Source organism: Plantibacter cousiniae (nom. nud.), from assembly GCF_977070315.1.
In genome coordinates, this window is sequence record NZ_CDRVEU010000010.1 from 114,465 (window position 1) to 172,135 (window position 57,671).

A 57,671-nucleotide genomic window follows, 5' to 3' on the forward strand; every position below is an offset into this window, starting at 1 on the left:
GTGGACTTGCGCTTGCCGACCTGGCGCGTATCGATCTGAGCGGCTTCGATCCACGCTTGTCTGACGTGTGCGTCGAGATCGCCGCCGACGTCGATAATCCACTCTGCGGACCGAATGGCGCCTCTTCTATCTTCGGCCCGCAAAAAGGCGCATCGCCTGAGCAGGTCATGGCGCTGGACGCTGCGCTCGGCTGTTTTGCCGACCATACGGCTCAGGTCCTCGGCCAGGACTTGCGCGACAGTCCTGGCAGCGGTGCGGCCGGAGGCATGGGCTTTGCCGCCAAGGCCTACCTGAAGGCCTCGTTTCGTGCCGGCGTGGAAGTGGTGGCCGACCTGACCGGGCTGGAACACGCGTTGATCGGTGCCGATCTGGTCATCACCGGCGAAGGCCGTTTCGACGCGCAAACCCTGCGCGGCAAGACGCCGCTTGGCGTTGCGCGAGTCGCCCGGCGTCGGCAAGTGCCGGTGATTGTGCTGGCGGGAACCTTGGGCGAAGGCTACGAGCAGCTGTATGCGCAAGGCATCGGCGCCGCCTTTGCTCTGGTCAGCGGACCGATGAGCCTTGAGCAGGCCTGCCGCGATACCCGCCGCCTGTTGCACGAGCGTGCGCGTGACGTGGCGCGTCTCTGGCAGATGGCTTCGGGCAGTTGATGATCGCGCTGTGATCAACGGCAGCAGCCTGGCAATCGGCTGTTATTTTCATTAAGCCTGCGAATATTCACTGGCCGTGCTAAAGAATTGCCTGGTAGGGGCGATATGCTATCGGTTGTCTGACAACTTCGAGTCGGACACCGTCCTCCAAAAAAATATAAAGAGCTCTGGTCATGAATCTACGCAAACTCACTATCGCTCGTCGTGCCGGTCTGGGTTTTACTCTCATTTCCCTGTTGGTGGCATTGCTGGGGTGGTTTGCGCTGGCACAGATGTCGACCATTCGCCAGAGTGAAGTGGCGGTGGAGACCAACTGGCTGCCCAGCATGCGAGTGGTCAACGATATCCGCGAGATCATGCTGCGCATTCGGACCATTTCCCTGCGCATGGCGCTGGACACCGATCCTGCGAGCATTCCGACCTACCGTGGTCAGCTGGACGTACGTCTGGGCGATCTGGACAAGAAGCTGGCCATTCTCAAGACCTTTGTCGACACCCCGGAAGAGAAGTCGCTGACCGACCAGTTCATGGTGACCATGGGCCAATACCGCAGTGCGCTGGACCGCTCATTTGTACTGGCTGGCCAGGGCGATAGCGTCGGACTGAACAAGCTGCTGCTGGTCGACATGAAGCAGATCGTCGACGGTTCCGGCAAGCAACTCGGTGATCTGGCCGACTTTTATGTCACCAGGGTCGATGCGGAAGGCAAGTCCGCCGAAGCCCAGTACGGTAAGTCGCGCGATATCGTCATTATCTTCGTGGTGATTGCCGCGCTGTGCACCATCGGCCTGGCACTCTGGCTGACCCGCAGCATCGTCGGTCCTCTGCAGCGCGCGGTCACCGCCGCCGAGCAGGTTGCCAACGGCGACCTGACCCATACCATCGAGGTCGATGGCGAAGACGAAGTCACCCGGCTGTTGCGTGCCCTGGCGACGATGCAGATCAATCTGCGTGAAGCGATGCGCCACATCGGCAGTTCGGCCACGCAACTGGCATCGGCCGCCACCGAGCTCAACTCGGTCACCGAAGACAGCTACCGCGGGCTGAACCAACAGAATGCGGAGATCGATCAGGCCGCCACGGCGATCAACGAAATGACCTCGGCAGTAGAAGAAGTTGCGCGTAATGCCGTGTCCACATCGGACGCCTCAAACCAGTCCAGCACCTCGGCGCTGGCGGGCCAGACGCGGGTGATCGAGACGGTGCAGTCGATCCAGACGCTGACCGACAACGTGCAGGCCACCTCGACGCTGGTGCAAAACCTTGCCAATCAGTCGCAGGACATCGGCAAAGTGCTGGACGTGATCCGCTCGATTGCCGAGCAGACCAACCTGTTGGCACTCAACGCCGCCATCGAGGCGGCACGTGCAGGCGAGTCGGGCCGCGGTTTCGCGGTGGTGGCGGACGAAGTCCGGGCATTGGCGCATCGCACCCAGCAGTCGACCCTGGAAATCGATTCGATGGTCAGCGCCATGCGCAGCGGTTCGGCGCAGGCACTCGACTCGATGAACACCAGCCGTGACCGGGCCGACTCGACGTTGGCACTGGCCAAGGGCGCGGGTGAGTCCTTGAGCGAAATCACCTCGTCGATCAACCAAATCTCCGAGCGCAATCTGGTGATTGCCAGCGCGGCTGAAGAGCAGGCGCAAGTGTCGCGTGAAGTTGATCGAAACATCGTCAACATTCGCGATCTGTCCATGCAGTCGACTCAGGGCGCCAACCAGATCAGTGCGTCGAGCCATGAATTGTCGCGTCTGGCCGCTGACCTGAATCAGGTGGTCTCACGCTTCAAGGTGTAAAACCCTACATTGATACAGGTTGTGTCCGCTTGCCGACGATCGACCGGACGCGCATTATGCCCTCGGTCGAAATGACCTCCGGTACAGTCTGGGCACAACCTTATCGAAGGGGGCGGCATCGCTTCATGAATAACAATAATCAAACCTTCAGCAGTTGGCTGCGCTCGCCAGCCCATCACCAGTGGCTGGCCCTGGAAGGCAATCGTCTGTTGACCTTCGCCAAGGCCTCCAGACTGGACAACGGCTTTGGCAGTCTTGATGACTACGGTCGGCTGATGGTCGGTGCCACCGCAGGAACCATGAACACTGCGCGCATGACCCACTGTTTTGCCATGGCCCATGCGCAGGGCATTCCCGGTTGTGCTGCGCTGGTCGATCACGGTATCGCCGCGTTGCAAGGCCCGTTGCACGATGCCGAACATGGCGGCTGGTTCAGCGCCGCGCTCGAAGACGGCGGCAAGACCGACAAACAGGCTTATCTGCATGCGTTCGTTGCCCTGGCGGCCAGTTCCGCCGTGGTGGCGGGGCGGCCTGGGGCGCAGGCATTGCTGTCCGACGTTATCCAGATCATCCAGACGCATTTCTGGAGCGAGCAGGAAGGGGCCATGCGTGAGTCGTTCGCGCGGGACTGGAGCAATGAAGAGACCTACCGCGGTGCCAACAGCAACATGCACAGCACCGAAGCTTTTCTCGCGCTCGCTGATGTGACCGGCGACGCGCAGTGGCTCGACCGGGCGCTGAGCATCGTCGAGCGAGTTATCCACGAGCATGCCGGTGCCAACAATTTTCAGGTCGTCGAGCATTTCACCCAGGACTGGCAGCCGCTGGCCGATTACAACCGGGAAAATCCGGCGGACGGTTTCCGGCCCTTCGGTACCACACCGGGGCATGCTTTCGAGTGGGCCCGGCTGGTGTTGCATCTGGAGGCTGCACGCCGTCAGGCCGGACGCGCCAACCCCGAATGGTTGCTGGACGACGCCCGCCAACTGTTTGCCAATGCCTGCCGGTACGGTTGGGATGTCGACGGTGCCCCGGGCATCGTTTACACCCTCGACTGGCAGAACCAGCCGGTAGTCCGTCATCGTCTGCACTGGACTCACTGCGAAGCGGCCGCTGCTGCTGCGGCATTGCTGCAACGTACCGGCGAGCAGCAGTATGAAGACTGGTATCGCTGTTTCTGGGAGTTCAACGAGACACTGTTCATCGATCACGAACATGGCAGTTGGCGCCATGAGCTGAACGAGCGCAACGAGCCCAGCGCAGACATATGGCCCGGCAAGCCGGACCTTTATCACGCCTATCAGGCCACGTTATTGCCGGTGTTGCCGCTGGCACCTAGCCTGGCCAGCGCCCTGGCGGGGCTGGAATGAACGGCTAGCGTCTGTTGAGCTTGAGATCGGAAGTCAAAGCGCAGGGATGCGTTTGTCGGTCAGGCGGATGATCTGCCTGGCCAGGAAGCTTCCGGTCAGGATCACGCCGAACAGGCGCAAGGTCTGCATCGCCAGCACGAAGCCGACGTCGGCATGCGTATCGATGGCAATAATGGCCATGGTGTCCAGGCCGCCCGGGCTGGTCGCCAGGTATACCGAGAGATAATCCTTGCCCATCATCACCGCAATCAGCCAGGCCGACACAGCACAGAGCACGATCAACAGCAGTGAGGCCAGAATCATCATCGGCAGTCGTCTCCAGACGTATTGCACCGTTGGCCGATCGAAACGCAGGCCGACGTAGCAGCCGATGGCACCGTAAGCGATGGGCAGCAACCAGGCTGGAACGCTGATCTGCATCACGCCACTCAGTTGCAGCGCGCCACCGAGCATCAGCGGCACCAGCAGGGCACCTGCCGGGAGACGCGAGCCGAGTGCCACGCCTGCGGCAATCACCGCCAGGCTCAGCGCCAGATCAACAAGGTCAAGGCTGGGCAAGACCGCCGCACTGCTGTGCAGGGCCGCAGCGGAATCCGGGGTGCCGATGAAATGGCTGACCAGCGCGCCGATGGTGACCACGCAGACCACGCGCACATATTGCATGGTGGCGACAATGCGTGAGTCGGCACCGTAATCTTCGGACATCGCGACCATCGCCGAGGCCGCGCCCGGTGACGTGCCCCAGGCTGCCGTGTTGCTCGGAATGCCGGCAAAGCGCACCAGCACCAGTCCAACTGCCGCGCTCAGCACCACCGTGAGGATGGTCGCCAGGAGCATGACATGCCATGAATGAAGGGCGGTGAGCAGCACACTGACCGACATGGCATGCGCAATCAGCACGCCGACCGTGCCCTGACCGAGTTGAAAGGCCCGCTTGGGCATGCGGATGCTGGCACCTGATACGCCAAAGCCTATGGCGACCAGCATCGGCCCGAGGAACATCGCAGCAGGCATATCGAACAGTTTGAGCAGTTGCCCGGAAATGCCGGCCATCAGGATCAGACCCGCCCATTGAGTCAGCGGGGAAAGGGAGGAAAGCGAAAAGCGTGAAGCGTTTGACAAGGACGTTCTCCTTGATTGGGGTGAATCACATGCACACAGTATCGACTTCCCAACCCATCAAGTCTATTTTCTAATAATCATGAATTGATAACTTTGGTTGATAGATATGGACCTGCGCGATCTCACCTATTTCGAAACCATTGCCGAGCTGGGGCATCTCGGACGTGCTGCGGAGAAGCTAAATCGCAGCCAGCCAGCGCTGACCAAGAGCATTCAGCGCCTCGAGGAGTCATTCGGAACGCGACTGTTTCAACGTGACGGCCGAAGGATCAAGCTGACGCCCGTGGGCGAGTTGCTGCAGGCGCGCGGCAAGGAGTTGCAGCAAAGCATTGCCCAGACCCAGCGCGAGGTGCGGGATTTCGCCAGTGGCATGGTGGGCAACATTCGGGTCGGCTGCGCCGCGACGATGGCGGAATATTTGATGCCGAAACTGACGTCGGCCTTGTTGCAGCGCACCCCGGACGTCACCTTGAAACTGGTGATAGGTCAGGATGACCTGCTGCGCGAATCATTGCGCTCCGGTCAACTGGACATGATCATTTGCGCGCTAGCGCCCGACAGTGAAGACGTCACCAGCTTTGCCATACTCAGGGACGAAGCCGTGGTGGTCGCCAGCAAAAATCATCCGATCTTCAAGCCGTCGTTGAAAATGAGTGACCTGTGCGCGTATCGCTGGGTACTGCCGCCTGTGAGTGTTTCATCGCGCAAATGGCTGGACGCAACCTTCGCTGCTCATGGCCTGCCGCTGCCGACGGTGCAGATCGAAGCGAACTCGATCTCGCTGTTGCCGGGACTGATTGCCCGCAGCAACCTGTTGAGCTTCATTGCCCGCGAGTCGCTGGAGTTCGGCAAGACCATGCAGCACCTGCGTGAAGTGCCGCTGGAGCAAACCACCCTCAAACGCACCATTGGTGTGACGTTGCGCAAGGGCGGTTACCTGTCACCCGCAGCAGAAGGCATGTTGCAGATGCTGCGCGATAACGGCGGGGACTTTCTGGGGTGGGGCTGACCGCCCCGGTCAGCCGCTTGTGGGCAGGGCCTGAAAGCCACTCAGGTACTTTGCCAGCGCCTCTGCACCCAGCTCCACGGTTGAGCTGGTGCCCGCCCAGCTGCAGGCGAGCATCAGGTTGCGCGGCAGGTCGAAGTCTTCAACCGTAAACCCATTGGCGTCGAGACCGTTTTCATCGTGGGGAACCAGTTCGCGCAGCGACGCCACCGGTTCAAAGTACGCCCACACTGGCTTGTTCAGTGCGACCGCCATACCGACTTCGAAGGCCGTGCCCGAATCCGGCTCCAGGCCACGGAATACGTTGAGGTTGACCAGCATCGCTGAGCAGCGGTGGATCATCGCGACATTCATCGAGTAAATCTGCTGTGCGGTTTCATGCGCTGTTCGTCCGTGCGTGACCTCATTGTCAAACGGGTACAGACCCTCAAGTCCGTGTGCGGCGCACAGAGCCTTCAGATAGCGTCCATGTTCCACGGCATCGGTCCTGAACACGTCGAAGCCTGCGAGATAAACCAGTGGCGCGTGCATATTCGTCTCTCGGCTGCAGATGTTGTCGCGCCGATTCTAAGGCCGACCGTCTGCCCGCGATACATGCCATTGATCGGTCGAACACGATCAGCAGGCGTTTGCACTGGAATCTGTACGGATAACCAGTATCCTTGTTCAGTCTGCTCATTTGTCATGTGAACGCTGGCCTTGAATACTTCGCCCCTCGACAATCCGTTTTACTACCTGGAAAACTTCCGTCAGGTCCTTGACTGGATTGCCCGGCGCTACGATGACCTGCTCGACGCAACCGAGCGCCGCTTCATCAGCGAGTTTGCCGAGCTGCCGGTCCCCGCCCAGGGGTTGCTGGTGCGCATGGTGATGCGCAAGGGTGTGTTGTTTCGGGCCAGCAAACTCGGTTATGTCGAGATTGGCGACCCTCACGACGCCGTATTGCCGCTGCTGGCGCGGGAGTGGGTCGACACCGCTCCGCCACTGGGCCTGAGCGAGTTGTTCCAGCTGCTGCGTCGGGATGAGTTGAGCCACTGCTTCAAGGATCACGCGGTCAAGGGCCCTGAGCGCAAGCAGGATTGGTTCGAGCGCCTGCAGCCCATGTACCCGTCGCCGCAGTCCCTCGAACAATGGCATCCGACGTTGCCCGACGCCGTGTTCGGCCTGAAGATCATGCCGCTGTGTGATCGCCTGCGCTTGCTGTACTTCGGCAATCTGTACCAGGAATGGTCTGAATTCGTGCTGGCTGACCTGGGTATCTACCGCTACGAAAAAGTCGAGTTTTCGCTGGAGTCGCGCGGCATCAACGAGCGTGCGGATATCGATGTGTGCCTGCAATTGCATGCCTGTCGTGAAGCGCTGGAAACCTGCCTGGAACTGCATGCGCTGGCCGAGCGGGTCATTGCCATCGAATGCGGCAACCCGTGGTTGCTCATGCGTCGTGGCAAACTGCTGTTTCGTATCGGGCAACAGGCCGAGCGCATGCAGGACTGGCCTCTGGCGATGGCGGTATATCGTCAGTCGAGTTACCCCGGCGCGCGTTCAAGGCAGATCCGCGTGCTGGAGCGCAACGCCGAGTACGCAGCGGCGCTGGCGCTGGCGCAGCAGGCCCGTCTCGCTCCGGAAAGTGATGCCGAGGTCCAGCACCTGTCACGCGTCTTGCCACGCCTGCAACGCAAGCTCGGCCTGACTGCCGCGCGCAAGCGCACGGTGCGGGCCATTGCGCGGCTGGACGTGCAGGTCACGCCAGTGTCGGGCATGAGTGTCGAGCGTTTGATACGCATGCACCTCGAAGAAGAGCAGGGCGGGGAGGTGCATTACGTCGAGAATGCGCTGATCAATTCACTGTTCGGGCTGCTGTGCTGGCGAGCCATTTTCGCCCCGTTGCCGGGTGCATTCTTTCATCCGTTTCACAGTGCGCCGAGTGACCTGTACAGCCCTGACTTTTATCAGCGCAGAGCATCGTTGTTCGATGCCTGTCTGACGCAACTGGAGTCTGATGAATATCTGACGACCATTCGTGAGCATTTTGAGAGCAAATACGGTCTGCAATCACCCTTTGTATTCTGGGGAGCGCTGACGCCGGAGCTTCTGGAACAGGCGCTTCATTGCCTGCCGGCAGAGCACTTGCTTCGCTGGTTTCGTCGGCTGTTGCAGGACATAAAAGCCAACCGGACCGGGATGCCCGACCTGATCCAGTTTTTTCCGGAGCAGCGTCGTTATCGAATGATCGAGGTCAAGGGGCCGGGTGACCGCCTCCAGGACAACCAACTGCGCTGGCTGGACTTCTGTGCCGAGCATGGCATGCCGGTGGAGGTGTGTTACGTGCAATGGGCGACTGACAACAGTGCCTGCGTCAGTAGCGACCTGTCAGGTCATCAAGGGGCCTTGTGCCCGTCCTGAGTGTCCTGATGATCCGCATCATGGGGCTGTTTCGAATCATGAGGCTTGTCGTCCGCGCTGCCGTTATTTCCCGGCAAGGGGTCCATGCCTTTGGTGCCGGGGCTTGTGCCTGGCGCGCCGGGGCTGGTGCCGTCGACGTTTTTTTCCATTCCGGTGCCCGGGACTTTCGGACCGTCGCTGACCGGGTTGGTCGGTCCGGTCGAACCTGCAAGCGCACTGGTCGCCGACAGGGCCAAAAATGTCGCCAGGCTTATCGCCCCCAATCTATTCCTGATCATGGTGCAAACTCCGTGAGTACTTTGATCGAAACAGTACGTTGACTGAAACTGTACCGCGAGAAGGGTAGACCCGCGGGCAGGGCATGGTCCTACCCGCGTAAGACGCCTGATTACTGAGTCTTGGTCTTTTCAGTGGTGGTGCTCTTGTCGTGCGTACCGTGTGTCGTCTTGTTGTCGTGCTTCATCGAACGCTCGGCTGCCGCTTCCTTGCTTTCAGCTTGCGCGCCTGGAGTCTCGGACGAGGTGCGGTCCATCGGCTGGGTATTGGTGCCCGGCAGTTTGGTCGCATTCTTGTTGATCGGGGTTTCAGGGGTGGTGGTCGACTCGGCAAAGGCGGCACCCGAAGCTACAGCCATCAGGCCAGCAAGAGTCAGGGCAGTCAGTTTGGTCTTGATCATGATGATTACTCCGTTGTTTTAAAGTACTCACGTTGGTCATTGGCCAGTGGCCATAGGTGCCGTCGAACCCGACGAACGGTAGATATGTTCGAGGCATCAAGGCTTACGCCGTTGCTGTCCGCCGTGAGAGTCATCGCGCGCCCTTTTCGGTCATTCACGCCCCCCCTTAACGCCGTCGACAGCGAAGTTTTAAGTTGATTTAGCTATAACGTGACCACTCGGTCATTTACAAAGCTTCTTAAAATCACACTTTCTTACATTTTTATAACGAAGCGGGCATTCCGCTACCTGATGAGTGGTGGCAGAAGGCTATTTGGGCTTTCGGGTCGAAAATGTCCCGTAAACATTGGGTTTGGAAGGGGTTTTGGTAGCTGGCGACGTAGGAAATCACTTACAAAAAAGTTCCTCTAACGACACGATTCGTTGGATTGTCATTAAACAGCAACATTTGAGGTTTTAAATCCGCCTCGGGCCTCCTTAAGTGGACCACCACACAATCTCCTGGACTGAGGTATTACCGTGATTCTGCTGACTAAAAAACGCTTGTCGCTTCTGATCGCATCGCTGTGCCTTAGCGGTGTGGCTCACGCGACTGATGTAACAGGCGCTGGTTCGAGTTTCGTCTACCCGGTTATTTCGGCGTGGTCCCAGGACTACAGCAAGAGCAAGGATAACCGTATCAACTATCAGTCCATCGGTTCGGGTGGTGGTATTGCCCAGATCAAGGCTGCGACCGTTGACTTCGGTGCATCCGACGCCCCGATGTCTGCAGAAGATCTGCAGGCCGGCGGCCTGGGTCAGTTCCCAAGCGTGATCGGCGGTATCGTGCCGATCGTCAACGTCGAAGGCGTCGAAAGCGGCGAGCTGAAGCTGGACGGTCCAACCATCGCCAAGATCTTCATGGGCGACATCAAGAAGTGGAACGACCCGGCAATCACTGCGCTGAACTCGGGCGTCAAACTGCCTGATACCGCAATCACCGTCGTTCACCGTTCGGACGGTTCGGGCACCACGTACAACTTCACCAACTACCTGAGCAAAGTCAGCCCGGAGTGGAACGAGAAGCTGAAGTTCGGTTCGACCGTGCAGTGGCCAGCAGGCGTGGGCGGCAAGGGTAACGAAGGTGTTTCGGCCTACGTGAAGCAGATCAAGGGTTCGATCGGCTACGTCGAGTACTCCTACGCAACCACCAACAAACTGTCCTACACCCAGTTGAAAAACGCTGCCGGCAAATTCATCAAGCCTGACGCCAAGGCATTTGCTGCCGCCGCCGACACTGCCGACTGGGCAAGCGCCAAAGACTTCAACCTGATCATGACCAACGCGCCGGGTGAGGCTGCATGGCCGATCACCGCGACCACCTGGATCATCATGTACAAGAAAGCCAAGAACGAAGAGAAAAGCACGGCTGCTTTCGACTTCTTCAAGTGGTCCCTGGAAAACGGCCAGAAGCAGGCCGAGAAACTGGAATATGTAGCATTGCCGAAATCGCTGGTTGACCGCGTGGAAAGCTACTGGAAAACGGAATTCACCAAGTAAGTGATTCAACCCGTACCACCCCTGTCATCAGCCGCGATATCGGCTCGGTGACAGGGGCTTTTCCTTGCGAGTGGCCTCAACATGACTGAAAACACCCAATACCTGTCCGCTAACGTCTCCGCTGGTGAGTCCGAGGGCGAGAAGCGCGCCAAACGGGATCATCGTCATGACCTGTGGTTCAAGCGTTCATTGCAGGCTGCAGCGATGCTGGTGCTTGCTTTGCTGGGTTGTATTGCCTTGTCGACCCTGTGGGGCGGCAGTCTGGCATTCCAGACTTTCGGGTTTGGCTTTCTGACCAGTACCGAGTGGGACGTGAACGCCGGCAAGTTTGGCGCTCTGGTTCCGATCTACGGCACCCTGGTGACCTCTTTTCTGGCTTTGCTGATCGCCGTACCGGTGAGTTTCGGCATTGCAATCTTTCTTACCGAAGTGGCGCCGCCCTGGTTGCGCATGCCGATCGCCTCGGCCATCGAGCTGCTGGCCGGTATCCCTTCGATCATCTACGGCATGTGGGGGCTGTTCGTCTTCGGCCCGTTCATGGCTGAACACCTGTCGCCGTGGATTACCGAAAACCTTGGCGCACTGCCGCTGATCGGTCCGATGTTCCAAGGGCCGCCGTTGGGTATCGGCATGCTGACCGCAGGTATCGTACTGGCGATCATGATCACGCCGTTCATTACCTCGGTGATGCAGGAAGTCTTCCGCACCGTGCCCGTGGCCCTCAAAGAGTCGGCCTATGCACTGGGCGGTACAACCTGGGAAGTGGTCTGGGATATCGTGCTGCCGTACACCCGATCGGCCGTGGTCGGCGGTGTGTTTCTGGGGCTGGGGCGCGCGCTCGGCGAAACCATGGCGGTAACCTTCGTACTGGGCAACGCGCATCAGTTCTCGGCTTCGCTGATGATGCCGAGCAGTTCGATCGCTTCGGTGATCGCCAACGAGTTCAACGAGGCTTACACCGACTTGCACCGTTCGGCACTGATCGCCCTTGGCTTCCTGTTGTTCGTCGTCACCTTCATCGTGCTGGCCCTTGCACGCCTGATGCTGTCGCGCCTTTCGCGTAAGGAGGGGTTATGAGTAAGGATGTGACCGGCAGCGAGCACCTGTATCGGGTTCGCAGCATCAAGAACAAGATTGCGATGGTGCTCAGCTGTGGTGCCACTGCCTTCGGCCTGCTGTGGCTGGTGTGGATTCTGCTGACCACTATCATCAAGGGCATCGACGCGCTCAACCTGCAACTGTTCACCGGCATGACTCCGCCGCCTGGTACCGAAGGTGGACTGGCCAACGCGTTCTACGGCAGTGTGCTGATGTCCGGCATCGGCCTGCTGATCGGTACGCCGATCGGTCTGATGGCCGGCATCTGGCTGGCCGAGTTTGCCCGCTACACCAAACTGGGCAACGCCGTGCGCTTCATCAACGACATCCTGCTGTCGGCACCTTCGATTGTGCTCGGTCTGTTCGTCTACACCGTCGTGGTACTGCCACTCAACGCGGTGACAGGCCATCAGGTGGGCTTTTCGGCGATTGCCGGTGCGCTGGCGCTGGCATTGCTGGTGATCCCTGTGGTGGTGCGTACCACTGACGAAATGATGCAACTGCAACCCTCGACCATGCGTGAAGCTGCGCTGGCGCTGGGCGTGCCGCAATGGAAGCTGACCCTGCAAATCGTCCTTCGCGCGGCCAAGGCTGGTGTGGTAACCGGCGTATTGCTCGCATTGGCACGCATCACCGGCGAAACCGCGCCGCTGCTGTTCACCGCTTTCGGCAACCAGTTCTGGAGCAGCGATCTGCTCAAACCCATCGCCAGTGTTCCGGTGGTGGTTTTCCAGTACGCCATGAGCCCGTTCGATGACTGGCACTCCCTGGCATGGGCCGGTGCGCTGGTCATGACGTTGTTCGTACTGATACTGAGTCTGCTGTCTCGCTTAATTCTTCTGCGCAATAGGGCGTCCTGATGAACAACCTTTCCCTGGCCAACGAAAAAACCAAGATCCAAGTGCGCGGTCTGGAGTTTTTCTACAACAACCAGAAGTCGTTGAAGTCCATCGACATGACCATCCCCGAGAAGCGCATCACGGCGATCATCGGCCCGTCGGGTTGCGGTAAATCGACCCTGCTGCGCGTCTTCAACCGCATCTACGCGATGTACCCGAAGCAGGAAGCGCGCGGTGAAGTGCTGCTCAATGGCGAGAACATCCTGGCCCCAGGCTATTCGATGAACCGCCTGCGCAGTCATGTGGGCATGGTGTTCCAGAAGCCTGTGCCGTTCCCGATGTCGATCTACGACAACATTTCCTACGCCATCAAGCACCACGAAAAACTGTCGCGTCGGGAAATGGAAGATCGCGTCGAGCAGGCCCTGCGTGGCGCGGCCTTGTGGGACGAGGTCAAGGACAAGCTCAAGCAGAGCGCGACCGGCCTGTCCGGCGGTCAGCAGCAGCGTCTGTGCATCGCCCGTACCATCGCGCTGCGTCCTCAGGTATTGCTGCTCGACGAGCCGACCTCGGCACTTGACCCGATTTCCACAGGACGTATCGAACAGCTGATCACCGAGCTTAAAGAGCAGTTCACCGTGATCATCGTGACTCACAACATGCAGCAGGCGGCGCGTTGCTCCGACTACACCGCCTTCATGTTCATGGGTGAACTGATCGAGCACGGCGACACCGACACCATCTTCACCAAGCCCTCCAAGACCCAGACCGAAGATTACATCACCGGTCGTTTCGGCTGATCATCCGGCCAGGGCGGGCGCTTCCTGGCGCTCGCCCATGAACTCCTCGATCCTGCTGCGCAGCCAACGCTCGGCAGGGTCGCTGTCCATCACACTCAGCCACGTCATCGACAGGTCCAGCCCCGGTGTGGGGAAGGGCAGTGGCTCGTCATACAGCAAACCCAATGCGCTCATGGCCTTTGCCGCATAGTCGGACAGCCCCGAAATCATGTCGGTGCCGGCCATCAATGCGGGCAGGGTGGCGAACTGCGGCACCGACAACACCACCTGACGCTTGCGCCCCAGCGCGGTCAGCCACTCATCGGCGAAACTGCTGACACTCGCGACGTGCGACACCACAACATGTGGGCGCGAGCAGTATTCGTCCAGGCTCATGGGGCTGGCAGGCTTGTCGGCGCGCACCAGCCTCGGCTGCACGTTACGCAGCGTCTTGCGCTTGGCATTGGCGGGCAGTTCACGGGTCAGGCAGACGCCAACGGTGATATCGCCGGACATCAGCACCTCGGAGATATTCAGGTAGTCGACGTGCTTGACCACGATCACCACGCCGGGCGCTTCCTGGCGGATGGCCTTGAGCATCGCCGGCAGCAGGCCGAATTCGACGTCATCGGTCAGGCCGATGCGAAAGGTCATCTTGCTGACCGACGGGTCGAAGTCGGTGGTCAGGCTGAGCGCTGTGGACATGGCGTCCAGCGCAGGCGTCAGGTGCTTGAGAATCTCGTGAGCGCGCGCGGTGGGTTCCATGCGATGGCCGACGCGGATGAACAGTGGGTCATTGAGCAGACTGCGCAGGCGATTCAAGGCAGCGCTTATCGTAGGTTGGCCGAGAAACAGTTTTTCGGCTGCGCGGGTGACGTTACGCTCCTGCATCAATGTTTCGAATACCACCATCAGGTTGATGTCGGCCTTGCGCAGTTCATTTCGATTCATTGCTGTTCCTTGGCATCAGACCTGGACGGCCAAGTCTAGGCAGTCCACGCAGAACGCGTCCAGCATTTTGCCTCTGCATGATGAAACGTCTGCTTACGGTTCTTCGGGCAGGAAAAGGGCGAATCTGTAAGGGGAAACAGGGTCTACTGGCAGGCATGCGGTTTAACGTAAAAACCGCCTTGGATTCCCGATCCCTAGCTACAGGAGGTGCCCCTTATGCGGGCTGCAAAGATTGCCGGTATGTTGATGTCGCTGACGCTGTCAGGCGCAGCACTGGCTGAAACGCCCGGTTATGGCCAGCAACTGGAAGGTTTTACTTACCCTCACGCGCTGCATAAATTCAGTTTCCAGTCCCAGGGCCAGACGCTGGAAATGGGTTACATGGACGTCGCGCCGAGCGGCAAGGCCAATGGCCGCACGGCGGTGCTGCTGCATGGCAAGAATTTTTGCGCTGCGACCTGGGAAGACACCATCAAGGGGCTGAGCGCTGCGGGCTATCGCGTTGTCGCACCGGATCAGATCGGTTTCTGCACCTCGACCAAGCCGGAGCACTACCAGTACAGCTTCCAGCAGTTGTCGATGAATACCCATGCGCTGCTGGAAAAACTGGGTATCGACAAGGTGTCGGTAGTCGGTCACTCCACGGGCGGCATGCTGGCCACGCGTTATGCGTTGATGTACCCGAAGCAGACCGAGAAGCTGGTGATGGTCAACCCTATCGGTTTGGAAGACTGGAAAGCACTCGGCGTGCCGTATCGCAGCGTCGATCGATGGTATGAACGAGAGCTGAAGACCACTGCCGAAGGTATTCGCGCTTACGAGCAGAAGACCTACTACGATGGCCGCTGGAAGCCGGAATATGACAAGTGGGTCGACATGCTGGCCGGTCTGAACAAAGGGCCGGGGCACAAGATCGTGGCCTGGAACTCGGCGTTGATCTACGACATGATTTTCACCCAGCCGGTGTTCTACGAGTTTCCCAGGTTGCAGGTGCCGACGGTGCTGATGATTGGCGATGCCGATACCACTGCCATCGGCAGCGACATCGCGCCGCCTGAGGTCAAGGCAAAGATTGGCAATTACAAGGTACTGGGCAAGCAGGTGACGCAGATGATTCCAGGCGCCAGGCTGGTGGAGTTCAAGGGCAAGGGCCATGCCCCGCAGATGGAGGATCCGCAGGGCTTCAACAAGGCACTGGTCTCCGAGCTTCAATAAGCTGCACGTCATGCCATGCAGCAACCTGGTCCGACAGCCACCAGGTTGCCTGCGACCGGCACTGCCGATTACACGGCAATTTCTACCAGATCACCCTTGAGCCTCACCGGCCAGACGTCGAGCCGCTGTTCCGGGTATTCGATGCAACTGCCGTCGTGCAGGCGAAAGTGCTGCTTGTACAGCGGCGAGGCGATGACCAGCTCGCCCGCGATCTGCCCGATCAGACCACGCCCGATCACGTTGGCCCCGGATTTGGGATCGCGGTTGTCGATGGCAAAGAGCTGCTCGCCCTGTGCGGTTTCGGGCAGGTAGAACAGCGCGACCTGCGCGCCGTCCAGCCACGCCACGACGCCTGAATTGGCAACCAGATCCGCGCGTCCGCACAGGGGCTGCCAGTGTAACTGCGCTGCCGCGGGCGCATTGTTGCCGGCGATTATTGTCTGAGACGCGTTCATCACACCACCTCCTTGAACAACGGGATAAGGGCCAGCTCTTCGGGTTTTGCCGGCCGGCGCTGGGCGCGTTCCTTGACGAACTGCACGTCGGGGTCAGCACGCCCGTCGTTGACGAAGGTGCGGAAGCGCTTGAGCTTTTCCGGGTCCTTGAGGGCGTTGGCCCATTCGCATTCGTAGCGGTTGACCACCAGTTGCATCTGCGACTCCAGCTCTGCGGCCAGGCCCAGGCTGTCGTCGATGATGACCGCCTTGAGATAGTCGAGGCCGCCTTCCAGCGATTCACGCCAGACCGAGGTACGCTGCAGCTTGTCGGCAGTGCGGATGTAGAGCATCAGGAAACGGTCGATGTAACGAATCAGGGTTTCATCATCCAGATCGGTGGCGAACAGCTCGGCGTGACGCGGACGCATGCCGCCGTTGCCGCACAGGTAAAGGTTCCAGCCGTTTTCGGTGGCAATCACGCCGACGTCCTTGCTCTGCGCTTCGGCGCATTCGCGGGTGCAGCCGGATACCGCAAACTTGAGTTTGTGCGGCGAGCGCAGGCCCTTGTAACGGTCCTCGATGCGCAGCGCCATGGCGACACTGTCCTGCACGCCGTACCGGCACCAGGTGCTGCCGACGCAGGATTTAACCGTACGGGTCGACTTGCCGTAGGCATGGCCGGTCTCGAAGCCTGCCTCGATCAGCTCGCTCCAGATATCCGGCAACTCGTGCAGTTGCGCGCCGAACAGGTCGATGCGCTGGCCGCCGGTGATCTTGGTGTACAAGTCGTATTTTTTCGCCACCGCGCCAATCGCTATCAGGCCGTCAGGGGTAATCTCGCCACCCGGAATACGTGGCACCACCGAGTAGGTGCCGTTTTTCTGCATGTTGGCCATGAACGTATCGTTGGTGTCCTGCAGAGGCACCAGCGAAGGCTCGGTGATGGGGCGGTTCCAGCACGACGCCAGGATCGAGCCGACTGCGGGCTTGCAGATGTCGCAACCATGCGCGCCTTTGCCATGGCGAGTCAGCAGTTCGTCAAAGGTTTCGATGCCTTCGACGCGGACCATCGAGTACAACTCCTGGCGGGTATGAGCGAAGTGTTCACACAGGCTTTTATCGACCGCCACGCCGCGGGCCACCAGTTCATGCTCGAAAACCTGTTTGAGCAGTGCGGTGCAACCGCCGCAGCCGGTGGCGGCCTTGGTGCAGGACTTGATTGCGACCAGATCGGTGCACCCATTGTCGATGGCCGAGCACACGGCGCCTTTGCTGACGTTATGACAGGAGCAGATGGTCGCTGTGGCGGGCAGGGCATCGGCGCCCAGCGTCGGCGCGCCTTCGCCACGCGGCAGAATCAGGCTCGATGGATCGGCGGGCAGCGGGATGCCGTTCTGCGCATACTGCAGCAGCGTGTCGTAATAGCTGTTATCGCCGACCAGCACAGCGCCGAGTACCTGCTTGCCATCGGCCGACACCACCAGGCGACGGTAGCTGGCGGTGGCTTCATCAATGAAGCGATAACTGACGGCCCCGGCCAGCGCACCGTGCGCATCACCGATGGAGCCGACATCCACACCCAGCAACTTGAGCTTGGTGGACATGTCGGCGCCGAAGAACGCGTCGGTATCCTGTTCGCACAACTGTGCTGCCACGCCGCGGGCCATTTGATAGCCGGGCGCGACCAGGCCGAACACGCTGCCGTTCCAGGCTGCGCATTCGCCGATGGCATAGATATCAACGTCGCTGGTGCGGCAATGCTCGTCGATTGCGATGCCACCGCGTGGGCCGAGCGCCAGCTCACACTGACGGGCCAGGGCGTCTTGCGGACGAATACCTGCGGAGAACACGATCAGGTCGGTCTCGAGAAACTCGTCGTTGGCGAAGTTCATCCGATAGCGGTACTGCTTGCCGTCGCTGATCGACTGCGTGGCGCGGGACAAATGCACGCCGACGCCCAGCGCTTCGATACGCGCCTTCAATGCAGCGCCACCGAGGTCGTCCAGTTGCACCGGCATGAGACGCGGCGCGAACTCGACGACATGGGCTTCCAGCCCCAGGGATTTAAGCGCATTGGCCGCTTCGAGTCCGAGCAGACCGCCGCCGACCACTACGCCTCGTCGGGCCTTCGACGCGGCATAGCGAATGCTGTCCAGATCCTCGAGTGTGCGATAGACCAGCCGGGAATTGCCCCGCGCGCCTTCGATAGGCGGTACGAACGGGTAGGAGCCCGTGGCCAGGATCAGTTTGTCGTAACCGAAGCAGCCTTCGGCGGTGATGATTTCGTGACGATCACGATCGATTTCCAGCACCGGTACGCCGAGGTGCAACGTCAGGCCGGGTTGTTCGTAGACAGACATCTCGCTCATGGCCAGCGATTCGGCGTCGCGGCCTGTGAAGTATTCGGACAGGTGCACGCGGTCATAGGCGCGCTGTGTTTCCTCGCCAAAGACGTGGATGCGATAGCGTTCGAGTGCGCCGCCTGCGATCAACTGCTCGACGCAATGATGCCCGACCATGCCATTACCGACGACGATCAGGGTTTTTACATCGTTGAGGGGGAAGACTGTGGTGTTCATAGCGAGTCCCGGCCGAGGCCAATCAGGTTTTTCAAAGCAAAAAAAAAGCGCCCGGAACCGTTCGGTTCCAGGCGCCTTTGCCTGTTGTCTTATTGGGTATTCGGGGGTGCCATCGAGCCACGTTGCCGGAAGCACCCGAGTAGCCCTCTGGTCTCTGCGAGACTGGCGATCCACGTCGATCAACCGGGGCGGCCCGACCACATTCATGGTGGGGTTGTTGAGGATTATGCAGAGGTTGTGCCAGCTTGCGTCGGCAGCGCTCCAAGCCCGAATTGGCAATGCACGCAAGGTTGCGCAGCGTTTACGACGGCTTCCGGCGCATGATTTTCCTGCCTTGCATTGGTGCGCATCGAAGGGTTTGCGCTGTAAAGCTGTGCGCCGTGCGCCGTGCGCGGAGCGTGGGCACGATAACGGCGTGCCTGCGGTCTGTCATTGATTCTGCCCGCAGGGCGTAGGAGCGACCGGGGCGGCGATCCTCATTGTTCGCGAAGACGGCGGGTAAGACGACGCATTTCCTTAAGTTGTACCGGCCTCTTCGCGAACAAGTTCGCTCCTGCACAGAATGCGGTGGTCTGAACGCCGAGTTCCGGGTCGATGCGAAATCGACACTTGTCGTTCCTCACGCTCCGCGTGGGTGTAGTTAAACCGTGCGTTCAAAAGCCCAAGTCTGGCGTAACATTTGTATCACCCTGCAATTCCCCCAATAAGTCCGTGCTCATGAACATCACTATTACTGAGGTACACCCCTCCGAGATCCCGCACACCGTCGATTTCGTCATGCGTGCGCGTGCCGGAATCTTTCCCTTGCTCGACACTGTCACCGTTCCGCCCGATCTGGCCGGTTTCGAGCAGGTGTATCTGGACGGGGAGGACGGCAAGTTTCTGATCGCCCGCAGTGAAGGTCATATCATCGCGGCTGTGGGCTACCTGCCGTTTGATCATCGTTTCCCGCAGCTCGATTATCGCGGGCGCAGAACCGTTGAGATCGTGCGCCTGTTCGTCGCGCCGGAGTTTCGCGGCGACGGGCTGGCCAGCCGTTTATGTCAGGCGCTCTGGGCCCATGCCGAGGCAGGTGGCATAGAGGTTTTGTACCTGCATACCCATCCGTTTCTGCCCGGCGCGATCCGTTTCTGGGAGAAACAGGGCTTTGCCGTGACCGATGTGGAGAGCGATCCGGTGTGGAAGACGACCCATATGGAGCGCGTTCTTTAAGAGGGCTTTGTCAGAAGACGAAAGGGGGCTGGCAGGGCGCCAACCCCCTTGTACCGATCAGTGCGGAGAACGCTGACGCGCAGTCTTGAGCAGGTCTTCCGGTGTGATATGGCCGACCACCGATTTGGCCGCCGCGCTGCCGGGGAGCGGCAAGTCGAGAATGTGACCTTTCATCTTGCCGATCACGTGCATTTCGCAAGGCTTGCAATCGAACTTGAGGGTCAACACTTCATCACCGTGCACCAGTTGCATCGGCGCGACCTTGGTGCGCACGCCCGTCACACCTTTGGCCTGTTTCGGGCACAGGTTGAACGAGAAGCGCAGGCAATGCTTGGTGATCATCACGGGCACTTCGCCGGTCTCTTCGTGGGCCTCGTAGGCCGCGTCGATCAGCTGTACGCCGTGGCGATGATAGAAGTCGCGAGCCTTCTGGTTGTAGACGTTGGCCAGAAAAGACAGATGCGACTCCGGGTACACCGGTGGCGGGGTCGTCTCCGCCTTGCGGCCACCGCGCGGATGAGCCTTGATTCGCGCTTCGGTCAGTGCCTCGATGGCGTCGCGGCGCAGGGTCTTGAGCTGCGAGTTGGGTACGAAGAACGCCTGTGGCGCGTCAAGCCTGACGTCCTGGGCATGATAGATCGTGGTGCCCAGTTGAGTGAGCAGGTCACGCAACTGATCCAGCGCCTGTTCGGGCTTGTTGGCCGCGCCAAACGGTCCATCGAGACCGACCGTGACGCTCACGCCTTCTTCGCTGGTGGCTTCCAGGCTCAAGTGATCTTCGCGCAGCGTAACCTGCCACTGAACGCCGATACGACGTTCGGCCGAGGTCTTGAGCAGCGCCTGTTGCCAGTTGTGGTCCAGGTTGCGGTTCAGCGGATGATTGGGGCGTACGCGCGACAGCGCTGCGGGCATCTCGTTGGGCTCTACGCGATAGCGCCAGCGCTTCTGGCCGTCCTCTTCGAACTCGCCCTTGAGTTCGGCGATGTTGGCACGGAAGCCCACCACTTCACGCTTGATCTGCACATTGAGGCCGTCGCCGTTGGACAGCGGCTCGTGGGTCACGGCGATCAGGTCGCGCTTGCCGAGCTTTTCAACGGTGCCCACCGCCAGACCGGTGAAGGTTGGCGTGTCGAACGCGCCGATGTCGATCTTGCGGTCGCTGACGAAATAATCGGTGCTGCCGCGATGAAAGGTCTTTTCCGGGTCCGGCACGAAAAAGTGCGCGGTACGGCCGCTGGAAGCGGGTGCGAGGTCCGTGCGGTCTTCGAGAATCTCGTCCAGACGCTGGCGATAATAGGCCGTGATGTTTTTTACGTAGCCCGCATCCTTGTAGCGCCCTTCGATCTTGAACGAGCGCACGCCGGCGTCCACCAAAGCACGCAGGTTGGCGCTCTGATTGTTGTCTTTCATCGACAACAGGTGCTTTTCGAAGGCCACAACGCGACCCTGATCATCCTTGAGGGTGTACGGCAGGCGGCAGGCCTGCGAGCAGTCGCCACGGTTGGCGCTGCGGCCGTTTTGCGCGTGGGAAATATTGCACTGCCCGGAGAACGCCACGCACAGGGCGCCGTGGATGAAGAATTCGATGGCCGCATCGGTTTCATCGGCGATTGCGCGGATTTCCTGCAGATTCAGTTCCCGGGCCAGCACCAGCTGCGAAAAACCGGCCTGATCGAGAAACTTCGCCCGGCTCAGGGTGCGAATATCGGTTTGCGTGCTGGCGTGCAGCTCGATGGGCGGAATGTCCATCTCCATCACCCCGAGGTCCTGCACGATCAACGCGTCCACGCCGGCGTCGTAGAGCTGGTGAATCAGCTTGCGCGCGGGCTCCAGCTCGTCGTCATGGAGGATGGTGTTGATGGTGGTAAAGATCCGCGCGTGGTAGCGGTGCGCGAATTTGACCAGCTCGGCAATGTCGCTGACCTCGTTACAGGCATTGTGCCGCGCACCAAAGCTCGGCCCGCCGATATACACCGTATCGGCACCATGCAGGATGGCTTCACGGGCGATGGTCACATCCCGTGCAGGGCTGAGCAATTCCAGGTGGTGCTTGGGTAACGACATGGCAACGGGATCCGGCTGCGGGCAAAGCGCGCATTGTAGTGCCACAGACCGCGCGGTGCACCTGTTGCAGATGGCAGCAGGTGCCGGACTGACCATCGGCGTGGTTTAGCGCGAGCGCAGGCGCAGAATCTTCGCCCCGTCACTGGGGTCGGTCAGCCAGTGCGCCACCACGCCGAAGGTGCTCAGCAAGCGTTCCGGAGTCAGTACCTCGAGCGGCGCACCCAGCGCGACCAGCCGACCCTTTTCCATGACCGCCACACGGTCGCAGTCCAGCGCCTGATTCAGATCGTGCAGGGCGATCACGGTGGTCACCGGTAAGGCCCTGACCAGGCCGAGGATGGTCAGTTGATGCTGGATGTCCAGATGATTGGTCGGTTCGTCCAGCAGAAGGATCTGCGGCCGTTGCGCCAGCGCCCTGGCGATGTGAACACGTTGCCGCTCGCCACCGGACAAGGTGTGCCAGGCGCGTTTTTGCAGGTGCAGCATGTCCACATCCTGCAGCGCCTGGCGAACGATTGCATCGTCCTCGGCGCTCCACGGCTCGAGTGCCGACAGCCAGGGCGTGCGGCCCAGTTCGACGGCATCCAGCACGGTCACGGCGTCGCTGGTTTCAGCCTGCTGCTCGACCACCGCCAGCAGGCGCGCCACGTCCCTGCGGCTCAATGACTCAAGTGCTTGCCCGCCCAGGCTGACCGAGCCGCTGACCGGCTTCTGAATACCGGCCAGTAGCTTGAGCAGGGTGGATTTGCCCGAGCCGTTGGGACCGACCACGGCCAGGGTTTCACCTGCGGCAATGCTCAGGTCGACATCGCGCAGCAGAGCTGCGCCACGTACCGAATAACCCAGACCGGAACAACCGAGTACCGGTGCACTGAGCGGATGAGGTAAGGCATTCATCGCGTGCTGTTGCCCCGGATAAGAATCAAAGCGAAGACCGGTGCGCCGATCAGTGCGGTAATCACACCGATCGGCAGCGCCTGCCCCTTGATCAGGGTGCGCGAAAGGATATCGGCAGCGATCAGAAACAGTGCGCCGCTCAAGGCGCTCAACGGCACCAGCCGGGCGTGCCGGACACCGACCAGCATCCGCACCGCGTGCGGGATCACCAGCCCGACGAAGCCGATGGAGCCGACAATCGAGACCATCACCGCGGTGACCAGCGCAGCGCTGGCGATCAGGATGATCTGTACGCGCCGTACCGCGATCCCCAGTGATGCCGCCGAGTCGCTGCCGAAGGTGAACGCGTCCAGCGCTCGCCGGTGCCAGAGGCACACCAGCAGGCCTGCCAGCACTGTCGGCACAGCCAGCCAGACCGAGTGCCAGCGCACACCGCTGAGGTTACCCAGCAGCCAGAACATGATGCCGCGTGCCTGCTCGGAGCTTGCCGATTTGGTGATCAGAAACGAGGTCAGGGCATTGAACAGTTGCGACCCGGCGATCCCGGCCAGAATGATCTGCCCGGCTGCCGTGGTGCCGCGTGAAGAGTGCGCCAGCAGGGCGACCAGCGAAAATGCCGCCACGGCCCCGACAAAAGCGCCCGCCGACATCGAGATCGCACCTGCACCGAAGCCCAGAATGGCGACCAGTACTGCACCGGTGGAAGCCCCTGCGGAAATCCCCAGCAGATACGGGTCTGCCAGCGGGTTGCGCAATAGCGACTGCAACACCACGCCACAGATCGCCAGCCCGGCCCCGCAGGCCGCCGCGACAATGGCGCGGGTCAGCCGGTAGTTCCAGACGATGCCTTCGTCTATAGGGTCGAGTACATAGCCAGCGCCCCAGAGTTTGTTGGCCAGCACCTGGAAAACCACGTTCAGGCTGATCGAGGTTTCACCGATCGCGGCCCCGATCATGATCGCCAGCACCAGCACTGCCGAGACCCAGAGCACATGAACCAACGCTATCGGCAATCTCATTTGGCAGCGTTGAAACGGTTGGCGGCGTCAGCCAGTTCCTCGAAGCCGGTAAACAGACGCAGGCCCGCCTGCATACCCTCGGCGTCGATGATCACGATCCGGTCATGCTTGACCGCGTCCATGTTGCGGGTCACCGGGTCGGTCTTGAGGAATTCGATTTTTTTCAGGTAATCGTCGGCCGGGAAGCGGCGGCGATCCATGCGCGCGATGACCAGAATGCTCGGGTTGGCCTTGGCGATGGTTTCCCAGCCCACAGTCGGCCATTCCTCGTCGGACTGAACGATATTGCGCATGCCCAGGCTGTTGAGCATGAAGTCCGGAATGCCTTTGCGACCGGCCACGAAAGGGTCGCTGGCGAGGTCGGAGCTGGAGAACCAGAACAGCGCCGAGACGTCATTGGCCTTGTTCTGCCGGACGTTGGCGATCGCTGCGCTCAGGCGGGCCTTGAGGTCGGCAACCAGCGCGTCGCCGCGATCCCGCACATCGAAAATCTGCGCCAGTTGCTCGATGCTCTTGTAGATGGTGTCGATGCGGAACGGCTCCAGGCGTGTGCCATCGGCACCGACCAGATTGTCCTTGCCTTCGCAGTCGGACGGCAGGATGTAGGTGGGTATCTTCAGGTCATGGAACTGCTCGCGGGTGCCGACCACGCCCTGTTTGCCGACCATCCACTCCAGTTGCACGGCCACCAGTTCCGGTCGCTTGCCAATCACTGCCTCGAAACTGGGCTCGTTGTCGGCCAGGCGCTCGACCTTGTCGTTCTGCGCCTTGAAGCGTGGCAATACATTGTTGAACCACAGGGAAGTGCCGACCAGTCTGTCGCCGAGGCCCAGTTCGTAAAGCATTTCGGTGCCGGCCTGGCCAATGGTGACGGCCTTGGTCGGCGCATGCTGGAAGGTCAGGGTCGCGCCACAGTTTTCAAGGGTCAGCGGGTACTGAGTGGGGGCGGCGAGGGCCAGGGTGGACAGCGTCAGGCTGGCAGCGAGTGCGGCGAGGCGGGGCAGCGACATGAAATGCGGTCTCCGTTGGAGCAGGTGCCAGGGCGCAATGCACATCAGGAAACACATCCCCGGATGATCACCGGGCACGACAGGAAATGCCGACGCGTGCGGATGTCCTTCCCGGACACCCCGCCGGTTAGTGGATTGAAGCGGGTCGGCAGGTCTCCTGACTGACACGTCATCGCTAGGCTCCGGCCTTCCCGGATCACGATCCAGTGGCAGTCATGGAGCAGGCTCGGTGCCTACAGTTGCGGGGGCAGTTTCGTTTTTCGCCTGGTGAGAAAGGCGTGCGAATTCCCTGTTAGTTCCTCTCGGAAACCGACGCGCGGCATGGTAAACGATAAGCGTTTTAGTGGCTAATCCTTTGCGCACAGCTGCTGCAGCACACGGTCTGTCAGTCCAAAACCGTCCCGATGGGCACGGAACTTTCGGGAAAAACGCTTAAATTATCTTCATGTTCACGTCCGTAAAACCGCAAAGGCCCATTCCAGAGCGTTCGCGTGAAAAACATGGCGCTGGGCCACAACACGTTTTTCACATCTTCTTCACCGCATCGGGACGATGCTGAACCTATCTTGCCTGCATGGGAGCGGCATAGACCTCGGGCACTCCCTAGGTCAACGCCACACATAGGTTCATGGCAGGAGTGGTCCCTTGACCGACACGATAATCAACAAGAATGTACTTCCCCGTTCGGGCATCAGTCAGCGCTACAAATTGCATCGGCACATCGTATCGATGTCCGTTGCCGTCGTGCTGACGGCTATCTGTGCATGGTTCTACTCGGCGTTCTCAGGCGTGCATGTGGTGGACCTGGGGGTCGGCAGCAACCTGAGCGTTTCCGGCCTTCGCGAGCACTGGCGGCAAGGCAATGTGGTGGTGATGATTCGCCACGCCGAACGCTGTGACCGCTCGAGCAACCCGTGCATGAGCGACGCCGACGGCATTACCTCCAACGGCCGCGACGCCGCTTTGGCGGTGGGCGCCGGGTTGCAGAAAATGGGCATGGACCACGCGCGCATGATCGCCAGCTCCAAGACCCGCACGCAACAGACTGCGCAGCTGTTGGCCGGGCACGCGGTGGCTGGCCAGGACTGGATCAACGACTGTGACAGCGGCTTCATGAAAGCGGTGCAGGCCCACAAGGTCAGCGGCGAGAACATGGTGCTGGTGACCCACAGTGGCTGCATCGATCAGTTCGAGCGCAAGGTCGGCGTACCTGGCGGCGAGCGCTCCAGTGAGTACGCCCAGGCGTTTTTCGTACAAATAGACGGCAGCCATCCGCCGAAAATCCTCGGCTCCCTGAATGCCGGGCAATGGGCAAACCTCAACAGCGAGCAATTCAATTGACGACATCTTCCAGCGCCAGGCTGCGGTTCTACGGCATCAACCTGGGTGTACCGGTGTTTTTCGCGTTACTGGTCTTCGTCACCTTCGACCTGACCACGATCGACCGGCAACTGAGTGACCTGTTTTTCGATTCGACGGCCGGGGTGTTTCCCATCGGCCAGAGCCATCTGTTCGAGAACATCACACACAGATGGGCGCGGATCCTTCCGAACTGGACCGGAGAGCTGGCGATCATTGGTGCGATGCTGTCCTTTGTCTGGCCGTTGCTGGAAAAATATGATGAATCGCGCCTTGCGAGGCGGCTGACGGGCTCTCGGTTGGGCACCTTCCTGCGCTTTGCACGCAGGCACCGGCTGGACTTCTTTTTCGTCATCGTTGCCTTTGCGCTGAGCACCGCCATGATCCATTACCTGAAAAGCCATACCAGCGTTTACTGTCCTGTCGAGACTACCTTGTACGGTGGCAGTCAGGCGCACATCGAGTGGTTCAGGAACTTCAACCTGCTGCACGAGGCCGGCGCCGGGCGATGCTGGCCGGGCGGTCACGCGTCAAGCGCGTTCAGTCTGCTGGTCCTGTACTTCGTGGCTCGTCGCTATTGCTGGCGGCATTCGAATACCCTGCTGGCGACCATTCTGCTGCTCGGGATGATTTACGGCACCACGCGGGTGCTGCAAGGCTGGCACTTCATGTCGCACACCTTCTGGGCAGGTATTGTGGTGTGGCTGAGCACGTTGCTGGTTGCCTTGTGCTTCTATGGCCGATCGAGGTTGCAACAGCCGATTCGCCAGGCGTTGGCCGTCAACAAACCTGATGCATTCGTCACTCGACCTGCAGACGCACTGGCGACAGGTTCCCGGTCGGCCGGGTAGAACAACAACAAGGCGCGGCAATGAACATTCTGGTTATTGAAGACCATCGTGATATCCACGATAACCTGCTGGAATTCTTCGAGCTCAGGGGGCATGCGGTAGAAGGGGCGCTGGACGGCCTGAGCGGGCTGCATCTGGCCGCGTCGAAACGCTTCGATGCGATCATTCTCGACATCATGCTGCCCGGCATCGACGGCAACCAGATCTGCCACAGCCTGCGCCAGTATTCGAAGTCGGAAGTCGCGATTGTGATGCTCAGCGCGCGCGATGAACTGGATGATCGGCTCACCGGTTTCAAGGTGGGGGCCGACGACTACATCACCAAGCCGTTTGCAATGTCCGAAGTGCTCGCCAGGGTAGAAGCGATCGTCAGCCGACGGCAGCGCCAGGACAACCGGATGATGGTGGTTGCCGACCTGCAGTTCGATCTCGACACCCTGGAGGTCACCCGCAAAGGCGTGCCTTTGAAGCTCAACCCGACCAACATGAAGCTATTGGAACTGCTGATGCGCAAAAGCCCGCATATCGTCAAGCGGGCCGAGCTGGAAGAGGCGCTTTGGGGCCGTGATGCCCCGAACAGCAGCAGTTTGCGCAGCAACATCCACGTGCTCAGGCGGGTACTGGATGGCGGGCACGACACGCCGTTACTGCACACGGCCCATGGCCTGGGTTACAAGCTGTGCGCGCAGCGCTGAGGCGGACTCATTCGAAGTTGAAAAGGCGCTGGATCAGGGGCGGTGTGCTGCCGGTCCAGCGTTTGAATGAACGGCGGAAATTGGCCGGGTCGTTGAAGTTCAGGTAGTCCGCCACAGCTTCGTTGCTCATCCCCTTGATCTGATACAGGTACAACGCGACGTGCTTGCGCGCCAGGTCGTGCTGCGCCTGAAAGTGCGTGCCGTGCTTGTGCAGCTTGCGCTTCAGCGTGGCCGGGCTCATGGCGAAAGCGTGAGCGACCTGTTCCAGGCTGGTGGCCTGTCGCACATGTTCACGCAGGTGCTGGTGCAAGCGGTCCAGCAGGCTGAACGACATGCCCAGCGCGGCGAGTTGCCCGTCGGCTTCCTGCTGCGCGACCTGCACCGCAATGGGCGATGCGCCAGGCCAGGCATGGGTAAGGTAATACCTGGGCAGGCGCATCATGTTCAGCGGGCGGCCAAATGCCGTGTTTTCGCCCAGATGAACCCAGTACTGCTCGATGTAGCGTGGCTCTTCGTGACAGAAACTGCATTCCCACGGCAAACGCTCGCCGCTCAGCGACTGACTCATCGCCACCAGTGCAGTCATGCCGGCTTCGAGCAGGAAGCGTTGCTGTTCACCTGCACCACAACTGTCCAGCCAGTAGAGATAGGCGAACTGTTCGTCCAGCTCCAGACGCGGTATCAGCAGCGGGCTGAGCAGCGCCTGTTGGCGGATCAGTATCTCCAGCGCCTGATGCAGGTTTTGCGCATGACGCAGCGCGTGACTGGCCGCGCCGTAGTGGCCGGGAAACAGCCGCTGGCCGAACAGGAAGCTGGTGTCGTCGGCTTCCATCTGACGTTGCGCGTTACCGATCAGGACGAAAAACTGTTGAGGGCTCAGGCGCGTATTGCCCGCAACGATGTCCTCGTAAAACAGCCCGGTGCCTTTGAGCAGGCGATGGCTGTCAATGCCGCGCGACAAGGCCAGATCAATCAGCGTTGCCGGCTGGTAGTGGCCGGGGATGAAGCGGCTGTCGATTTCATACCAGTCACTTTTAAGCGTCATGGCAGGCGCTCAGGCAGTGCAGGTCAGAGGGCGTCGGGCGCGAGCCAGCGACAGATTGAGGCGGCGCAGCAGGTTGTCCGGCGTTTCATTGAGTGCCATGACGACCGCCACGCTGGCCGACAGGTGAATGCGTTCGCCCTGTTGGCGGGTCTTGTGCGCCAGACTGGCGACCGCCTGCTGCAACTCCAGCGCCAACAGCTTTGCCTGGCTTTCTCCGGTGTTGGGCAACAACACCACGAAACGGTCGCCAGCCAGACGGCAGAGCAGGTCCTGACGGCGCAGATTGAGCACCAGCAAGTGGCTGAGCGCCGACAGCACCTCATCGCCTTCGGCATGCCCGAAGGCATTGTTGATCGCGCTGAAACCATCCACGTCCAGCGCCAGCAGCGACAGCGGCTGCTGTTGGCAGACACTCTGTTCCAGGCTGACCACCAGTTGGCGCTTCAGGTAGTCGGCGCTGCCCAGCGGGGTGAGTTTGTCGTACAACCGGTGCTCCCGAAAGCCGCGCTCGCGTTTTTCCATTTGTGCGCTGATTGCCAGTTGTTCGCGATGCCAGTGGTAGATGCCCAGGGTCAACAGAATCAGGCCGACCGGCATCGGGCCGGATTCCAGCCAGTGATCCCATTCGATCGCGGCGGGCAGGCGGATGAATTCGTCGAGCGCGTCGATCCACCACGAGAAGAACACGCAACTCAGGCCGATCGACAGGTAATTGGTCACCCGGCCGGCCGGTCTGCTCTTGAACACCAGAAACAGCCAGACCAGCGACAGCAGGGCGGAGCCACCTTCACCGACGATGTCCAGCCACTGCCATTCGCTGACATGTTTGAGCGTGCCGAATGCCAGAAACGCCAGCAGGCCGAGATTGGAGGCGACCATCAGCACGGCGAGTTTCCAGCGATGAGGTTGGATGATCCTGAACATGAACAGACGGCTCCCGAGGTGCTGATTATCGGCCAGCAGAACAGATGCACATGACACTTCGGTGACGGGTAACGCGAACCGCGAAAGGTCGAATCAGCTCACGTGTGTTACAGGTTTTTGCTTCGCATCTGACGTGTAAGCCACCCCGGATCAGCGCCAGGACTCAGCCGTCACTTACGTCGCACTCTGCGTCTTCAGTGCCATTGCTGCGTTGGCAGCGGTTGCGGGTAACGCATGAGGTTGTGTCGTATCAGAGTTACCTGCCTGTCGGCGTTTGATTCTGGCCAGCGGCCGTGGGAGCGAGCTTGCTCGCGATCTGTCGGGAACCGACAGTAGAGTCGGTATATACAGTGCGCCAGACACACCGAGCATCAGTACGGCCTACAGCTCCAGCCCCGCCTGAAAGTCAAATCAGCTCATTTACCTGCTCGATTCCCCTCAAACCCGCTGTTTTCAGCCCCTGGGCCCGTTACCTGTCACAGAACCGTCACTGCACGACTCTAGCTTGCGCCTCCAGTTGCCGGGCCATTTGCCTGGTCTGTCGGGTTTATGGGGGAGGACTTACATGCACAGGCGTCGCAGCAGGGCCCAACTGGTCGGTTTCACACTCAGCGCGCTGGCGTTTGCCATCGGCAGCGAACGTTTGCAGGCCGCCGAAGCCGATACCACCGAGCACGTGCAAGTGGTCGGCCAGGCCGCGAGCATCGACAACGCGCTCAAGGAGCAACGCAGCTCCGACAGCATAAAGAGCGTGGTGCATGCCGACGGTGTTGCGCAGTTACCGGACCAGAACGTCGCCGAAGCGGTGCAGCGCCTGCCGGGCGTCAGCGTCGAGCGCGATCAGGGCGAGGGGCGCTTTGTCACCGTTCGTGGCCTGGCCCCCGACCTGAACAGCGTGACCATCAACGGCACCATGGTGCCTGCCCCGGAAAGTGATCGACGCGCCGTGGCGCTGGATGTCCTGCCCGCCGAACTGGTGCAGTCCCTGTCAGTGATCAAGACCCTGACCCCGGACATGGACGCCAATTCGCTGGGTGGCACCATCGATGTCGAGAGCCTCTCGGCCTTCGACCACAAGGGCCTGTTCTACACCGGCAGCAGCGAGGCCAGCTACGACAAGAACACCCGTCAGACCAGTCCCAAGTTTTCCGGCGCGGCGAGCAATCGTTTCAGCCTCGGCGACGGCATCGACAACTTCGGCGTGGCAGCAGCGCTGAGCTGGCAGAAGCGTGACTTCGGCTCCGACAACGTCGAAACCGGCGGTGACTGGGATGGCGCGCGGCTGCAATCATTCGAACAGCGCGACTACGACATCAGTCGCGAGCGCGCCGGTGGCGGCCTGAACTTCGATTACCGGCCCGATGACGTCAGCAAGTATTACCTGCGCACCCTGTACAGCCGCTTCAAGGACGACGAAGTCCGCACCACCAACGGTTTCGAGTTTGCCGATGCGCAAAGCGCAGGGCAGACAGGCGATGCCGAAGGCACGCGCAAGCTCAAGGCGCGTACTGAAACCCAGGAAATCCAGTCCTACGTGTTCGGTGGCGAGCGCATGGTCGGCCTGTGGACCCTCAGCGGCCAGGCCGGTTACAGCGAATCCAGCGAGGACAGCCCTGGCCATATCGCAGGCGCCACGTTCGTCGGCAACGATGACTTTGCCGACACCGGTTTCTACGACCGCGACAAGCCGCGGCCGATTGTCGGCTCCTCGTTCTACGACAACTCGAACTTCACCCTGGACAAGGTCGACTGGGAAAAGCAGTACACCAAGGACACCGAGAAAAACCTGCGTCTGGACCTGGCCCGTGATTACGATTTCAAGGGCTATGCCTCGCAGTTCAAGTTTGGTGGCAAGGTCAGCCGTCGCGACAAGAGCAATGACCTGGAAGTCTGGAAATACGAGGATTTCGATGACTTGGGCTTCAGCGACCAGCAACTCAACCTGACGCAGTTCCAGAAAGGCAACATCGACCACCGGCTGGGCAACTTCGGCAGCGGCATCAGCCCCGGTGCGATCAAGGGGCTGATCGGTGGCCTCAACGCTGCTGACGCCTACGACGAGGCCGAAAGCCGCGCCAATGACTTCAAGATCAACGAAGACATCAACGCCGGTTACTTCATGAATACCCTGGATGTCGACAAGTGGCGCTTCATCGCCGGCCTGCGCTACGAAGGCACGGAAATGGACGCCAAGGGCACTGGTGTGCGTGATGGCACGTTCGAGTCCAGTACCACCAGCCGTCGCTATCATCACTGGCTGCCGGGCCTGCATGCCCGTTATCAGATCGACAAGAGTACCCAACTGCGTGCTGCATGGACCAAAACCGTGGTACGTCCCACGTTCGGACAACTGGCACCGGGTTTTGTGATCGATGATGACGAAGCGTCTTTCGGTAACCCGAATCTCAAGCCGCTGGAGTCAAGCAACCTGGACCTGGGCATCGAACACTTCATGGGCCGCGCAGGCACGGTGTCGGCGTTCGTGTTCTACAAGGATATCCAGAATTTCGTCTACAACACCGACCTGGCCGGCACCGGGCAGTGGGCGAACTTCTCCGAGGCCAACACCTTTGCCAATGGCGACAAGGCCAAGCTGTATGGCCTGGAGCTGGCCTACTCGCAGAAGCTCGACTGGTTGCCTGCGCCATGGAACGGTCTGCTGCTGGGCGCCAATGCCACGTTGAGCCGCTCGGATGCCAGCATCAACGGTTTCGACCAGAGCACCGGCAGCAATCGCAAACGCGATATCGACCTGCCCAGCCAGTCGAAAACCGTCGGTAACGTCATGCTCGGCTGGGAGAACGACAAGCTCAGTCTGCGTCTGTCCGCCAACTACAAGTCGGCCTACCTCTACGAGCTGGCGGCGATCGGCGACAAGGACCATGACCAGTATGTGGACGCGCAGACCTTCGTTGATTTCAGCGCGCGCTATTCACTGACAAAGAACCTCAAGGTCAGCTTCGAGGCCCAGAACCTTACCGATCAGCCGTACTTCGTCTACAGCGGCCATCGTGCCTACAACGGCCAGTACGAAGAGTACGGCCCGACTTACAAGGTCGGCCTGACCTTCACCCATTTCTGATCGATCTGAAGCGCTCATTCAAAGGATTCAACCGTTCATGATGATTTCGCTATCACCCAAGCCAGTGTGCCTGGCGCTCTTGCTTTGCCTGACGGCCGGGGCTGCGCAGGCCTCCTCGCCGATGGACCTGAACCTGACGCGCTGGGCTGAAAACGCCTCGTTCAAGGCTCAGTCTGTCGCCTTCTTGCCGGACAGTGACGGCAATCGGCGTCTGGCCGCGAGCATCAAGGCCGGCCTGTTGCTGCTGGATGAGCAGGGCCGCGAATTGGCAAGCATGCCCGGTTCATTTCAAGGTCTCGACAGCCGCTCAACGGGCGAGAGCGTCTTGCTCGCGACGCTGGACAACGCACGTCAACAGGCACTGCTGACCCAGCTGGACCCGGCGAAGATGCACTGGTCGAAGCCGGTCTACCTGCCGGCACGCGACTATTCAGTGGCCGGCCTGTGTCTGTATCGCGATGACGCCAGCAACCTGTTTGTATTTTTGGTGGGCGAAGAGGGCAAGGGCGAGCAATGGCTGATTGGTGCGAACAACCGGCTCAATGGCGAGCCGCGCCTGGTGCGCAATCTTCCGCTGCCTCCCAACGCCGAGTTTTGTCAGGTCGACGATGCCGCGCACAGGTTGTTCGTCAATGAAGCGAACATCGGCTGGTGGGCTTACCCGGCGCATCCCGAGGCCGATGTCGCCCGGCAGCCGGTGGCGCTGCGCGAGCCGTTTGGCGAGCTGAAACAGGCCGCCGGGGCAATGGCTGTTGTGCCTGGCGGTCTGCTGGCGCTGGACCCGAAGGGCAAGTCGTTGCATCTCTATCAGCAGCAGGATGATCAACAGCAGGCAGCCTGGGTGCCGGTGGCCGATCTGTCATTGATGAACCTGAAGAAGCCCGAAGGTCTCTCGGTGCATGAGAACAAGGGCGGTTTGCAGGTGCTGGTCAACGACAAGGACGGTGAGCGTCTGTATCAGGGGGCGCTGAACTGGACGCCCAAACCGGTCGCGGTTGCTGCGCCGCTGCCGAGTGTCATGCCGGCCATCCAGAGCCAGTCGGTCGGGCGTCAGGGTGACGCCGCCGACGACCCGGCGATCTGGGTCAACCCGAAAAATCCGGCACTCAGCCGGGTGCTGGGTACCAACAAGAAGCAGGGTCTGCTGGCTTACGACCTGAGCGGCAAGCAGTTACAGGAGCTGCCGGTCGGGCGTTTGAACAATGTCGATGTGCGCCCCGGTTTCATGCTGGGCAACAAGAACGTCGACCTGGCCGTGGCGAGTAATCGCGATCGCAACAGCCTGAGCCTGTTCAGCATCGACCGCGCCAGCGGCACGCTTCACGAGGCGGGGGAAATTGCCACGCCATTGGCGGAAATCTACGGCGTCTGCCTGTTCAAGCCTGCCAGTGGCGAGCTGTATGCCTTCGCCAACGGCAAGGACGGCAGCTTTCTCCAATACCGGCTCAGCGCCCCGGATGGCAAGGCCAAAGGCGAGCTGGTGCGCCGCTTCAAGGTCGACACCCAACCGGAAGGCTGCGTGGCCGATGACCAGCGTCAGCGCCTGTTTCTCGGTGAAGAAGACGTAGGTGTCTGGGAAGTCGATGCGCGGGCGGATCAGCCTGCAACGCTGTCCAGCGTGATCAAGGTGGGTGAAGTGGTGCACGCCGATGTCGAGGGGCTGGCGCTGTACCAGAGCGATGGCCATGACTATCTGCTGATTTCCAGTCAGGGCAACGACAGCTATGTGGTGGTGGATGCCGAGCCGCCTTATGCACTGCGCGGCGCCTTTCGGGTCGGCCTGAACGCGAAGGCGGGGATTGACGGCACCTCGGAAACCGACGGCATCGAAGTGACCGCCATGAACCTCGGCGGCCCCTGGAGCAAAGGCATGCTGGTGGTTCAGGACGGGCGCAAGCGCATGCCCGAGCAGGCGCAGAACTTCAAGTTCGTGCCGTGGGCGGAGGTCATGAAGACCTTGAAGCTGCCGTAAGTCGTTTGTCATCAAGCGGTGCTAATCATTCGTTCCATTACAGAGGACTACCCCGATGCACGCCACTCTCGAACACATGACCATCTGGGGCCTGATCAGCGATGCCAGCCTGCTGGTCAAGGCCGTGATGCTGATTTTGCTGCTCGCCTCGCTGGTCAGCTGGTTCCTGATCATCCAGCGCAGCCTTGTCCTGCGTCATTACGAGCGCTCACTGGATGCCTTCCAGCAACGCTTTCGCAGTGCCGCCGACCTGGCAACGCTGCAGGCGCAGGCATCCTCTGCGCAGCGCGATGCGACTGGGATCGAGGACGTATTTCAGGCGGGTTACGCCGAATACATGCAGCTCAAGCAGCGGCCGGGTATCGAGCCTGATGTGGTGCTCTCCGGCGTCGAGCGCTCGCTGCAGGTCGCCATCAGCGAGCAAGAGCTGCAATTGGAAAAAGGCCTGCAGTTTCTCGCCACGGTAGGCTCGGTCAGCCCGTATATCGGCCTGTTTGGCACCGTCTGGGGGATCATGAACTCGTTCATCGGCCTGTCGCAGGTGCAGCAGGCCACGCTATCGACGGTCGCGCCGGGTATTGCCGAAGCCTTGATTGCCACGGCCATCGGGCTGTTCGCCGCCATTCCTGCCGTTATCGCCTACAATCGTTTTGCTGCGCGTGGCCAGACGCTCACGGCGCGTTACTACAGCTTCGGCAATGAACTGCAGGTGCGCCTGAACCGCACTCTGCAAGGCCTGACACGCAACATGGCCGCTGCGGCCTGAGGACTTGTCATGCTGGTCAAACCGCAACGCAAACATGGCCCGAAGGCCGAAATGAATGTCGTGCCTTACATCGACGTGATGCTGGTGCTGCTGGTGATTTTCATGGTCACGGCACCGATGCTGACCCAAGGGGTGAAAATCGAGTTACCCAAAGTGGCCAGCGAAGCGCTCGTCACCGATACCCGGCAGCGTATCGTGACGTTGTCCGTCAAGGCGCAGGGCGGCTACTACTGGAACCTGGGCGATACCGTCGACACTCAGGCGCAGACCGATCAGGCCGCGAGCCTGGAAGACATGCAGGCGCGCATTGCCCGACTGGTGGCCGAGCGCAACGACACGCAAGTGTTCATCCGCGCGGATGACAAAGCCGATTACGGTCGTGTGGTCGCTGCCATGGCGGCCCTGCAACGCAGTGGCGTGACGCAACTGGGGCTGGTGACCGAGGCGCCGCAATGAACACCCTGACCCTCGACTATCAGCCGCCGCGTCGCGAATGGGGGAACCGGCCCTGGCTGCGCCGCAATGGCCTCGCGGCGGCGGTCGCGCTGGCGTTGCACGGCGCTTTGCTGAGCGGTCTGATGTTCGGCTGGAACGCCTGGGAAAAGCCGCCCGAACCGGTCAGAACCCTAACCACCCAATTACTGATTCTGCCGCCAACGCCAACGCCAACGCCAACGCCCGCGCCTGAGCCGGTTCCAGTGGCGGCGGCACCGGTAAGCGAGCCCGTGCAGGTGCCGCCACCCCCTGCACCTGCATCGTTGCCGGTCAGCAAACCGCTCGAAGCTGTGAAACCGCAGGCAGAGCCGCAACGTCAACCCGACCAGGCTGCAGTGGCCCGCAAGCGCGTCGAAGAGCAAAAGCGCGAGCGCGAGCAACTGCAGAATGCCCAACGCCTGCGCGAGGCCGAGCAGCGCAGGCAGCAGGAACAGCAATTGGCCGAACAGCAACGTCAGCAGATCGAGCAGCAGCGTCAGGCTGAGCAGGCACGCCAGTCCGCCGAGCGTGCCCGCCAGGCGCAGCAGTCAGCACAGCAGCAGGCTGCCCCTGCCGACAGCAGCCAGTACCAGCCGCTGAGCAAGGAGGCCCCGGACTATCCCGAACGGGCGCTGGACAAAGGCATCGAGGGTGATTGCACGGTGGTCTACGACGTGTCACCGCAAGGCACAGTGGTCAACCCGCAAGTGCAGGGTGCCTGCCATCCATTGTTCATCCGTCCGTCACTGGCCGCAGCGCAAACCTTTCGTTATCAGCCACGGGTTGTCGAGGGCAGGGCGGTGACCGTGCCCGGGGTAAAGAATACCTTCCACTATCGGATCAAGTAAGGCTACCGTGTCTGGCAGGCAGTCTTCTGAACCGTGCTCCTGTTTGGCCGCAAATGGCGCACGGATCAACGAGCAAGATTTTTTTCTGCTCTGCTTGACTTCCTTTTCCGAATCAGTAACATAGCGCTCATTCCGCGATAGCTCAGTTGGTAGAGCAAGTGACTGTTAATCACTGGGTCCCTGGTTCGAGTCCAGGTCGTGGAGCCAGATGATATTTCAAAGGCGATGTGTGATGCCTTTGAACAAGAAAAAACCCGCCTGATGGCGGGTTTTTTCGTTTTGGCGCTAATGCAGCGCGGCTTCAGCATTCCTGGCGCCTCAATACGGCGAAATAGTCCCCAGCAAACCAACCGCTATCGCCAACAACAAAAAACCTATCAATGAAAGTCCGAGCTTGCCCATGAGCGTCTCCTGCTGATCGATCTGTCTGTAACGAGTCGCAGGCGCCACTCTTGGCGGTTGGCCTGCGCGTTTCAATGCACTGCCATTATCGTGCTCGGATAGATTCTGGTACAGATTCAGAAACGGCTTAAAAATACGGATCAGTTGTCTTTATGCAAGGCATGAAAACGCTTAGAACGACGCGATGATACGGCCCAGCATTGCCATGGCCTGCTCGCTGCGTTCGTCCCAGGGAGTGCCGTAGTTAAGGCGCGCGCAATTCTTGAAGCGCCGTGACGCGGAAAAGATCGGGCCGGGTGCGAGGCTGATGCCCTGCGCGAGCGCGAGTTGAAAGAGCTGCAGCGAATCAACCTGCTCGGGGAATTCGAACCACAGAAAGTAGCCGCCGACGGGGCGGGTGACGCGTGTCGCCGCCGGGAAATAGCGGGCGGCAGCGGCGAGCATCGCGCCTTGTTGCAGTTCGAGGGTGTCGCGCAGCTTACGCAGATGGCGGTCATAGCCGCCGTGCTTGAGGTAGTCGGCGAGCGCGGCCTGAGCGCGGACCGAAGGGGAGAGGGTGGTCATGAGCTTGAGGCGGTCAATCTGCTCGGTGTAACGCCCGCCTGCCACCCAGCCGACCCGATAGCCGGGCGCGAGGGTCTTGGAAAACGAGCTGCAGTGCATCACCAGTCCGCTGCGGTCCAGGCTTTTCACCGGGTGAGGCGCCTTGGCGCCGTAATACAGTTCGGCGTACACATCGTCCTCGATCAACGGGATTTGATGCTGTTCCAGCAGGTCGTAGAGCCTGATCCTGTTTTCCTGAGTCATGCTCGCGCCCAATGGGTTCTGAAAGCTGCTCATGAACCAGCAAGCCTTGATCGGCAGGCGTGTCAGGCTGTCCTGCAGCGAATCGAGGTCCACCCCGTCACGCGGATGCACGGGGATTTCGACGGCTTTCAGCTTCAGACGCTCCAGCACTTGAAGGCAGGCATAGAACGCCGGAGCTTCGATGGCGACCAGGTCGCCGGGCTCGGTGACGCACTGCAGGCACAGGTTCAGGGCTTCCATGGCGCCATTGGTGATGACCAGTTCGTCAGCGGGCAAGCGCACGCCACTGATCATGTAGCGCAGGGCGATCTGTCGGCGCAGCTCGGGGTTTCCGGTGGTCATGTCGCTGACGATGCCCGCAGGCGTCAGCGCACGCATAGCTGAAGCCATCGACTTTGCCAGGCTCGCCAACGGATACAGGTGCGGGCTGGGAAACGCCGAGCCAAATGGCACGGTGTCCGGGTCCTTGAGCGAGCCGAGCACTGAAAAGATCAGGTCGCTGACACCCAGTTCGGTGCCTTCGCTGGCGTGTCTGATCAGTTCAGGTTCGGTCAGTGCATTGGCGGCATGCTCGCGCACGTAATACCCGGAGCGTGCGCGGGCCTGAATCAGTCCCTTGTCTTCCAGCAGGTAATAGGCCTTGAAGACCGTCGCCGGGCTGACGGACCAGGTGCGACTCGCGACGCGTACGGACGGGACTTTTTCCCCGGCGGGCAGGACGCCGCTGCGAATCATTTCCGAGATGTCGGCGGCGAATTTTTCGTAACGTTTCATAAGCGGCATCGAATGAACAAGGCTGCATCATGAGCGAAACCGGCCATAACGAACAGAGACACAACAGCTGTAAAAAACAGAATCAGATGGCTTGTTCACGTGTTTCAGGGTGTTGCGCCATCCGTCACTCAGGTCGTTCGGGAAGATGACTTGCGCTTGAATCACTCAAACGGATAGGTCTATGATGCCAGCGCCTTACGACCCATCGAAGGAAATAGACGTGTCCCGTTCCAACTGGCTGCCTACGCCGCCTTAGCGCTACGCCCCCCTCGCAACACCTGACTGCCTTCTTGCTGCAGTCGCCCGTTGCTGCGCCCGTTTTTTGGTCGCCGCCACTCCCAGTCTGACTACTTAATCGAAAACCGATGCTCCTGCTCGTCCGGCAATCGCTGCCGTGCGTCTTGCTGCGTCTGTCACAGGTATTTCCATGCTCGAAAAAATCAAAGCTACGTGGTTTTCCAACGTTCGTGCCGATGTATTGGCCGGGCTGGTTGTTGCATTGGCCCTGATTCCAGAGGCCATCGCGTTCTCCATCATCACCGGGGTAGACCCGAAAGTCGGGCTTTACGCGTCGTTCTGTATCTGCGTGGTCATCGCGTTCGTGGGCGGGCGCCCGGCGATGATTTCTGCGGCTACAGGTGCGATGGCCTTGCTGATGGTGAATCTGGTCAAAGAGCACGGGCTTCAGTATTTGCTGGCCGCCACCTTGCTCTGCGGCGTATTACAGATCATCGCCGGCTATCTGCGCCTGGGTGAGTTGATGCGCTTCGTTTCACGCTCGGTGGTTACCGGGTTCGTGAATGCACTGGCGATTCTGATTTTCATGGCCCAGTTGCCGGAATTGACCCATGTGACCTGGCCGGTTTACGCGATGACCGCAGCGGGCCTGGCAATCATCTACCTGTTCCCGCGCGTGCCGGTGCTGGGCAAGTTGCTGCCTTCGCCGCTGGTGTGCATTCTGGTGCTCACCGCAATTTCCATTTACATGGGGCTTGATGTACGAACCGTGGGTGACATGGGCGCAATGCCCGACAGTCTGCCGACCTTCATGTGGCCGGACGTCGCGCTCAATCTCGACACACTGCTGATCATTCTGCCGTATTCCGCCGCGCTGGCCGTGGTGGGCCTGCTGGAGTCGATGATGACCGCGACCATCGTCGATGACCTGACTGATACCGCCAGTGACCGAAACCGTGAGTGCAAAGGGCAGGGCATTGCCAATATCGCCACGGGTCTGATCGGTGGCATGGCTGGCTGCGCCATGATCGGCCAGTCGATGATCAACGTGAAGTCTGGCGGCAGAACACGTCTTTCAACCCTCAGCGCAGGTTTACTGCTGTTGATCATGATGCTGTTTCTGGGCGAATGGCTGGCGCGTATACCGATGGCGGCGCTGGTGGCGGTGATGATCATGGTATCGATCAGTACCTTCAGTTGGGGATCGATCCGCAACCTCAAGGAATACCCGCTCTCGACCAACATCGTGATGGTGGTCACCGTGGTGGTGGTCGTGGCTACCCATAACCTTGCCTATGGTGTGCTGGTCGGTTCTCTGCTTGCCTCGATGTTCTTTGCCAGCAAGATCGCTCACTTCCTCGATGTCACGTCGCATCGTGATCCCTTCCACAGCCATCGCACCTACTACGTGACCGGCCAGGTATTCTTCGCCTCCGCTGACCGTTTCATGGCCTCATTCGACCTGCGCGAAAGCCTCGAGACACTGGTCATCGATCTGCGCGAGGCGCATTTTTGGGACATCACCGCTGTGGCCGCATTGGACAAGGTGGTTTTGAAACTGAGAAAGGCGGGCATCAGCGTCGACGTTATCGGCATGAACCGGGCCACCGCTACGCTGGTGGACCGCTTTGGTGTGCATGACAAGCCGGACGGTATCGATTCGTTGATGGGGCACTGATCTGCGGGGCCGGGCAGGCAGGCTCAGCCCGGAATCTCCAGGCGGATGACTGATCCTCCGCCTGGCCTGTTGCGGACCTCGATAGTGCCGTCGTGCTCGAGACAAATCGCTCTGGCGATGGACAGGCCAAGGCCGCTGCCTCCCGAATAGCGCGCCCGCGAACGTTCGGCACGCCAGAAGCGGTCGAACACCTGTTCGAGGTTCTCCGAGTCAAAGCCGGGGCCGCGGTCCGAGACGGTCAGTTCCATGCGCGCTGCGCTGGCTTTGCCAACAATCAGCAGCTCACCACCCATCGCCGAATAGCGCAGCGCGTTATCGACGAGAATATTCACGACCTGACCGATCCGGTCACGGTCGGCGTTGACGGTCAATTTCCGCGGGATATCGATCGTCACGGCGACACCTGCCTCATCGAGCGGCGTGGCAAACCAGCCCAGACGTTCGACCACCAGTTTCTCAAGGGAAAACTCCGTCTTGTCCAGGGTCAACTGACCCGCGCTGGCGAGCGAGAGCAGGTGCAGATCACTCACCAGTTTGTTCAACTGGCCGAGCTGGCGGTGGACCATTTCCAGTTGTGCCAGGTCACACGGGAACACTTCGTCGATCATGCCTTGTATGCGTCCCATGGCGGCATTCAGTGGCGTGCGCAGCTCATGGGCAATCATGGCACTGGACTCGCTGACTTCCAGTTCGTAACGGCCGAGCTGAGTGGTCATGGTATTGAAGTCGCTGACCAGCGCCTGCAATTCGTCCGGGTCGTTGGCGCTCATCGGCAGGCGCGTCTTGAAGTCACCCTGGGCGACCTGACGTGCGCCTCTGGCAATCGAGGAGAACTGGCTGGAAAGCGGACGGGAAAACAGAAAGCCGAAGAATATGATGATCGGGATCGCGATCGACACCAGCGCTGCCAGCACCCACCATTCCTTGTTGGCAATGCCCGGCAGCAGGTTTTCGATCGGGTAATACTCGAAGAACAGTTCGCGCAGCTTGACCATGTCCAGGGTGGGCTCGGCCTGCAGCCGCAGGAACTCCATGCGCACGTCGGCCGGCATTGCCTGCAGGGTGAGCCAGTCAGAGACCGTGACGTGTAGCCACATGCAGAACGCGATCACGATGACCGCACCGACGGCGAGCATGCTCATGCGCATGCCGACCCAGTGCCACAACGGTTTTTGTCTGTGCCTGAAAAAATCTCGCATGAAGATCACCTGAACCGATAGCCGACCGAACGGACGGTGACCAGCACGTTTTCCACGCCATGGATTTCCAGCTTGCGCCGCAGGTTATGCACATGCGCATCGACAACCCTGGCCAGCGCTTCGCTGTCGGGAAGGCAGATTTCCAGCAGTTCTTCGCGAGTGAAGGCCTTGGACGGCGTTTTCAGCAGCGTTGAAAGGATCTTGAACTCGGTAGGTGTCAGGTCGAGTACGGTCTCTGCGCCATCCTGACCTTCAATGATCGCGGTGACCGCATCCAGCTCCACCAGCAGGTTCTGGTAGCGCAAATGACGCTCGTTGTTGCCGTTCTGCTGGAAGCGCCGCAGAACCGCATGCACGCGGGCCACCACTTCTCGCGGGTTGTAGGGCTTGACCACGTAATCGTCGGCCCCATAGCGCAAGGCGCCGAGTTTTTCCGGTTCGTCGCCCATGGCGGTGACCATGATCACCGGCGTGTCGCTGCAGCGCCGGACGGCCGACAGCACGTCGGTGCCACTGACAAGCGGCAGCATGACGTCCAGCAGAATCAGGTCGGGTTTCCACTGACGGTGCATATCGATACCGCGCTGACCGTTTTCGGCCAGCCCGACGTTGAAACCGTCACGACGCAGGTAAGCCTCGAGAATGCTGGCACTGTCGGCGTCGTCTTCAACGATAAGAATGCGTTTTCCTGACACGAGCGCGCCTCTTGATCAAATCTTGATAATTCACGAACGGTTTGTTGAAAGTCGACGTTCAGGATGCTGTCCAGAGCCCACTGTCGCGGACAGATCCTATGCCGATGAGTACACCGCTGTCCAAGCGTATCCGCAACCGCCGCTGGCGTTGCCTGGCCATGCTGGCGAGCCTGACTCTTTCGGGCTGCTCGTTGATACCGGCCTATCAGCGTCCGGCGTTGCCGGTCCCGGTCGATCAGGTGTCTGCTGTGGTCGCGGCTCCGAATACCTCAACCGCCCTGGTGCTCAGTGCCGACGAAGAAGCGCTGGCTGACGAGTTGTCGCCAAAAGGCGAACTGCGCCGGTTGCTGCAATCGGCCCTCGCGTTCAATCGCGATTTTCGTGTGGCGGTGCTGCGTGTGGAGGAGGCCAGGGCAATGCGCGGCATTGCCCGCGCCGATCGTTTTCCGACCCTTGCTGCAGGTGTCGAGCGCGATCGTCAGCACTTCGATAATGCGGCCGCCGACGAGCGTTATGGCCAGGACATTTCCATCGCGTCGGTGGGCGTCTCTGACTTTGAACTGGATTTCTTCGGGCGCGTGCGCAGCCTGTCAGAGGCGGCGCGGCACGATTATCTGGCCAGCACCTACGGCCAGCAGGCGGCACGCAGTGCGTTGATTGCGGAAGTCGCCCGCGCCTGGCTGGCCGAGCGTCTGGCCGCTGCCGTGCAACAGGATGCGCAGGCGGTTCACGAGGCCCGGCTGATGCTGGTCAAGGCGGCCGAAGAGCAGCAGCGTCAAGGTGCGCTTTCGCTGGATGATCTGATGGCACAGCGCCTCGACACCCTGAGCGCGCAACAGCAGGTACAGGATGCGGCAAGCGATCACGCCAACGCGTCGCAGGCCTTGTTGTTACTCACCGGCTATTCGACGGTATTGCCCGTCAGCACGCCAGACACCCCTGCGCTGACCACCGCGCTGGTCGAGACGCCGTCCTGGCTGTCGAATCTGCCGTCTCAGCGTCTGCTGGAACGCTTTGACATCCGTCAGCGCGAAGAAGCCCTCAAGGCCAGCAATGCCAACATTGGTGCTGCCCGTGCGGCGTTCTTTCCGTCCATAAAACTCAGTACCGGCGTGGGCTTGCAGAGCGACAGCCTGCGCACCTTGTTCAGCAACGGCAGCGGGGCCTGGCTGTTTACGCCGCAGTTGAATCTGCCGCTGTTCGACGGCGGGCGTAATCAGGCCAACCTGGACCTTGCCAAGGTGCGTCAGCAGATCGCGGTGGCCGAGTATGAAAAGGCTGTGCAGAACGCCTTCCGTGAAATGTCCGCTGTGCTGACCCGCCGTCAGCAGGCCCTGAACCATGTCCGCAACGAGGTCGAGCGGGTTGCGCTGGTCCAGGAAAAAGTGCGGCGCCTGTCCTTTGAACTTAATGCGGGCGCCGTCGAGCGCACTGCATTGCTGGTTTCCACTCTCCGTATTGCCGAAGCCGACGCAGCCGCTCGCAAGTCCCTCGATGCTCTGCAGCAAAACCGCATCGATCTGTTTCGAGTGCTGCACGGAGCAGAACCGACAACCCCACCCCAATCCTGAATGACACCGGAGTATCCCCATGAGCCCTGCAATCTCTCGTACTCACCTGCGGTCTGCGCTGCTTAAACCTTTGCTGACCGTGTTGATCACCTCTGCGGCCATGACCCTGGCAGGTCAGGCCTGCGCCCAAGACAGCACTGCTGAAAGTCAGTCGATGCTGGGTGACCGGTTCAACGTCAATTTCGGGCTCGGCATGGCCGTGCTGCCGCGCTACATGGGGGCCGATGAATACCGCAGTCAGGTGGTGCCCATGCTGACGGTCCAGCGCGGCATCTTTTTCGCCGATACCACGCGCGGCCTGGGGCTGCAATGGCAGTCGGATTCCGGGTTCGGTGCCAGCGCTGCACTCAATTACGATTTCGGTCGTACCGAGAAAAACAGCACGAATCGGCCTGGTTCCAACGAACTGAGAGGGATGGGCACCGTCAAGGGCGCGACCGTTGGCGACTTCATGGTTTCCCAGCAACTCATGCCGTGGCTTTCCGTCAGTGCCGAGGCCGAACTGCGGGTGGCTGGTGAAAAACGTGGCAATCGTTACCGGTTGGGTTTCGAGGGCATCGCCTACCACAGTCAGACCGATACGGTGACCCTCGACATCGATGCGCACGCTGGTGACGGCCGTTACAACCAGACCTATTTCGGCGTGAGCCCGATCCAGAGTCAGCGCACCGGCTTCTCCAGTTTCAGCGCAGACAGCGGCATTTACGCCTACTCGGCGGCGCTCGCCTGGCAGCATACCTTCGACGCCCACTGGTCAACCGTCGCAAGCGTCGGGGTAACGCATTACACCGACCAGACCCGCGGCAGTCCGCTGGTCGAGACCGATGCCGAAGGCAGTGGCCTGATTGCCTTGAATTACGCTTTCTGAAGGGTTGAAGCCTGCCATGCGATTGAATCCTGATGCGTTTCCGGCCCTACGGCGGTGTGTGTCGCGCGCTTGCGGCGTCGTGCTGATCACTCTGATGATCAGTGGCTGCGGTGATAAACAGACGGCCAGCGTTCCGCCTGTCCGGGCTGTCAAGGTTGAGACGGTGCGGGCAGGAGAGGGCGCTGCGTTGCGCTTCACTGGCACCGTTCGGCAGCAGGATCGCGCCAGTCTGGCTTTCGAATCGGCAGGCACCCTGACAGAACTGCGGGCCGACATTGGTGATAGCGTCAAGCCGGGCCAGGTGCTCGCCCGCCTTGATCCGCAGCCTGCGCAATTGCGTCTGCAGGAGGCGCAGGCCGCTTTGCGTCTGGCCCGGGCCCAGGCGCTGGAGCGCCAGCGTAACTACCAGCGTCAGCAAAACCTGCTCGCAGCGGGCAGTGTCGCCCAGAGCGTGGTCGAGTCGGCCCAGTCGTCCAGTGAACAAGCCAGCGCCGAGCTGATGCGCACGCAAGCCGAGCTGGACCTGGCCCGTCGCGAACTGGATCGCACCCTTTGCCGGGCGCGTGGTGGCCCGTCATGCACAACCGCAGAGCTTGTTGCCCGCCGGACAGGTGGTGCTGGATATAGAGTCCGCCGCAGAGCAACAAGTGGTGGCGGCTGTTCCGTTGGCACTTGCCGAGTCGCTTGAGCCGGGCGACCTCGCCAGCGCCTCCAGCAGCGCAGACGGTACGGTAGGGTTTGATCTCGCCTTGGAAGGCATTTCGCCCCGCGCCGATGACGGGCTGGTCAGAACGGCCGTGTTCCGAGTGCTGCGGCCTGCCGGCAGGCTGCCCAGTGGCGTCACGCTGCTTGTGCAAATGCATCCCGCTGCCGACTCACAGACGCTGTCGGTTCCAGTGCAAGCGTTAAGGATGGGTGCCAACAGCCACCTTGCTGAAGTCTTCGTTTACCAGGCGGGAGGAACAGTCGCCGTACGCTCCGTGACGCTGGGTATGGTCAGAGAAGGTCGGGCACTGGTCGTCAGCGGGCTGGTCGCAGGTGAGCAGGTGGTCACTGCCGGCACCGCCTTTCTGCAGGACGGTCAGCCCGTCACGCTGTTTCATTCAGACACTCGCCTGACCGGTGACGCGCAATGAACCTTACCTCCCGCGCCATGGGCGCAAGCCGCCTGACGCTGTTTGCCGCCTTGCTGATTTTGCTGGCCGGTGTTGTCACGTTTTTGAGCTTTCCTTCTCAGGAAGAACCTTCGGTGACCGTTCGCGACGCACTGGTCAGCGTGTCTCTGGAAGGGCTGTCCGCAGAGCGCACCGAGGAACTGCTCGCCAGGCCGCTCGAAGAGCGTATCCGTGAACTGGCCGAGATCAAGAACGTGCTCACCACGGTCCAGCCTGGCAGAGTGATCGTGCAGGTTACGGCGTATGACAACGTCAAGGATCTCGGGCTGCTGTGGCAACGGCTCCGGGCGAAGGTGAGTGAAACGAGCGGTGGTTTTCCGCCCGGCACCCAAGGGCCTTTTGTCGATGATGATTTCGGTCGCGTCGCCGTGGCTTCGATCGCGCTGACCGCGCCGGGCTTCACCATGAGCGAGATGCGCGGCCCGATCAAGCGCTTGCGTAATCAGCTTTATGAGCTCAAGGGCGTCGATCAGGTCCAGCTGTATGGGCTGCAGGATGAACGCATTTACCTCGACTTCAATCACCAGACGCTGGCCGCCGCCGGACTTTCTCCGCAACAGCTGCTTCAGCAACTGCAGGCCCGCAACCTGATCGCGACGGGAGGCAACCCGGTGATCGGGCAGCAGAGCACTACGCTTTCGATCAGTGGCGAGGTGCTTTCGCCGGAGCAGCTTCGGCAGTTCCCGGTGCAGTTGCCCAGTGGTCAGAAGGTCGCGTTGCAGAACCTGAGCAGGGTATCGGTGAGCCCTGTCGATCCGCCGGAAACCGAAGCGATCTATCAGGGACAGGATGCTGTGGTACTGGCCGTTTCGATGCAGCCAGGCCTCAATGTGCAAACCTTCGGTAATGCCTTGCGCAAGCGACTCGCTGAGCTGGAGCAGCAACTTCCGACGGGTTTTACCTTGCACGTGGTGACCTTCCAGTCCAGCGTGGTCGAGCACGAGATGAGCAAGATGTATCACGTCATGGCCGAGACGGTGGTGATCGTGATGTGCGTGGTCATGCTGTTTCTGGGCTGGCGCACCGGGCTGGTGGTCGGGGTGATTGTGCCCTTGACCATCCTCAGTACGCTGCTGGTCATGCGCGCACTGGGGATCGAGCTGCAGACGGTGTCGATTGCCGCGATCATCCTGGCGCTGGGCTTGCTGGTGAACAACGGCATTGTCATCGCCGAAGACATCGAGCGACGCCTGCATGCGGGGGAGGATCGACAGCGCGCCTGTGAGGAGGCCGGGCGCACCTTGATGATCCCTCTGCTGACTTCTTCACTGGTCATCGTCCTGGCGTTTTCGCCCTTCTTTCTGGGGCAGACCAGTACCAACGAATACCTGCGTTCGCTGGCAGTTGTGCTCGCCACGACGCTGATCAGCTCCTGGCTGCTCAGCATCACGGTGACGCCTCTGTTGTGCTTTTACTTCGCCAGGGTGCCGGCCGGCAAAACGTCGGCGGGTCATGCCGATGAGTATGCATCGCTGTTCTACCGTGGCTATCGAAAGGTCATCGAGCGTTTGCTGAATCACTCGCTGCTCTTCATCGCCTGCATGATGGGTTTGCTGGCATTGGCGGTCGTGGTGTTGACCCGGGTGCCGTACGATTTTCTGCCGAAGTCGGACCGCATGCAGTTCCAGATTCCGCTGGTGCTCGAGTCCGGCAGCAGCTCGCGAGACACGTCGCGAGCGGTGCGTGATATCAGCCAGTGGCTAAGCAGCGATCAGGATGTGGAACACAGCATTGGTTATGTCGCCAGTGGCGGGCCGCGGATCGTGCTTGGCCTCAATCCCCCTTTGCCCGCGCCGAATATCGCGTATTTCACTGTCAGCGTGCGCGAAGGTGCCGACCTCGATGCGGTGATCGAGCGCACACGGCAGTTTATCCTCGCGCAGCACCCCGAAATCGAAGCGCAGCCCAAACGATTCTCGATGGGCACCACCGAGGCGGGGATTGCGGTCTACCGGGTCATCGGTCCTGATGAGGAAGTATTGCGCGGTACTGCCCGACAGATCGAGCAGGCGTTGTCGGCGTTGCCCGGAACCCTGGATGTCCACGATGACTGGCGGACGCGATTGCTGCGTTACGACGTTGTTGTCGATTCGTACAAGGCCCTGCAGGCCGGTGTTGCCACTCAGGACGTCGCCCAGGCCCTGCAACTGAGAAACAGCGGGCTGTCCGTGTCGTCGCTGCAGGATGGCGATACTGCTGTCGCCATTGTGGCGCGCGAGCAGAGCACCCTGAGCAAACCGGGCAATGATCTGGACAGCACCCTGATTTACCCGGCTTCCGGGGGCGCGCCGGTGATGTTGTCGGCCATTGCCACTGTCGAGCCCAGGGCCGAGGCATCGACTATTCAGCGGCGTAATCTGCAACGCGCAATCACGGTGGTGGGGCACAATCCGTCAATGACGGCGACCTCGATCGTCGAACAGTTGGCACCGCAGATAGCTGCAATCAGCCTGCCGGCGGGTTACCACATCGAACCGGGTGGCGAAATTGAAGACTCGGCCGAAGCCAATCAGGCGCTGTTGCAGTACATGCCACATGCACTGGTCGCGATGCTGTTGTTGTTCGTCTGGCAGTTCAATTCGTTCCGCAAGCTGCTGATCGTCATCTCCAGCGTGCCCTTCGTGCTGATCGGCGTGGCGCTGGCGTTGGTGCTCACCGGCTATCCGTTCGGCTTCATGGCCACCTTCGGGCTGCTGTCGCTGGCCGGCATCATCGTCAACAACGCCGTGCTGCTGCTCGAGCGTATCGAGGCTGAACGCGAGCAAGGCCTGGCGGTGCGTGATGCAGTGGTCAATGCAGCGATCAAGCGCTTGCGGCCGATCGTGATGACCAAACTGACCTGCATCATCGGGCTGGTGCCGCTGATGCTGTTTGCCGGCCCGCTCTGGGAGGGCATGGCGATCACCATCATGGGTGGCCTTGCGTTGGGTACGCTGGTGACACTGGGCCTGATTCCGATCCTCTACGCGCTGCTGTTCGACCGCTTCGAGCGCTGGCGCAAGGCGAGCTGAGCCATGACGGCCGGTGCGTGTGTAGGGTATGGTCCTGAGAAAACCTCGATGATCGAACACAAGGATGAAACACATGCGCTCATTTACCCGTTCGCCACTGGCCGCCCATCTCGCCCTGGCGCTTGCGTTGACAGCTCTGGCACCGGCGGCCATGGCCGAACAGCACAAGGCCATCCAGGCGGATGCCGAGCAATACAAGGACGACGCCTTGAAACTGCTGGAGCGTCTGGTGAACATCGACTCGGGTTCCGGGTATGTACCGGGCCTGACCAAGGTCAGCGACATCGCGATCGAAGAACTGAAAAAGCTCGGTGCCACCATCGAGCTCGTTCCAAATACGCCAGAAGCCAGCAACCACGTCATCGCCACCCTGAAAGGCACCGGCAAGGCGAAGATTCTGCTGATGGCGCACATGGACACCGTGTTCAAGGAAGGCTCCGCGGCCGAGCGTCCGTTTCACATCAAGGACGGGCGTGCCTATGGCCCAGGGGTGATGGATGACAAGGGCGGCATCGTTGCGGCTATCTATGCACTGAAGGTGCTGCACAACCTGAAATTCACCGACTACGCGCAAATCACGGTGTTGCTCGACGCCAGTGAGGAGACCGGCTCAGGCGTTGCTACCGAGCTGATCAAGAAAACCGCGAAGGAGCATGACGTGACGCTCAACCTGGAGCCGGGGCGTCCGGCCGACGGTCTGGTGGTGTGGCGCAAAGGCTCGCCAACCGCGCTGGTCGAAGTCAAGGGCAAGGCCTCGCATGCAGGCGTTGCGCCTGAGCTGGGACGTAACGCCGCGACCGAAGTTGCCCATCAGATCCTGCAACTCGGCAAGCTGGGTGACGAGGAGAAGAAAACCACCATCAACTTCACCGTGCTCAAGGCGGGGGATCGCACCAACGTGATTCCCGATCAGGCCAGCGCCAAGGCCGATGTGCGCGCTGCCGTACCGGAAGAGTTCGACCGCGTCGAGCAGGACCTGGCCAGGGTGTCGGCCAACAAGCTGGTGCCCGATACCGAGGTCAAGACCAGCTTGGTCCGTGGCCTGCCACCGATGCCGCAGACCGCGCAGTCCGATGCATTGGTCGCGATGGCGCAAGGCATCTACGGCGAACTGGGTCGCACCCTGACCATCGAGGGCAGCGGCGGGGCGGCAGATTCAAGCCTGTCTGCCAGCGTGGGTACACCAACGCTGGATGGCTTCGGGATTGTCGGCGGCAATATCCATACGCCCGAAGAGTATGCCGAAGTGGGCAGCGTGGCGCCGCGGATCTACTTGCTGTCGCGAATGATCATGAAGTTGTCCGGGCAACAGTGATTCGATAGGCCTCCCGTGCGTGGCGCGGGAGGCTGTAGAGTCGATGACTCGCTTTTAAACAAATGCAGGGCTGCACACCTCGCGATACTGCATACAGCGGGAGACGGCACTGATTCTGGCATAGCGGTTCATTGTCGAGTGTTGGCCGACAACTAGTTGTTATTGCTCATCCCCGTTTTGCTCATGCGCCACACCACAGGGTTTGATCGAAACCTGCTGCCTCTGTTTTACACCCCGTCCATGCAAAAAAGGACCGTCGGCGCCGATCCAGAGCCCTGAAAGGTCCGCATGCTTGCGCCTGTTTCCTTAGACCATAGTCATTTTACTAGTGTATCTGCGGCCTTGACACGATCCGGTTTTCGCGTGCTAGCCGATCAGCATTTCTGCATATATTTAATTATGACCTTAATACTATGTCGAAAAGATACGCTGTCCCCTATCAATATTAAGCACATGACCCTTGAGCGCTGGCTAAAGGTCAGTGTTGTAAAAATAAGCTTTAAAAAAAGTTCAACAAATCGGATACAAGGTCGATACAAATATTTGACGCCGCTATGATGGCGTTCTAGTATTGCCCACCTTTTTGATATCAATATGCTACCGCAAGGACGCGCCGTGTATCCTCATGCCCTAAAACTGGCTTTGCTGCTACTGCTCGCCATCGCGCCAGCTACATCGCTTGCAGCCACTGCTCCCGCCAGTTTGCCAGGTGACCAGGATCTTATTCGTGACCGTCAGGATCGCCTGCTCGAAGAGCAGCGCCGCCGTCTTGAAGAACTCAAGGACCTGCCGGGCAAACAAGCCGCACCCGCTGCCCCGAGTTCTCCGGCCGATGCACGTTGTTTCACCATCAATCGTATCGAGCTCAAGGGCGCCGACTCGCTGTCGGCCGCCGAGCGCGATGCGTTGACCAAGCCCTATATTGGCAAGTGCCTTGGTGTTGCGCAGCTCAATGAGCTTCTGAAAGTCATCACCGATCACTACCTCGAAAAAGGCCTGGTGACGACTCGCGCCTACCTGCCGCAACAGGACCTGTCGACAGGCGACCTGCAAGTGTTGGTCATCGAAGGCAAGCTGGAGCATCTGCGTGGCGATGCCGCCAGCGGCCTGTCGGCGCGTGAGCTGGCCATGACGTTTCCCGGTAAAGAAGGCCAGATGGTCAACCTGCGCGAAATCGAGCAGATGGTCGATCAGCTCAATCGCCTGCCATCCAATCAGGCGCAGATGGAACTGACCCCCGGCCAAGTCGTCGGCGGCAGTGACGTAGTGGTCAAGAACACTCCGCAAAAACCATGGCGGGCCAACCTGTCGCGTACCAACGAAGGTCAGCGCAGCACCGGCGAGCAGCAATGGAACGCTGGCCTTGAGTGGGATAATCCGTTGGGGCTGGCCGACCAGTTCAGCCTGCGCGGCGGCCACGATGCGATCAGCGATCGGCAGAAAGCCTCCCGCAACGCCTCGCTTGCCTACAGCCTGCCGTGGGGCTGGTGGACGTTCAGCTACCTGTACAACACCAGTGAATATCGTTCGGTGGCGCAGGCCTCGAACGTCAACTTCAAGCAGGACGGCGATAGCCAGAACCACCAGTTCAAGGCCGAGCGGGTCGTGTATCGCGACGCGCTGAGCAAGACCTCGCTCAATGCCGGTCTGTCCTACCTGCGCACCAACAATTATGTCGAAGACAGCAAGCTGGCGGTCAGCAGCAATCGCATCACCGAGGCGCAGTTCGGTATCAACCATGGGCGGCGGGTTGGCTCGGCGTTCGTCAACATCGATCTGGGCATGCAGCAAGGCATCGGTGCACTGGACGCGCAGGGCAACCACGATCCTCGCCCGGGTGAGGCTGATGCACGTTATCGCAAATACACCGGCACCCTCAGCTACCTGCACCCCTTTCAACTGTGGGGCGAAAACCTGAGCTTCACCAGCCTGGCCACCGGGCAGCGCAGTGAGGATGTGCTGTTCAGCTCGCAACGCACCAGCCTGGGCGGATCAGCATCGGTGCGCGGTTACAAGGATGAGTTTCTGTCTGGCGACAGCGGTGGTTATTGGCGTAACGAGTTGCGCCTGACTCGCCCGGTCGCCCTGGACTGGCTGCGCCCGGTGTTCGCCGAGTATGGCGCGGCTGCCGGTTACGACCAGGGTGTTATCCGCAACGATCGTTACAACGGCAGTCAGCATGGGCGCTTGTCCAGTAACTCGTTCGAGCTGTTTACGCGTGGCCAGCACGTTGCTGCCTCAGTGACGTTCGCTCATTCCCTGGAACGTCCCGATGTGATCGAGCGCGAAGCGCCGATCTATTTCCGTATGGACTTTTTCCTCTAACCACACCGTATTCAACCTACCTGTTCCGAGGTCATTTACATGGACGTTCACCAACTGGCTCTGCTTGCTCGTCAGCCTTCTGCTGTGCTGGTCGAGCGCCGGTCTTTCTGGGGAATGCCCAAGCGCGGCCTCGCGCTGATTCTCGCCAATGCGATGTTCTGGCAGCCGCTGCTGGTTCAAGCCGAAGGCATCGTGGTCAGCGGCACGAATACCAGCCTGAATCAGGCCGGCAATGGCGTGCCTATCGTCAATATTGCCGCGCCCAATGCCAGCGGCCTGTCACACAACCAGTATCAGCAGTTCAACGTCGACAGCCAGGGCGTCATCCTCAACAACTCCACCAACCAGACCCAGAGCACTCAACTGGGCGGCATCATCGTCGGCAACTCCAACCTGCGCGGCACGGCGGCCACCACCATTCTCAACGAAGTGGTCGGGGCCAACGCCAGTCAGCTTAGAGGCTATACGGAAGTGGCCGGGCAGGCGGCACGTGTCATCGTCGCCAACCCCTACGGCATCAGTTGCAACGGCTGCGGTTTCATCAATACCCCGCAGGTCACGCTGACCACCGGCAAACCGGTGCTGGATGCCAACGGGCAGTTGCAGCGTTTCAATGTGCAGGGCGGCAGCATATCCATCGACGGTGTGGGGCTGAACGCAGACAACGTCGACCAGTTCGACATCATCACCCGTAGCGCGAAGATCAATGCCGAGATACACGCCAAGCGCCTCAACATCATTGCCGGTCGCAACGATGTCGACGCACAGACGCTGAACCCCACCGCCTTGCCTGACGACGGCAGCGCCAAACCGGAACTGGCCGTCGACAGCTCGGCGCTGGGCGGCATGTATGCCGGCGCTATCCGTCTGGTGGGCACCGAGGCGGGTGTCGGCGTCAGGCTGGCTGGCGATCTGGCGGCCAGTGGCGGAGATATCCAGCTTGATGCCAACGGCCACTTGAGCATGATGCAGACCGCTGCCAGCGGTGCTGTGGCGGTCAAGGCCAACAGTGCCGAGGTCAACGGGCCGGTTTATGCTGGGTCGTCACTGGGCATGACCACGGCAGGTGATCTCATCACCCGGCAGAACGTCGCTGCACGCGATGCACTGACACTTTCCGCAGGCGGTCAGATCAATAACACCGCGGTGATCGAGGCGGGCGTCAATGCAGACAACAGCCGCAACACATCGGGCGATGTGACGCTGTCTGCCAACGGTCTGAACAACAGCGGCAGCATCACCGCCAGCCGCGCCCTGCAAGCCAGCATCAGCCAGACCCTGAACAATCAGGGGGCTACACTGAACGGTCAGTCGAGCACACGCATCGTGGCTACTGCCATCGACAATCGTCAGTCAGGCCGAATTTTGAGCCAGGGCGGCACTGTCGATATCAACGCGTCTCAGGTGCTCAACAGCCAGAGCGGGCTGATCAGCAGCAATGGCACTATGACGATCACTGCGGGTTCGCTGGACAACAGCCAGCAAGGCAAGCTGTTCAGCAGCAGCGCTTTGTCCGCCCGTATTTCCGGGCCGTTGCTCAACCAGTTGGGGCTTATCAGCGCCAATGGCGATCTGCTGCTCAACGCGGCAAGCGTGGACAACCGCAGCGCGGAAATCTCCAGTCTCGGCAGCCTGACCTCGACCGTCAGCCAGTTCGACAACCGCGAAAAAGGCCGTCTGCTGGCCAACGGCGCGCTGCAGCTGACCTCTGACCACCTGAACAACCAGAACGGCTCGGTCGCCGGACAGCAAGGCGTACAGCTGAATCTGGGGCAACTGACCAACACCGGCAACGGCAGTGTCTACGGCAAAAGCAACCTGAATGTGGCCGTCAACGGCGCTTTGGGCAACGATCAGGGCGTGCTGCGCAGCGACAGCACACTGGCCGTGCGCGCGGCCTCTTTGAGTAACAATAGCGGCAGCTTGACCAGTGCCGGCACGGCTACCGTCAGCACAACGGGCGCAGTCGCCAACCGTGGCGGACAGATTCTGAGCGATGCGGGCCTGACGCTTTCCAGCGGCAGTTTGGATAACAGTCAGAGTGGTCGCATTGCCGGCAATGGCGTGGTGCTCAACACTGGCGCTTTTGACAACCATCAGGACGGCCGCGTCACCAGTACCGGCGCGTTTCAACTGAACGCCGGGCTGGTCAACAACAGCGACGCCGGTCGCATCGCCAGCGCCATGGCGCTTACTGCCGTGGTTACCGGCCTTGATCAGACCAACGACGGCCGGCTGTACAGCAACAGCGATGTCAGCCTGGACCTGAGCAATGGCCTGTTGACCAACCAGGGTGGCCAGATCACTGCGCCTGGTCAGTTGCTGCTGAAAAACCTCACGGCGGTCAATAATCAGAGCGGCAAGATTTCCAGCGCCAACAGCTTCACGCTGGCAGCCACTTCGCTGGACAACACCGACGGTTCGATACTCAGCGATAAAGCGCTCGTTGTGCGCATCAATCAGTTGCTGACCAACCTTCGCGGTCTGGTTTCTGCGACCGGTCTTGATCTGACAGCGGGCTCACTGAACAACCGCAATGGCGAAATATCCAGCCTTGGCAGTCTGACGGCCAACGTTGGCCAGCTCGATAACCGTGAAAAAGGCCGCCTGCTGGCCAGTGGCGCGCTGCTGTTGACTGCGGACGGCTTGAACAACCTGAACGGGATCGTTTCCGGTCAGCAGGGCGTGCAACTGAACCTGGGGCAATTGAACAATACCGCTGGGGGCAGCGTTTACGCTAAGGATGCGCTGAACCTGACGCTGGGCGGTGTGTTGCAAAACGATCAGGGCGTATTGCGCAGTGATGGCGCAATGGACCTCAAAGCAGCCGGTCTGGCCAACACCAACGGCAGTGTGAGCAGTGCCGGCACAGGTGCGCTCAATTTCAACGGTGCGGTGGTCAATCAGGGTGGACAGATAGTCAGCGATGCACAACTGACACTCACCAGTGGCAGCCTCGATAACAGCCGGAGCGGTCGTATTTCCGGTAAAGGTCTGGTGCTCGGTACTGGAGTCTTCGACAACCATCAGGACGGCCGCCTGACCAGTACCGGCGCACTCCAGCTCAATGCCGGGCTGGTCGACAACAGTGACGCCGGTCGTATTGCCAGCGCCATGGCTCTGACTGCCGTGGTTACGGGCCTCAATCAGACCAATGACGGGCGCTTGTACAGCAACAGCGATGTCAGCCTGGACATGAGCAATGGCCTGCTGAACAACCAGAGCGGGCAAATAACCGCTCCTGGTCAGCTGCTGCTGAGAAATCTGAATGTCGTCAATAACCAGAGCGGCAAGATCTCCAGCGCCAACGATTTCACGCTGGCAGCGACTTCATTGGACAACACAGACGGCTCGCTGGTCAGCGACAAAGCGTTGATCGTGCGTATCGCTAAGCTGCTGACCAACCTGCGCGGGCAGATCTCCGCCAACGGCGTCACCCTGAGCGCCGCAGCGTTGGATAACCGCAACGCCGAACTGTCCAGCCTGGGCAGCCTGACGGCCACCATAGGCCAGTTCGATAATCGCGAAAAAGGTCGCCTGCTGGCCAATGGCGCGCTGCTATTGACCGCGGGCGGCTTGAATAACCTGAACGGGATCGTTTCCGGGCAGCAGGGCGTGCAACTGAACCTGGGCCAACTGAACAATACCGGTGGGGGCAGCGTTTTTGCCAAAAGCAGTCTTGGTCTGACCGTCAGCGGGACACTGAAGAATGATCAGGGTGTGCTGCGCAGCGACGGTTCACTGACCGGGAGTGCAGCCTCGCTGGCCAACAGCGCGGGCAGCGTCAGCAGCGCCGGTGTTGCGTCGATCATTATCAATGACGGCGTTGTCAACCGGGGCGGGCAGATACTCAGCGACGCGCAACTGACACTCACCAGCGCCAGCCTCGATAACAGCCAGAGCGGGCGCATTGCCGGTAAAGGTCTGGTTCTCAGTACCGGAGCCTTCGACAACCATCAGGACGGCCGCCTGACCAGTACCGGTGCACTTCAGTTGAATGCCGGGCTGGTCAACAACAGCGACGCCGGGCGCATCGCCAGCGCCATGGCCCTGACTGCCGTGGTCACCGGCCTTGATCAGACCAACGACGGCCGGCTGTACAGCAACAGCGATGTCAGCCTGGACCTGAGCAATGGCCTGTTGACCAACCAAGGTGGCCTGATCAATGCGCCTGGCCAGTTGCTGCTGAAAAACCTGAACGTGGTCAACAACCAAGGCGGTGAAATCTCCAGTGCCAACGGTTTCACGCTGGCGGCCACTTCGTTGGACAACACCGAGGGTTCGCTGCTCAGCGACAAAGCGCTGATCGTGCGTGTCGATCAGTTGCTGACCAACCTGCGCGGCAAGATTTCCGCCAATGGCCTCAATCTGAGTGCTGCAACGCTGGACAACCGCAGCGCGGAAATTTCTAGTCTGAGCACCCTGACTGCCAACATCGGCCAGTTCGACAACAGCGCGAAAGGGCGTCTGCTGGCCAACGGCACAATGCTGCTGACAGCCGATAACCTGAATAACCAGAACGGCGTGGTTTCCGGACAGCAGGGCGTTCAGCTGAATCTGGGACAGCTGAACAACTCCGGCGCTGGCAGCGTTTATGCAAAAAACACACTGGGTCTGACTCTCACCGGGGCATCGAATAACGATCAGGGCGTACTGCGCAGTGACGGCACGCTGGACCTGAAAGCAGCTTCTCTGGCCAACACCGGCGGTCGAGTCACCAGCGCCGGTGCTGCCACATTGAAAGTCGATGCTGCCGTCGTCAACCAGGGCGGGCAGATCATCAGTGATGCAGGTCTGACGCTTTCCAGCGGCAGCCTGGATAACAGCCAGAGTGGTCGCATTGCGGGCAATGGCGTGGTGCTTACCACTGGCGCTTTCGACAACCATCAGGACGGCCGCCTGACCAGTACCGGCGCACTCCAGCTGAATGCCG

At 60.5% G+C, this 57,671-nt stretch carries 45 protein-coding genes, 1 tRNA gene and 1 riboswitch (2 of these 47 cut by a window edge); of the genes, 29 read left to right on the top strand and 17 right to left on the bottom strand.

The window, feature by feature from the left end; translation table 11 throughout:
• The 3 genes from ACW55A_RS19120 to ACW55A_RS19130 all read left to right on the top strand — a co-directional run.
• Nucleotides 1-650 carry the 3' portion of a glycerate kinase gene (locus ACW55A_RS19120; RefSeq protein WP_498811126.1) on the top strand. 490 nt of this gene lie to the left of the window's left edge, so 650 of the gene's 1,140 nt are visible here — the last part of the coding sequence; its start codon lies off the left edge, out of view; the stop codon is at nucleotides 648-650.
• Nucleotides 651-823: 173 nt separating this feature from the next.
• The gene (locus ACW55A_RS19125; RefSeq protein ID WP_003435918.1) at nucleotides 824-2,449 is read left to right on the top strand and encodes a methyl-accepting chemotaxis protein; all 1,626 of its coding nucleotides are present in this window, start codon (nucleotides 824-826) and stop codon (nucleotides 2,447-2,449) included.
• Between the two features lie 125 nt (nucleotides 2,450-2,574).
• Nucleotides 2,575-3,819, top strand: coding sequence for a D-mannose isomerase (locus ACW55A_RS19130; RefSeq protein ID WP_003371923.1), 1,245 nt, complete (start codon nucleotides 2,575-2,577; stop codon nucleotides 3,817-3,819).
• A 33-nt stretch (nucleotides 3,820-3,852) separates the two neighbouring features.
• Here ACW55A_RS19130 and ACW55A_RS19135 read toward each other — a convergent pair whose 3' ends face one another.
• On the bottom strand, nucleotides 3,853-4,941 hold the full coding sequence (locus ACW55A_RS19135) for an AbrB family transcriptional regulator (protein ID WP_455808654.1): 1,089 nt from the start codon (nucleotides 4,939-4,941) through the stop codon (nucleotides 3,853-3,855).
• Between the two features lie 106 nt (nucleotides 4,942-5,047).
• Here ACW55A_RS19135 and ACW55A_RS19140 point away from each other — a divergent pair, with 106 nt between their 5' ends.
• The gene (locus ACW55A_RS19140; protein WP_044308784.1) at nucleotides 5,048-5,950 is read left to right on the top strand and encodes a LysR family transcriptional regulator; all 903 of its coding nucleotides are present in this window, start codon (nucleotides 5,048-5,050) and stop codon (nucleotides 5,948-5,950) included.
• A 9-nt stretch (nucleotides 5,951-5,959) separates the two neighbouring features.
• Here ACW55A_RS19140 and ACW55A_RS19145 read toward each other — a convergent pair whose 3' ends face one another.
• Nucleotides 5,960-6,478 (bottom strand): nucleoside 2-deoxyribosyltransferase, encoded by a 519-nt coding sequence (locus ACW55A_RS19145; RefSeq protein ID WP_003371929.1) that lies wholly within the window; start codon nucleotides 6,476-6,478, stop codon nucleotides 5,960-5,962.
• A 168-nt stretch (nucleotides 6,479-6,646) separates the two neighbouring features.
• Between ACW55A_RS19145 and ACW55A_RS19150 the strand changes: the two genes are divergently transcribed.
• Nucleotides 6,647-8,350: a VRR-NUC domain-containing protein gene (locus ACW55A_RS19150; RefSeq protein ID WP_455808655.1), complete on the top strand. Its 1,704-nt coding sequence runs from the start codon at nucleotides 6,647-6,649 to the stop codon at nucleotides 8,348-8,350.
• Here ACW55A_RS19150 and ACW55A_RS19155 read toward each other — a convergent pair.
• Both ACW55A_RS19155 and ACW55A_RS19160 read right to left on the bottom strand, forming a co-directional pair.
• Nucleotides 8,326-8,628: a hypothetical protein gene (locus ACW55A_RS19155; RefSeq protein ID WP_058396314.1), complete on the bottom strand. Its 303-nt coding sequence runs from the start codon at nucleotides 8,626-8,628 to the stop codon at nucleotides 8,326-8,328. The two genes, ACW55A_RS19150 and ACW55A_RS19155, sit on opposite strands and share 25 nt — an antisense overlap.
• A 110-nt stretch (nucleotides 8,629-8,738) precedes the next feature.
• On the bottom strand, nucleotides 8,739-9,026 hold the full coding sequence (locus ACW55A_RS19160) for a hypothetical protein (protein ID WP_003371935.1): 288 nt from the start codon (nucleotides 9,024-9,026) through the stop codon (nucleotides 8,739-8,741).
• Between the two features lie 519 nt (nucleotides 9,027-9,545).
• Here ACW55A_RS19160 and pstS point away from each other — a divergent pair.
• The 4 genes from pstS (at nucleotide 9,546) to pstB (ending at nucleotide 13,302) form a co-directional block, all read left to right on the top strand.
• Nucleotides 9,546-10,565, top strand: coding sequence for a phosphate ABC transporter substrate-binding protein PstS (gene pstS / locus ACW55A_RS19165; RefSeq protein WP_003371938.1), 1,020 nt, complete (start codon nucleotides 9,546-9,548; stop codon nucleotides 10,563-10,565).
• An 81-nt stretch (nucleotides 10,566-10,646) separates the two neighbouring features.
• Nucleotides 10,647-11,642 carry a phosphate ABC transporter permease subunit PstC gene (gene pstC / locus ACW55A_RS19170; protein ID WP_003371940.1) on the top strand — a complete coding sequence of 332 codons (996 nt, stop codon included), beginning with the start codon at nucleotides 10,647-10,649 and terminating at the stop codon, nucleotides 11,640-11,642.
• Nucleotides 11,639-12,523: a phosphate ABC transporter permease PstA gene (gene pstA, locus ACW55A_RS19175; RefSeq protein ID WP_003435912.1), complete on the top strand. Its 885-nt coding sequence runs from the start codon at nucleotides 11,639-11,641 to the stop codon at nucleotides 12,521-12,523. Before pstC ends, pstA begins: the two co-directional genes overlap by 4 nt.
• Nucleotides 12,523-13,302 carry a phosphate ABC transporter ATP-binding protein PstB gene (gene pstB / locus ACW55A_RS19180; protein ID WP_002553918.1) on the top strand — a complete coding sequence of 260 codons (780 nt, stop codon included), beginning with the start codon at nucleotides 12,523-12,525 and terminating at the stop codon, nucleotides 13,300-13,302. The genes pstA and pstB overlap by 1 nt, the downstream gene beginning before the upstream one ends.
• Here pstB and ACW55A_RS19185 read toward each other — a convergent pair whose 3' ends face one another.
• Nucleotides 13,303-14,232, bottom strand: coding sequence for a LysR family transcriptional regulator (locus tag ACW55A_RS19185; protein WP_003371946.1), 930 nt, complete (start codon nucleotides 14,230-14,232; stop codon nucleotides 13,303-13,305).
• Between the two features lie 216 nt (nucleotides 14,233-14,448).
• Between ACW55A_RS19185 and ACW55A_RS19190 the strand changes: the two genes are divergently transcribed.
• Nucleotides 14,449-15,447 carry an alpha/beta fold hydrolase gene (locus tag ACW55A_RS19190; protein WP_455808656.1) on the top strand — a complete coding sequence of 333 codons (999 nt, stop codon included), beginning with the start codon at nucleotides 14,449-14,451 and terminating at the stop codon, nucleotides 15,445-15,447.
• Nucleotides 15,448-15,515: 68 nt separating this feature from the next.
• Here the strand turns inward: ACW55A_RS19190 and nirD are convergent, their stop codons facing one another.
• Both nirD and nirB read right to left on the bottom strand, forming a co-directional pair.
• Nucleotides 15,516-15,902, bottom strand: a complete 387-nt coding sequence (gene nirD / locus ACW55A_RS19195) for a nitrite reductase small subunit NirD (protein ID WP_003435908.1) — start codon at nucleotides 15,900-15,902, stop codon at nucleotides 15,516-15,518.
• On the bottom strand, nucleotides 15,902-18,463 hold the full coding sequence (nirB, locus tag ACW55A_RS19200) for a nitrite reductase large subunit NirB (RefSeq protein ID WP_499140590.1): 2,562 nt from the start codon (nucleotides 18,461-18,463) through the stop codon (nucleotides 15,902-15,904). The genes nirD and nirB overlap by 1 nt, the downstream gene beginning before the upstream one ends.
• A gap of 717 nt (nucleotides 18,464-19,180) precedes the next feature.
• Between nirB and ACW55A_RS19205 the strand changes: the two genes are divergently transcribed.
• Entirely contained in the window at nucleotides 19,181-19,675 is a 495-nt protein-coding gene (locus ACW55A_RS19205) for a GNAT family N-acetyltransferase (RefSeq protein WP_455808658.1), read from the top strand.
• A gap of 57 nt (nucleotides 19,676-19,732) precedes the next feature.
• On the opposite strand, the gene ACW55A_RS19210 is transcribed toward ACW55A_RS19205, so the two are convergent.
• The 4 genes from ACW55A_RS19210 to ACW55A_RS19225 all read right to left on the bottom strand — a co-directional run bounded on the left by ACW55A_RS19210 (nucleotide 19,733) and on the right by ACW55A_RS19225 (nucleotide 24,665).
• Nucleotides 19,733-21,739, bottom strand: a complete 2,007-nt coding sequence (locus ACW55A_RS19210) for a peptidase U32 family protein (protein WP_498811127.1) — start codon at nucleotides 21,737-21,739, stop codon at nucleotides 19,733-19,735.
• A 105-nt stretch (nucleotides 21,740-21,844) separates the two neighbouring features.
• Entirely contained in the window at nucleotides 21,845-22,636 is a 792-nt protein-coding gene (locus ACW55A_RS19215; RefSeq protein WP_003417510.1) for an ABC transporter ATP-binding protein, read from the bottom strand.
• Nucleotides 22,633-23,655 carry a FecCD family ABC transporter permease gene (locus tag ACW55A_RS19220; protein WP_032609862.1) on the bottom strand — a complete coding sequence of 341 codons (1,023 nt, stop codon included), beginning with the start codon at nucleotides 23,653-23,655 and terminating at the stop codon, nucleotides 22,633-22,635. Before ACW55A_RS19220 ends, ACW55A_RS19215 begins: the two co-directional genes overlap by 4 nt.
• Nucleotides 23,652-24,665: an ABC transporter substrate-binding protein gene (locus tag ACW55A_RS19225; RefSeq protein ID WP_003371964.1), complete on the bottom strand. Its 1,014-nt coding sequence runs from the start codon at nucleotides 24,663-24,665 to the stop codon at nucleotides 23,652-23,654. The genes ACW55A_RS19220 and ACW55A_RS19225 overlap by 4 nt, the downstream gene beginning before the upstream one ends.
• 130 nt (nucleotides 24,666-24,795) lie before the next feature.
• Nucleotides 24,796-24,994: riboswitch (cobalamin riboswitch) on the bottom strand.
• A 316-nt stretch (nucleotides 24,995-25,310) separates the two neighbouring features.
• On the opposite strand from ACW55A_RS19225, the gene pmrG reads away from it, so the two are divergent.
• Genes pmrG through ACW55A_RS19240 form a run of 3 tightly spaced genes read left to right on the top strand, consistent with a single transcriptional unit; the run spans nucleotide 25,311 to nucleotide 27,570 of the window.
• Nucleotides 25,311-26,006: a lipopolysaccharide core heptose(II)-phosphate phosphatase PmrG gene (gene pmrG, locus ACW55A_RS19230; protein WP_455808661.1), complete on the top strand. Its 696-nt coding sequence runs from the start codon at nucleotides 25,311-25,313 to the stop codon at nucleotides 26,004-26,006.
• Nucleotides 26,003-26,875: a phosphatase PAP2 family protein gene (locus ACW55A_RS19235; protein WP_498811128.1), complete on the top strand. Its 873-nt coding sequence runs from the start codon at nucleotides 26,003-26,005 to the stop codon at nucleotides 26,873-26,875. Before pmrG ends, ACW55A_RS19235 begins: the two co-directional genes overlap by 4 nt.
• A gap of 20 nt (nucleotides 26,876-26,895) precedes the next feature.
• Complete coding sequence (locus ACW55A_RS19240; protein ID WP_003435895.1) at nucleotides 26,896-27,570, top strand: response regulator transcription factor; 675 nt, start codon at nucleotides 26,896-26,898, stop codon at nucleotides 27,568-27,570.
• A 7-nt stretch (nucleotides 27,571-27,577) separates the two neighbouring features.
• On the opposite strand, the gene ACW55A_RS19245 is transcribed toward ACW55A_RS19240, so the two are convergent.
• Entirely contained in the window at nucleotides 27,578-28,615 is a 1,038-nt protein-coding gene (locus ACW55A_RS19245; protein ID WP_498811129.1) for an AraC family transcriptional regulator, read from the bottom strand.
• 9 nt (nucleotides 28,616-28,624) lie between these two features.
• Nucleotides 28,625-29,539 carry a GGDEF domain-containing protein gene (locus tag ACW55A_RS19250; protein ID WP_003411459.1) on the bottom strand — a complete coding sequence of 305 codons (915 nt, stop codon included), beginning with the start codon at nucleotides 29,537-29,539 and terminating at the stop codon, nucleotides 28,625-28,627.
• A gap of 565 nt (nucleotides 29,540-30,104) precedes the next feature.
• Here ACW55A_RS19250 and ACW55A_RS19255 point away from each other — a divergent pair.
• The 7 genes from ACW55A_RS19255 to ACW55A_RS19285 all read left to right on the top strand — a co-directional run bounded on the left by ACW55A_RS19255 (nucleotide 30,105) and on the right by ACW55A_RS19285 (nucleotide 37,065).
• On the top strand, nucleotides 30,105-32,621 hold the full coding sequence (locus ACW55A_RS19255) for a TonB-dependent receptor (RefSeq protein ID WP_455808663.1): 2,517 nt from the start codon (nucleotides 30,105-30,107) through the stop codon (nucleotides 32,619-32,621).
• A 37-nt stretch (nucleotides 32,622-32,658) separates the two neighbouring features.
• Nucleotides 32,659-34,593, top strand: coding sequence for a phytase (locus ACW55A_RS19260; RefSeq protein WP_455808664.1), 1,935 nt, complete (start codon nucleotides 32,659-32,661; stop codon nucleotides 34,591-34,593).
• Between the two features lie 55 nt (nucleotides 34,594-34,648).
• Complete coding sequence (tolQ, locus tag ACW55A_RS19265; protein ID WP_003435891.1) at nucleotides 34,649-35,359, top strand: protein TolQ; 711 nt, start codon at nucleotides 34,649-34,651, stop codon at nucleotides 35,357-35,359.
• 9 nt (nucleotides 35,360-35,368) lie between these two features.
• Nucleotides 35,369-35,815 (top strand): protein TolR, encoded by a 447-nt coding sequence (tolR, locus tag ACW55A_RS19270; RefSeq protein ID WP_010438726.1) that lies wholly within the window; start codon nucleotides 35,369-35,371, stop codon nucleotides 35,813-35,815.
• Nucleotides 35,812-36,681, top strand: a complete 870-nt coding sequence (locus ACW55A_RS19275) for an energy transducer TonB (protein WP_498811131.1) — start codon at nucleotides 35,812-35,814, stop codon at nucleotides 36,679-36,681. Before tolR ends, ACW55A_RS19275 begins: the two co-directional genes overlap by 4 nt.
• A gap of 131 nt (nucleotides 36,682-36,812) precedes the next feature.
• Nucleotides 36,813-36,888, top strand: a tRNA-Asn gene (locus ACW55A_RS19280).
• Nucleotides 36,880-37,065, top strand: a complete 186-nt coding sequence (locus tag ACW55A_RS19285; protein ID WP_455808666.1) for a hypothetical protein — start codon at nucleotides 36,880-36,882, stop codon at nucleotides 37,063-37,065. The genes ACW55A_RS19280 and ACW55A_RS19285 overlap by 9 nt, the downstream gene beginning before the upstream one ends.
• A 189-nt stretch (nucleotides 37,066-37,254) precedes the next feature.
• Here the strand turns inward: ACW55A_RS19285 and mapR are convergent, their stop codons facing one another.
• Nucleotides 37,255-38,664 (bottom strand): GntR family transcriptional regulator MpaR, encoded by a 1,410-nt coding sequence (gene mapR / locus ACW55A_RS19290; RefSeq protein ID WP_498811132.1) that lies wholly within the window; start codon nucleotides 38,662-38,664, stop codon nucleotides 37,255-37,257.
• 427 nt (nucleotides 38,665-39,091) lie between these two features.
• Between mapR and ACW55A_RS19295 the strand changes: the two genes are divergently transcribed.
• Nucleotides 39,092-40,579 carry a SulP family inorganic anion transporter gene (locus tag ACW55A_RS19295; protein ID WP_455808668.1) on the top strand — a complete coding sequence of 496 codons (1,488 nt, stop codon included), beginning with the start codon at nucleotides 39,092-39,094 and terminating at the stop codon, nucleotides 40,577-40,579.
• Between the two features lie 23 nt (nucleotides 40,580-40,602).
• Here the strand turns inward: ACW55A_RS19295 and ACW55A_RS19300 are convergent, their stop codons facing one another.
• Both ACW55A_RS19300 and ACW55A_RS19305 read right to left on the bottom strand, forming a co-directional pair.
• A complete protein-coding gene (locus ACW55A_RS19300; RefSeq protein WP_455808669.1) occupies nucleotides 40,603-41,778 on the bottom strand; it encodes a sensor histidine kinase in 1,176 nt (391 codons plus the stop codon).
• A gap of 5 nt (nucleotides 41,779-41,783) precedes the next feature.
• A complete protein-coding gene (locus ACW55A_RS19305) occupies nucleotides 41,784-42,473 on the bottom strand; it encodes a response regulator (protein ID WP_455808670.1) in 690 nt (229 codons plus the stop codon).
• Between the two features lie 98 nt (nucleotides 42,474-42,571).
• Here ACW55A_RS19305 and ACW55A_RS19310 point away from each other — a divergent pair, with 98 nt between their 5' ends.
• Nucleotides 42,572-44,044 carry an efflux transporter outer membrane subunit gene (locus ACW55A_RS19310; protein WP_455808671.1) on the top strand — a complete coding sequence of 491 codons (1,473 nt, stop codon included), beginning with the start codon at nucleotides 42,572-42,574 and terminating at the stop codon, nucleotides 44,042-44,044.
• 19 nt (nucleotides 44,045-44,063) lie between these two features.
• Nucleotides 44,064-44,912, top strand: coding sequence for a MipA/OmpV family protein (locus ACW55A_RS19315; protein ID WP_096128251.1), 849 nt, complete (start codon nucleotides 44,064-44,066; stop codon nucleotides 44,910-44,912).
• Nucleotides 44,913-44,958: 46 nt separating this feature from the next.
• On the opposite strand, the gene ACW55A_RS19320 is transcribed toward ACW55A_RS19315, so the two are convergent.
• Nucleotides 44,959-45,423, bottom strand: a complete 465-nt coding sequence (locus tag ACW55A_RS19320) for a hypothetical protein (RefSeq protein WP_498811133.1) — start codon at nucleotides 45,421-45,423, stop codon at nucleotides 44,959-44,961.
• A gap of 31 nt (nucleotides 45,424-45,454) precedes the next feature.
• On the opposite strand from ACW55A_RS19320, the gene ACW55A_RS19325 reads away from it, so the two are divergent.
• The 5 genes from ACW55A_RS19325 to ACW55A_RS19345 all read left to right on the top strand — a co-directional run.
• A complete protein-coding gene (locus ACW55A_RS19325) occupies nucleotides 45,455-46,048 on the top strand; it encodes an efflux RND transporter periplasmic adaptor subunit (RefSeq protein WP_498811243.1) in 594 nt (197 codons plus the stop codon).
• A complete protein-coding gene (locus ACW55A_RS19330; protein WP_498811134.1) occupies nucleotides 46,045-49,098 on the top strand; it encodes an efflux RND transporter permease subunit in 3,054 nt (1,017 codons plus the stop codon). The genes ACW55A_RS19325 and ACW55A_RS19330 overlap by 4 nt, the downstream gene beginning before the upstream one ends.
• A gap of 73 nt (nucleotides 49,099-49,171) precedes the next feature.
• Nucleotides 49,172-50,413, top strand: coding sequence for a M20/M25/M40 family metallo-hydrolase (locus ACW55A_RS19335; RefSeq protein WP_498811135.1), 1,242 nt, complete (start codon nucleotides 49,172-49,174; stop codon nucleotides 50,411-50,413).
• A gap of 615 nt (nucleotides 50,414-51,028) precedes the next feature.
• A complete protein-coding gene (locus ACW55A_RS19340) occupies nucleotides 51,029-52,738 on the top strand; it encodes a ShlB/FhaC/HecB family hemolysin secretion/activation protein (RefSeq protein WP_498811136.1) in 1,710 nt (569 codons plus the stop codon).
• 39 nt (nucleotides 52,739-52,777) lie between these two features.
• A protein-coding gene (locus ACW55A_RS19345) for a two-partner secretion domain-containing protein (RefSeq protein ID WP_498811137.1) crosses the window boundary here: on the top strand, nucleotides 52,778-57,671 show its beginning. Its footprint extends 12,533 nt past the window's final position; 4,894 of the gene's 17,427 nt are visible here — the first part of the coding sequence; its start codon is at nucleotides 52,778-52,780; its stop codon lies off the right edge, out of view.

What these genes read in the sequence shown, in the direction of transcription:
- ACW55A_RS19315 (WP_096128251.1), top strand. Translation starts at nt 44,064, where the DNA reads ATGAGCCCTGCAATCTCTCGTACTCACCTGCGGTCTGCGCTGCTTAAA.
- ACW55A_RS19245 (WP_498811129.1), bottom strand. Translation starts at nt 28,615, where the DNA reads ATGACGCTTAAAAGTGACTGGTATGAAATCGACAGCCGCTTCATCCCC.
- ACW55A_RS19130 (WP_003371923.1), top strand. Translation starts at nt 2,575, where the DNA reads ATGAATAACAATAATCAAACCTTCAGCAGTTGGCTGCGCTCGCCAGCC.
- ACW55A_RS19330 (WP_498811134.1), top strand. Translation starts at nt 46,045, where the DNA reads ATGAACCTTACCTCCCGCGCCATGGGCGCAAGCCGCCTGACGCTGTTT.
- ACW55A_RS19215 (WP_003417510.1), bottom strand. Translation starts at nt 22,636, where the DNA reads ATGAATGCCTTACCTCATCCGCTCAGTGCACCGGTACTCGGTTGTTCC.
- ACW55A_RS19205 (WP_455808658.1), top strand. Translation starts at nt 19,181, where the DNA reads ATGAACATCACTATTACTGAGGTACACCCCTCCGAGATCCCGCACACC.
- ACW55A_RS19275 (WP_498811131.1), top strand. Translation starts at nt 35,812, where the DNA reads ATGAACACCCTGACCCTCGACTATCAGCCGCCGCGTCGCGAATGGGGG.
- nirD (WP_003435908.1), bottom strand. Translation starts at nt 15,902, where the DNA reads ATGAACGCGTCTCAGACAATAATCGCCGGCAACAATGCGCCCGCGGCA.
- tolQ (WP_003435891.1), top strand. Translation starts at nt 34,649, where the DNA reads ATGCACGCCACTCTCGAACACATGACCATCTGGGGCCTGATCAGCGAT.
- pstC (WP_003371940.1), top strand. Translation starts at nt 10,647, where the DNA reads ATGACTGAAAACACCCAATACCTGTCCGCTAACGTCTCCGCTGGTGAG.
- ACW55A_RS19310 (WP_455808671.1), top strand. Translation starts at nt 42,572, where the DNA reads ATGCCGATGAGTACACCGCTGTCCAAGCGTATCCGCAACCGCCGCTGG.
- pstB (WP_002553918.1), top strand. Translation starts at nt 12,523, where the DNA reads ATGAACAACCTTTCCCTGGCCAACGAAAAAACCAAGATCCAAGTGCGC.
- tolR (WP_010438726.1), top strand. Translation starts at nt 35,369, where the DNA reads ATGCTGGTCAAACCGCAACGCAAACATGGCCCGAAGGCCGAAATGAAT.
- ACW55A_RS19155 (WP_058396314.1), bottom strand. Translation starts at nt 8,628, where the DNA reads ATGATCAGGAATAGATTGGGGGCGATAAGCCTGGCGACATTTTTGGCC.
- ACW55A_RS19220 (WP_032609862.1), bottom strand. Translation starts at nt 23,655, where the DNA reads ATGAGATTGCCGATAGCGTTGGTTCATGTGCTCTGGGTCTCGGCAGTG.
- pstA (WP_003435912.1), top strand. Translation starts at nt 11,639, where the DNA reads ATGAGTAAGGATGTGACCGGCAGCGAGCACCTGTATCGGGTTCGCAGC.
- ACW55A_RS19145 (WP_003371929.1), bottom strand. Translation starts at nt 6,478, where the DNA reads ATGCACGCGCCACTGGTTTATCTCGCAGGCTTCGACGTGTTCAGGACC.
- ACW55A_RS19190 (WP_455808656.1), top strand. Translation starts at nt 14,449, where the DNA reads ATGCGGGCTGCAAAGATTGCCGGTATGTTGATGTCGCTGACGCTGTCA.
- ACW55A_RS19225 (WP_003371964.1), bottom strand. Translation starts at nt 24,665, where the DNA reads ATGTCGCTGCCCCGCCTCGCCGCACTCGCTGCCAGCCTGACGCTGTCC.
- ACW55A_RS19160 (WP_003371935.1), bottom strand. Translation starts at nt 9,026, where the DNA reads ATGATCAAGACCAAACTGACTGCCCTGACTCTTGCTGGCCTGATGGCT.
- mapR (WP_498811132.1), bottom strand. Translation starts at nt 38,664, where the DNA reads ATGAAACGTTACGAAAAATTCGCCGCCGACATCTCGGAAATGATTCGC.
- ACW55A_RS19185 (WP_003371946.1), bottom strand. Translation starts at nt 14,232, where the DNA reads ATGAATCGAAATGAACTGCGCAAGGCCGACATCAACCTGATGGTGGTA.
- ACW55A_RS19295 (WP_455808668.1), top strand. Translation starts at nt 39,092, where the DNA reads ATGCTCGAAAAAATCAAAGCTACGTGGTTTTCCAACGTTCGTGCCGAT.
- ACW55A_RS19140 (WP_044308784.1), top strand. Translation starts at nt 5,048, where the DNA reads ATGGACCTGCGCGATCTCACCTATTTCGAAACCATTGCCGAGCTGGGG.
- nirB (WP_499140590.1), bottom strand. Translation starts at nt 18,463, where the DNA reads ATGAACACCACAGTCTTCCCCCTCAACGATGTAAAAACCCTGATCGTC.
- ACW55A_RS19250 (WP_003411459.1), bottom strand. Translation starts at nt 29,539, where the DNA reads ATGTTCAGGATCATCCAACCTCATCGCTGGAAACTCGCCGTGCTGATG.
- ACW55A_RS19335 (WP_498811135.1), top strand. Translation starts at nt 49,172, where the DNA reads ATGCGCTCATTTACCCGTTCGCCACTGGCCGCCCATCTCGCCCTGGCG.
- ACW55A_RS19260 (WP_455808664.1), top strand. Translation starts at nt 32,659, where the DNA reads ATGATGATTTCGCTATCACCCAAGCCAGTGTGCCTGGCGCTCTTGCTT.
- ACW55A_RS19240 (WP_003435895.1), top strand. Translation starts at nt 26,896, where the DNA reads ATGAACATTCTGGTTATTGAAGACCATCGTGATATCCACGATAACCTG.
- ACW55A_RS19255 (WP_455808663.1), top strand. Translation starts at nt 30,105, where the DNA reads ATGCACAGGCGTCGCAGCAGGGCCCAACTGGTCGGTTTCACACTCAGC.
- ACW55A_RS19125 (WP_003435918.1), top strand. Translation starts at nt 824, where the DNA reads ATGAATCTACGCAAACTCACTATCGCTCGTCGTGCCGGTCTGGGTTTT.
- ACW55A_RS19210 (WP_498811127.1), bottom strand. Translation starts at nt 21,739, where the DNA reads ATGTCGTTACCCAAGCACCACCTGGAATTGCTCAGCCCTGCACGGGAT.
- ACW55A_RS19300 (WP_455808669.1), bottom strand. Translation starts at nt 41,778, where the DNA reads ATGCGAGATTTTTTCAGGCACAGACAAAAACCGTTGTGGCACTGGGTC.